This is a genomic window from Desulfonatronum sp. SC1, from assembly GCF_003046795.1.
Taxonomy (GTDB): Bacteria; Desulfobacterota; Desulfovibrionia; order Desulfovibrionales; family Desulfonatronaceae; genus Desulfonatronum.
The window spans coordinates 1-57,671 of record NZ_PZKN01000019.1; the positions used below are offsets into that span (position 1 = coordinate 1).

Here is a 57,671-nt window from a genome sequence, read left to right on the forward strand (position 1 = left end):
AACCCACACGCCCCCTCCTCCCCCCTCGCGGCGACTACCGCACTCTGCTCTCCTTCCAGAAAGCCGAAGTCGTCTATGACATCACGTTTCGGTTCTGCAAAAAGCACCTCCAGCGAGGCGACCGCACAGTAGACCAGATGATCCAGGCGGCGCGGTCCGGGAAGAAGAACCTTCTGGAGGGCAGCAAGTGCGGGCTGACGTCCAAGGAGATGGAGATCAAGCTGACCAACGTGGCCCGGGGCAGTCTGGAGGAGCTGCTGGACGACTACCTGGATTATCTCCGAGCCCGGGATCACCCGATCTGGGACAAGGATTCCCGGGAGGCGACCTTTGTGCGCGATCTGGGCCGGGCAAACCCGCAAACCTTTGACCTGTTCCGCGAGTTCGTCGAGACCCGCCCGCCGGAAATCGTGGCCAATATCGCCGTCTGCCTGATTCACCAGACCAACTACCTGATCGACCGCCAGCTCCTGCGCCTGGAAAAAGACTTCATTGAGCAAGGCGGCCTCCGCGAACGGATGACCCACGCGCGGCTCCAGTACAGGAATAAGCGAAAAAGGTAGCTTCGAAGAGCGCCTCGGGAACCTACCCCGACCCGGCCATCAACAGCCCAATCCGCTTCATCCGCTCCTGATCGTCCACCGGGAAGTCGTCCATGATCTTGCCTCGGAAGATCACGGCGATCCGGTCGGCCAGGGTTACAGCTTCGCGAAGGTCACCGGTGACCAGGAGGATTCCGGCGTGTTCGCGGGCCTGGAGCAGTTGTTGCCAGACCTCTTCAGTGGAGGAGATGTCCAGCCCTTGGGTGGGTTGCTCGGCCACGATCAGCCGGGAAGCGCGGAAGAATTCCCGGGCCAGGACCAGCTTTTGGAGATTGCCGCCGGACAGCCGGCCGGCGAGCATGTCCGGAAGGCCCGGCTGGACGTTGAATTCCGCGACCTTCTCGGCAACGGTTTCCCGGGCCAACTTGCGGCGCAGCCAGGGGCCCCGGCAAAAGCCCTGGCGGGTGGTCAGCAAAAAGTTGTCCGTAAGCGTCATTTCCCGGCACACGGCCACTCCCAGGCGATCCTCGGGAATGTAGCTCAGTGACTCCTTCCAGGCAGGGTTGGCGAAAAAGGACTTCCAGTCCGCGCCCAGAATCTCCACTCTCCCGGCTCCCGGCGGCCGCAGTCCGGCCACGGTTTCCACCAGTTCCTTCTGGCCGTTGCCAGCCACCCCCACCAGGGCCATGATCTCGCCTTGGCGGACCACCAGGCTGACGTCGTCTAGACGCGGGCCGGTGAGGTGTTCCACCTGCAAGACGGGCTCTCCGGGCGTGCAGCATGCTTTTTTGATATCCAGGGACACCGTGCGCCCGATCATCAGATTGGCCAACTCTTCCTTGGACTGGATTTCCTCAGCGTCCCAGCACCCCACCAGCTCGCCGCGGCGCAGCACGGCCACCTCGTCGGCCACGGCGATGACCTCATCCAGCTTGTGGCTGATGAAGATGATCGACTTGCCCTGCTTGGCCATGTTCCCCAGGGCTTTGAACAGATGCGCGATCTCCACCGGGGTCAGCACCGCGGTGGGTTCGTCGAAGATCAGTACCTGGCTTTGCCGGTAGAGCAGCTTGAGGATCTCCACCAGTTGCCGCTCGCCCATGGACAGCTCCCAGATCCCGGCCCCCGGGTCGATGGGCAGATTGAAACGCCGAGCCAGTTCGCCCACTTCACGCTCCATGGCCTTGGGGGAGATCCAGAACCGCCTCTCCTGGCCCAGGAGCACGTTCTCGGCCACGGTCATCCGGTTCACCAGCATAAAATTCTGGTAGACCATGCCGATGCCCGCGGCGATGGAATCCTTGGGCGAATCGAAGCGTACCTCTTCGCCGCGCAGGAAGATGCGTCCGGCGTCCGGCTTGAGCCGTCCGGCCAGCATGCTCATCAGGGTGCTCTTCCCGGCCCCGTTTTCACCCAACAGGGCCAGAATCCGTCCGGGCCGGATCTCGAAACTGATGTCGTGGTTGGCCCGCACCGGGCCGAAGGACTTGGAAAGCCCTTCCAGGCGGATCAAGGGAATCTCGAGCGGGAAATTCACCGCCGGGTCGGAAGGAGGGTCAAGCGTGACCTCGGAAAGTGCGCCAAGGGATGAATCAACCTGGGTCATGCGCTAATCCTAGGATGAATAAGTCCTTATCCAGCAGTTCGTTCAAAAACCCCAAGTGCAAGGAGCAAAAAAAAAAAATCAATGTCGAAGCGTATTTATTGATACGTGAGAGTTTGAATATTTTTGCAGCAACGCGGCAATTGGGAGTTATTCAACGGACTGCTACTCTTCGGGTTCCATGTTCACGGCCAAGGCCGCCGGTGCCTCACCGCCGCGACCGATCATGGTCGAGGCGATCAACACCAGGATGGTCAGGACATAGGGGAGCATCATCAGAATCGAGGAGGGGATGTCCGTGCCCATGGCCTGCAAGCGGAGCTGAAAGGCCATCACCCCGCCGAAGAGATAGGCCCCGAACACGGCCCGGCCCGGCCGCCAGAAGGAAAAGATGACCAGGGCCACGGCGATCCACCCCCGGCCCGCGGTCAGGCCGTTGGTCCAGAGATGGATGTAGGCCAGGGAAAGGTACGCGCCGCCCAGGCCCACCAGGAATCCGCCCATGGTCACCCCCAGCCAGCGCAGGCCGACCACGTTCAGCCCGGCCGTGGCCGCGGCCACGGGGTTTTCGCCCACGGAACGCAGGTGCAGACCCAGTCGGGTATGCCGGAAAAATGCCCAGATCAGCACGGGCAGGCCGAAGGACAGGTAGACCAGCATGTCTTGCGAAAACAGGATCGGTCCCAGCACCGGGATGTCCGCCAGAACGGGCAGGGAAAACTTGGAGAAACCGACCCCCTGGGTCCCTACCAGCGGCGTTCCAAGATAATTGGCCAAGCCAACGCCGAAAATGGTCAGGGCCAACCCGGAAACCACCTGGTTGCCCTGAAAGCCCAGGCAGACCAACCCATGGACCGAGGCCAGCAACGCCGCGCAGAATCCGCCCATCAGAAAGCCCAGCCAAGGGCTGCCCGTGGCAAGACTGATCCAGAACGCGGACAGGGCGCCGATCATCATCATCCCTTCCACGCCCAGGTTCAGCACCCCGGACTTTTCCGTGATCATCTCCCCCAGGGTTGCGTAGAGGATCGGGGTCCCGGATTGCACGGCCGCGGCCAGCAACGGGATGAGCAGTTCAATGGGCATGGCTCCCTCCCTTGCCGATGGCCGCACCGAGCAGATTCAGCCGCAACCGGTAGTGATGAAAAAACTGCCCGGCCAGCACGGTGAGCAGCACCAGACCTTCCAGGATGTGGCCAAAGGCCGCCGGAACCCGCAGTTCCAGTTGCAAGACCTCCACGCCCACCCGCAGCCCGGCCAGCAAAAACGCGGCCAAAGCCATGGGCACGATCTTCAGCCGTGCCACCCAGGCCACCACAATGGCCGTGTAGCCATACCCCACCAGGATGCTGGGCTGAAGGCGATGGGCCACGGCCGAGGTTTCCACGAACCCGGCCCAACCGGCCATCATCCCGCAGATGCCCATGACCAGAAAAACCAAGAACCCATAAGGCATGAAGGCGTAGCGGGCCGCGCGCAGGCTCTCGCCGCTGGCCCGGATTTCATAGCCCAGCCGGGTCTTGTTCAGGAACAGCCAGGCCAGAACGCTGAGCACCACGCAGAGCACCAGGCCCCAGTGCAGCCGGGTCCCGCCGAGCATCCCAATCTGGGCCGCGGCCGGGTACTCCATGGTCATGGGAAAGTTTCGGCCCGCCGGGTCTTTCCAGGGCCCGTAGACCAGGTAGTTCAAAAAAAGAATCCCGATGTAGTTGAGCATCAGGGTGGAGATGATCTCGTTGACCCCCAGCCGGACCTTGGTCAGAGCTGGAATCAGGGCCCACAAGGCCCCGGCCGTCCCGGCGCAGAGCATCATCAGTGGCAGCAGCACCGGGGCGGGCAGGTGGGGAAAGGTCAGCACGGCCCAGGCCGCGCCGATGGCCCCCAGGGCAAACTGGCCCTCGGCCCCGATGTTCCAGATCTGCATCCGGAAGGTGAAGGAGACCCCCAGAGCGCACAGATAAATGGGGATGGCCTTGCGCAGGGAGTCTTCCAGGGACCAGGCGCTGCCGAAGCCACCCTCCCAAAGCAGGGCCATGGCCCGGAGCGGAGCCACGCCCTGCACGGCCAGGGCCGCGCAGGCCAGGGCCAGGGACAACGCCAGGGCCGCGAAAAAAACAAGGACCGAACCCCATCCCAGGGGCTCGGTCCTTTTAACAACGCGAATCAGACGCATGCCGACAACCAGTGCCTGTGGCGCTGCGGATGGCGATACATGAGGGTCAACCGCGTTGCCTTATCAGAAGTGAAAAAAGCCTTCTCCAAACAGTTCAACGGACTGCTATCGGGTGGACCCCACAACTCCGCGAACGAACCAGTCCATGGACAGCATTTCCTCGTCCGTGGCCTGAACGCCTTCGGCGATCCGAACCTCGCCCTGCTGGTCCAGCACCGGGCCGACAAACACATCCGTGGCGCCGGAGCGGATTTCTTCCTTCTTGGCCAGAACCTGATCCTGGACCTCCTGGGGCACCATGGGGCCGAAGGGCGCCAAGTCCACCAAGCCGCGATCCAGGCCCCACCAGATGGACTCACTGGTCCAGGTTCCGTCCTGGACCTGCTGGATCACGTGCTTGTAGATCTCGGCCCAGTTCCAGATCGGGGCGGTCAGGTGAGCCTTGGGCGCGAAGGCGCTCATGTCCGTGTTGTAGCCCACGGAGTAAACGCCCCGCTCCTCGGCCGCCACTTGAGGGCCGGGGGAATCCTGGTGCATGGCGATCACGTCCGCGCCCACATCCAGCAGACTGTTGGCCGCCTCTTTCTCCAGGGCCGGATCATACCAAGTGGAACTCCAGACCACGCGCACCTGGACGTCCGGATTCACGGCCTGAGCGCCAAGGGTGAAGGCGTTGATCCCGCGGATGACCTCAGGAATGGGGAACGCGGCCACGTAGCCCAGAATGTTGGACTCGGTCATGGCCCCGGCCACCATGCCGGCAAGATAACGCGGCTGATACATCCGCCCGAAGTAGGTGCCCACGTTCTCGGCCTGCTTGTATCCGGAACAGTGCATGAACACCACGTCCGGATGCTGGGCCGCGACCTTGAGCACGGAATCCATGAACCCGAAGCTGGTGGCGAAGATCAGGTTGTGCCCCCGTCGGGCCATCTGCGTCAGTACCCGCTCCGAATCCGGCCCCTCGGACACGGACTCCACGAAAGTCGTCTCCACCCCGTCCAGGGCATCGATGGCCTTCCGGCCGTCGTCATGGGCCTTGGACCAGCCCGCGTCGCCCACCGGCGAAACATAGATAAACCCAGCCTTGATCTCCTTGGCCGCCGCGACGCCGGACCCCATCAGCAGGGTCAGGGCCACCAACACCGCCGTCATAATCCCAAACACGCCTCGCTTCATACTCGCATCCTCCAGACTTCAGGTTAAGGTTTTATTAGGGTTATCATGATTTCAATGATCGCCCAACTGTCCGCATCCATTCGGATCATTTCCCCTTCTGATCCGCCAGGGGCTCCACGAACCGGGCTTCGGAATCCCAGGGGAAGAGTATCCAGGTATCCTGGCTGACCTCGGTGATGAAGGTGTCCACCATGGGCCGCCCGGCCGGCTTGGCGTAGACCGTGGCGAAATGGGCCTCGGGCAGCATCTCCCGGACGATCTTGGCCGTACGTCCGGTGTCCACCAGATCGTCGATGATCAGGGTCTTGGCCGTCACCTCCGGAGCCAACGGCTGGAAGCGCTTCAGCACGGAGCATTGGCCCTGATCCTGCCATGCGTAACTGGACACGCAGACCGTATCGATGACCCGGATCTCCAGTTCCCTGGCAATGACCGCCGCCGGCACCAGCCCGCCACGAGTGATGGCCACGATGCCTTGCCACGGTCCCAGATCCAGCAACCGCCAAGCCAGGGCCTTGGAGTCACGATGCAGTTGATCCCAGGAAATCGGATAGAGTTTGTTGTACCGGTCTTTCATGATGAAGGGGGGGTGAAGGTTCAGGTGTCCAAATGAAAATTTTCCGAAGCGCCGGGGATCATCCTTTCGGTCCGTTTCTCGGGTCATCCAGCCGTCTGATTTCACAATCATATTCCCGTCGAGCCTGGAATTCCCGATGCACGGAGGGACCGTCTTTTGCCCCGCCCATCTTATAGCGCATCCACTTCCACCGAATCCACATGACCAGACCGGCGGTGACCACGAAGGCGATAAACACCAGAAAAAAAACCGCACCAAGAAACACGCCCAGCACGGCCAAAGGGAGCAACAGAATCCAGCCCCACCAAGGGAAACGGGGCGAAAGAAAAAAGATGCGGCGATGATGCATGGATGGAGGAGGATTTGATATGTGAGAGTTTGAACGTTTTGCGCGACGCAGAAATTGGGAGTTCTCAACGGACTGCTAAAACTACAGCGAAAACTTCATGCTTTGATCAGCAATACTCCCTGAGAGTGGCCCACGGAACACACGGAAAAATCCTGGGAGCGAGGGCATCATGCCCTCGGCATTTTTACACGTTTCAGCAAAGTTTCGCTGTAGTGCTAAAGCTTGCTCCACTCGGGATCGACTGGGACTTCAAAGATGCTCCTGCAAGCGGTCAATTTCCGGCTGCCCCAATGCCAGGGGGTCAGTGAACTTAACGCCCCAACACAAACCATCCCTACGGACAATCCGTCCGCCGACGCCCTGAAGCGCGGAACGCTAAAATTCGGCTCCACGTCCACCCGGGGCGCGCTTCGTTGTTCCTAGTCCATGGCCTGTCAGTATCCGGCTAGCAGCCATTCACTCCCACATTTCCCCTGACGGCTTCTCGTAACCGGATCAGGGTCGAAAGGCAATGCCAATCCCGCGTGAAGCCTCGGTCAATCGGACTTGGTCGGCATTCAGTCCGTGCCCGCAAACGTACATTGACAGCCATTATGATCCCTGAACATCCCCGCGACCTTCCGTTCCAGCTCGCGCAAGGTCGAGGAGTCCGCGAGACGTTGGTCCAGGACGTGGATAAGGGCTTTGTCGACTTGAAGATCCACGGCGGCCGTGCCGGGAAGGAGGCTGACCACCCACACGAAGAGCACCCTGGCCGCTTCGGATTCCTTGGTGAAGACGTGGGTGATCAAGATGGGCGTCACGTTCACCTTAAGCCGCATGGAACGCGAGGCCACATCCAAGCCGCCCAGCAGAGACTGCCACAGAAAGAACGGCAGAAAACGGACCACGGCCAAGGGCCGCAGGGGCCAGGACCGGGGTGGCAACAAGCGAAAACTGACAAGTACGGCCATTCCGACGCCAAGCAGTCCAAGGACGGAGAAAAGAGAGCCGCCCTCGGTCAATATCCACCAGAGCAAGCTGAATCCCAATATCCGGGCCAGCACGCCGCCCGGGCCGGGAAAGCTCCACGACGACTCGGGACTCTGAGCCGATTCTGATGAATTACACCTGGACTCTTTTTTCGGTTCCGCCATGATCGCCCCCTACCGCCCACTCCAGCAAGTCAAGGCCAAAAAAAAAGCGCAGACAAAGCGTGCTTCAGCGCTTTGCCGTCGTCTTGAAAACCGAACCACGTTCACGCTTCCCCACTGCGATGACCACGACCACGAAGACAGCGTCACGAACTTCATAGACCAGGCGATATCCAGCACTTTTCAGCTTGATCTTGTATCGGTGAGCGCTTCCGGACGGACGGGAGGCGGGCACATGCGGGTTGTGGAGTCTTTCCTGGAGCTTAAGTTTGAATTGTTCTCGAAGATGTTCGTCCAGCTTTTGCCACTCCTTCAAGGCTTGCTCCTTGAACCGTAACGTATAATTCATCAAGGGCTACTTCCACTTCCGGCTGATCCTTGCGGTCATCGGCCAATGCGTTCAACTCCAGATCTTCCAGCCTGTCCGGGCCTCGTAGGCCCGCGACGGAACACAGCAAAAGGACGGTTTGTTCCGGTTCAAAATCGCCACGGCAAAGCCGTCGCCCGCCTCCACGCAAAGCCGTCGCCCGCCTCCACGGTCTTCATGGGATTTTTCTTGAGTTCGGATATGCTGGCCGTATTATCCGCGAGAACAAGATTTGTCGGCATGAGACGTCTCCTGTTTTATTTTTGTTCAAGACCTAAATATAAGACCTTGGAAAAAATCTCGTCAAGTTGGGGCCGGACTTATAACCATGCGGCCACAACAACCTAAGTGTTCAGGGGCAATAATCAACCCCTCCGTGCGACACGGTCGTATAAAAAAAGGCACTAAAATACGTCCCCTCGTGTCGTATACATCCGGACGCGTTTTGATATCATTCCTGTAAAAGTTTAATAGGAAAGCGCCGCGGCGAAGGCCCTGTCCGCTGAGGTGGAAGAGGCCCGTTGAGGTGCGAAAAAGTGGAAGAAAGGATAGTCTTCATCCGGATTTGCCTCTCGGGAATTCACGCAGATATCCCCAAGGGCAGGACTTGAGACGGAAGGACCAAATAACGGAGAAAGCCTTAAAAAATATCCACAAAAACCTGAATCCGTGGACAATTGCGCGTCCATGGCGAGTCTGAAGACCTGAAACAATGTCGAAGCACCCAAAAACTCCTCTTCAATCCAACGCCACGCATGCCGACGTGCCGACTATCTACAAACTTGGCAGTCGCTTGCGATATTTACGTTCAGTAAAAAACCTGACTCAGGCCGAAGTGGCGGAAAAAGCCGGGCTCAGCCTCCGGCAGATCAATCGCATCGAGTGCGGGGCAAGATCCCCTTCTTTCCCGGCCTTGGAGAATATCAGTCAGGCCCTGGAAACCAACCTGCTCAACCTGTTCCTCTTTGCCGACGATATCCTGGAAAACGACCCGTCAGGAGAACACCCGGGCTTCGCGGAGACTGGCGGCGCGTGGCCAGGCGACTACTGCACTCCCGTCTGGGTTGGGACATGGACCTTGGCGTCTTCGGACGGCAGGCGGACAAATTGGAGTTCGGCCGTTTATTCCATGCTGGGATATCAGCCGTATTCCGTCAAACCCACGGCAAAACGCTTCCTCAAACACGTCCGCCAGGAAGAACACTCCGCGGTGCAAGAGTTCCTCGACAAAGCCGGGCAAGGACAAAAGATCAGCCTGGTGCTTCAGGTGAAGACAAAATCATTGAGTGAACGGACCTTGTGCATCAGTGTGGATACCCAGCGGACGAAAGCCGACGCACCTGAGAATGTTTTGCTGATTCTTCAAGATATTACGGAATTTGGAGAACTTGCCAGGGCTCTTGTACACAACAAATGCGAATTGGAGGAGCATGTTCGCGAGAGGAACAGGGAACTGAGCCTTGCCGTTGAAAAGTACCAATTCGAAGCGTTGGAGAGAAGTAAAGCGCAAGCTCGACTGCGCATAAGCGACCTGATGGTCTGGCATTCCTCGAACGCCCAGATTTTCGTGGACAAGAACGGGATTATCGGCTCGGTAAACGCCGCTTATGAACGACTGGTCGGAGCATCCTCCCAACAGTTGCTGGGAAGAATTTATGCGGACTTTCTTGTCGAGCTGCTCAGCAAGAAGTTTTATGATCAAGAAGTGAGACCGCAGCTCGTCCGGGTTTCACGGTTGGGTGAAGCTGCGTTTTGGAAAGGTTGGGTGGAAGTCAAGCACCTGGGACGTCTTTTTCTGAGGATCAGCTACTCCCCTTGTTGGGAAGGCAAAGAGATTCTCGGTTTGGTCGTCACGATCCACGACTTGACGGCCCTCGTCACATCACAAAGAGAACGAGAGGAAAGTGAAACCAGATATCGCTCACTTTACGAAGACACTCCGGCCATGCTGCATTCCATCGACAAGGATGGAAAAATCATCAGCGTCAGCAATCCGTGGCTTGAAAAGCTCGGTTATACCCGGGATGAAGTTTTAGGACGCCGCTCCGTGGACTTTTTCACGGAGGAGTCCAAATGTCGGGCTCTGGAAGAGAACATCCCGATTTTTTTTGAAACCGGTTCCGCAAAAGACCTGCCGTACCAAATGGTAACCAAGGACGGGCGGATACTGGACGTGTTGATGTCCGGCGTATCCGAGTTTGGTAAGGACGGTGTTTTCGTCCGATCCATGGCCGTCACCGCGGACGTTACGGAACGTCGAAAGACTGAAAAAGCGCTTCGGGAGAGTGAACAACGCTTCCGTGCATTGGCCGAAAACCTGCCGGTGCTGCTCAATGCCGGTACGAAAGACGCACGGTTTACTTATTGGAACAAGACCTCTGAAATCATTACCGGCTACTCCAAGGAAGAGGTGATCGAGAATCCCAAGGCCTTTGCCCTGATGTATCCGGACCAGGTTTATGCTGCGCGAATTTTGTGCGAATGGGAGGAAGCAGGGAGCGAGTTTACCAACAAGGAGATTGCGCTGACCGCCAAGGACGGAACAACACGCCACATCGTTTGGTCCAATCTGCCCCCGGAACTGAGCTACACCGGGGACGATGTCTGGGCCGTCGGCGTGGATGTCACGCGGCGCAAGCTGTCCGAGGAGGCGCTGATGCAGCGGGAGCAGCTTCTGGAAGTCGCTGCGTGCGCCACCCTGAATCTCTTGCGCGACGTGGAGTTGGGGCCATGCGTCACCGATATTCTGGCCTGTTTGGGGCAAGTCACCAACACCGACCGGGTCTATGTATTCAGAGATCATGTGGATGAGGAAACCGGACTGCTCCTGACCAGCCAGACCTGGGAATGGGTCAACACGGGCATCGTGCCGCAAATCGACAATCCGGACTTGAAAAACGTACCGTACCTAGAGGCTTGTCCTCGTTGGCGGCAGGCAATGGAGGCTGGAAAATGCATCTCAGGACATGTCCGACATTTTCCGGATGAAGAACGAGGCCTTCTTGAGCCTCAAAACATTCAGAGCCTGCTCGTCGTCCCGATACATTCCGACGAACGGGTTTGGGGATTTCTGGGTTTTGATTCGGTGCGCACGGCACGCGATTGGACCTTCGCGGAAGAAAACGTCCTGCGCATCGTGGCCTCGGCCATCGGAGCGGCAATCGCGCGCAAGGCAAACGAAACATTCATCAAGCAGCAGGCCGAGACAACGAGTCGGGTCAAATCCGCCTTCCTGGCCAAGATGAGCCACGAAGTCCGCACTCCTTTGTCCGGCATTATGGGTCTGACGGACATGCTTTTGGACACGCCGCTCAGTCCGGAGCAGCGGGAGTATCTCGAACTTGTCCGGAATGCCAGAAGCAGGATGCTCACCCTGACCACCGACATCCTCGATCTCTCAAAAATCGAGGCCGGCAAGCTGGAACTGAAAGACGCGGCCTTCGAGCCGCGCCGGACAGTGGAGGACGTTGGTCATTTGTTGGCCGGCCAGGCCCACAAAAAGGGCCTGGACCTTGTCTGGGACGTCAATGCAAAAGTTCCGCGCCTGCTCGTGGGGGATGAGGGGTGTCTGCGACAGGTGTTGTTGAATCTTGCGGTCAATGCCCTGAAGTTCACCGACCAGGGCGTGGTCGTCGTCCATGCGGGCCTGGAAGAAGACCGGGCGAACAAAACTCTGCTGCGCTTCACGGTCAGGGACACGGGTCCCGGCATTCCTCCGGACCTGATCTCCGACCTGTTTTCCCCGTACAACCAGGTCGGCAAGACGTCTCGTCATGGGGGGACCGGGCTGGGCCTGGCCATTTGCAAGGAACTGGTGGAGTTGATGGGCGGTACTATCGGGGTGGAAAGCACCGAAGGTCGCGGTTCCATCTTCTGGTTCACGGCGTGGTTCAAGAAGGAGCCGGAACCAAAGACGGACTCCGCGTAGCCGGAGCGGCTGAGCAGAAAACGGATTTTCGGGGTTTCTGTCGCATCGATGCCGTGAACCCTTTGCAACAAAGGAGGAACGTATGATTGCCGGACTAAAAGCAAGTCCATTCGCAGCTCTCTTTCTCCTCCTGCTCCCCTTCGTTTCGCCGGCCTGGGCTGTCATCCCCCGGGCCGGCCCGTCCCCGCCGTCCGAGAATCCGCGGGTTCTGATCCTGATCGGCCCGCAGTACGGGCTGCCCATGCTGGAGGCCGTCATCCCCCCGTTGGTAGGCATGTTGACGGACGGCGGGTTCAGTCTGGACGACATCTTCGTGGAATTCCTGGATCTGCACCGCCATGGCGATCCGGAACACCGCTCCACGATCCTGGCCCTGCTCCGGCACAAGCTGACGGGCTCGCGCGGCGGCCTGATCATCGGCGTCAACCAGGGCGCCGTGGATTTCGTGACCCAAGAGGGCGCGGACCTTCTTCCCGACGCGCCCATGCTCATTCCCATCCTGGAAAAGCAGCCTGACTGGCGGAACGCCTCCCGCATGCTAATCACCCTGATCTCCCGTCAAGACGCCGAAGGCACGCTGCGCCACGCCCTGGATCTTTTTCCCGACACCAGGCGGGCAGTGCTGATCATGGGCAAGGATGATCACAAAGCACCTTTTGTGGAGCCGATATCCAAGGCACTGGCGGCGTTGCCGCGACAACTGGAAGTCGAGACCACGGCCCACCTTTCCTGGGATGAAATGCTGAAACTGGTTGCGAACCTCCCTCGAGACGCCATTGCATTTTATGGGTCCTACTTTGAGGACACCACCGGTCGCTCCTTCGTCCCGGCCGAGGTGGCGGGCAGGGTGGCGGAACAGGCCAACGTCCCGGTCTTTGCCTTCCGGGACATGCACATCGCCCAAGGACTGGTGGGCGGTTCCGTGGCCGTCACCTCCGATCTGGGCCGGCAGGCCGGGCGTATCGCCCTGGACTATCTGCAAGGCCGCCTCCGGTTGACCCATCCGGTGACGTCCTTCGACGTCCGCAACGTTCCCCTGTTCGACTGGCAGCAGCTCCAGCGCTGGGGCGCGGACAACCGGAAATTGCCGGAGAACACGATATTCCTGAACAGGCCGACCTCTTCTTGGGATGAGCACATGGACGCCGTATTTGTTGCGGTGGTCAGCTTTATCGTCCTGCTTCTGCTGACCACCGCGTTGATTGTCGTCAACCGCCGCCAAAAGACGGCCCTGACCCGGCTCAGGCAAGCCGAGGGGGATCTGCGCAAGAGCGAGGAACAGCATCGCCGACTGTTCGAAACCATGACCCAGGGCGTGATTTATCAGGCCGCGGACGGGGCCATTATCTCCGCCAACCCGGCCGCGGAGCGGATTCTGGGCCTGAGCTTGGACCAGATGCAAGGCAAAACGTCCATGGACCCGCGCTGGAAGATGATCAAGGCCGTCGGCAGCGAGGTGCCTGGAACCGAACACCCGGCCATGATCGCGCTGCGCACCGGGGAAACCGTGGGGCCGGTGGTCCGGGGCGTGTTTCATTCAGAAAAGAACGCCTATATCTGGTTGTCCATCACCGCCATCCCGCTGTTCCGAGCAGGAGAATCCAATCCTTTCGAAGCCTATGCCACATTCAACGATATTACGCGACAGAAAATGCTGAATGATCAACTGGAACAGCACGTCCGGGACATGGAGCAGCGTTATGGGGAGCTGGAATCATTCCGAAAGGCATCCGTGGGGCGCGAACTGGATATGATCGCGCTCAAGCGCCGGATCAACGAGCTGTCCCGGCAACTGGGCCGGGCCGAGCCCTATGACCTGGGCTTTGCGGACGCCCTTCCGAAGGATGAGCGATCATGACGCATGCACCCCGGGAACGACCAGAAATCACGCTGCGGATATTTCTTGCGAGGTTGATCTGGGTGTCCCTGTTGCCCCTGCTGCTGATGGGAGCATGGCTGGCCTGGGACAGCAAGCGTACGGCGTTGATGAAGCAGGAAAACAGCGCGAAGCGTCTGGCAAGCACGTTCATGACCACAATGGACGCGTACCTGGATGCCCGGAAGCGGGCCCTGAACCTGCTGGCCGCCACGCCCATGCTGGACGATCCGGCGCGGTGGCCGGAATTTTATGCCCTGGCGCAATCCTTTCAGCGCTTTTTCGACGGCCATGTCATCCTGGCCGAGGCGGACGAGCCCATGCGCATGCTTTTGAACACCCGGGCTCCCCTGGGGGCGCAACTGCCGATGCTGCCCGGGGCGGACCGACAATCCACCGTTTCCATGGCCATTGCCCACGGCAGGCCCGCGGTGGGCGACATTGGTTTCTGCCCGGTGGACGGAGAGCCGTTGAACTGCATTGCCGCTCCAGTGGTGCGAAACGGGAAAATCGTCTTCGTGCTGCTGAGCACCTTTGCAACGAGCCTGCTCCAGGAGCAGGCGGACCAGTTTGAACTGCCCCCGGATTGGGCCATGTACCTGCGGGACGGCTCCGGGAACGTCATCGCTCAACGCCTGCCGCCTGAGTTTGACGTCGGACGGGACGCATCGCCGGAAAGACGTTTCGTGGTCCAGTCGACTGTGGGCCCCTGGTTCGTGGAAATGGTAATCCCGGACAGGGTCTGGCTTTCCTTGCGCGCCCAGTACGCGATTCCGATACTCCTGGGGTTGTTGGCCACCACCATGGTCGGCGTGCTGGGAGCAAGGCTTGCCGGCAACCGGCTGCAGCGGGCCGTGGCCTCCCTGGTCGGTCCGCCGCCGACCAAACCGGCGGCCCGGATCGTCGAGATCGAAAAGGTGCGTCGGCTGCTTGCCTCCACGCAGGGGGAACTGCGTCAAAGTGAACTGTACTTCCAACGATTGTTTGAAGACGCCCCTGCCGCCCTGGCCCTTTCCAACCAGGAAGGGGTTATTCTCAGCCGCAATACACGCTTTGACGAACTGACCGGCTACTCCGCGGACGAGACATCCACCTGGGCCGAATGGTGGTCCCGCGTCTGCCCCGAGCCTGAGCTTCGGACCAAGGTTCTGGCAGACTGGAAATCCACCATCGCCACTCCTGACGCAACCCCGGTGGAACACCGGATTCGGCGCAAGGACGGAGCTGAGCGCATTGTTCAGCTTTTCTCCGTGGGATTCAACAGCGGGATACTGTGCAGTTTTCTGGATGTCACGGAACTGCGCCGGGCGGAAAATGAACTGCGCGCACGTCAGGAAGCCAAACTGGAACACCACGCCGAGATGCGCCTTGCCCTGCTCAACCAGATGCAGGACGCCAACGCGGCCCGGGAGCGTGCCGAAACGGCCTTGGCCGCGCTGCGGGAATCAAATCAACGGCTAGCGGCATTCCTGCGGGTCAGCCAGGCCGTTTCGTCGTCATTTGAGCGGCATGTGGTCATGCAGTCGCTTGTGGACAATGCGGCCAAGGCCATGAACCTGTCCAACGGGGCGATTTACCTGAAAGAAGACGAGACCATCCGCCTGGCCGCCTCGTCCCCCGCCCTGTCCGAGGATTTTCCGGAACACTTCCGCCGCGCACCGCTCCGCGCCCACCCCCATGTTGCCCGGACCCTGGCCTCGGGCGGGCCGGTGTTCGTGGCCGACGCGGCTACGGCGCCCTTCACGCCGGAGGAGGCGGAAATCGCGCGGTCCCTGGGCCTGCGCTCGGTTCTCTATCTGCCTGTCCTTCTGCAAGGCCATGCTCTCGGCGTAATGATCCTCTCGGATGTTGCCAAACCACGCACGTTCCACGCGGAAGAGGTCACACTCCTGCAAGGGTTCGCCAATCAGGTCGCGCAGGTCATGGACTCTATCCGCCTTTTCGAAGATGTCCAAAACCACGCGGTGCAACTGGAGCAGGAAATCGGCCAGCGCAAGGAGGCCGAAGAAGCGCTTCAGTTGCTCAACCAGGAGCTTGAAGAGCGCGTCCGTCAGCGCACGTTGGAACTGGAAGGGGCCATCAAGCAGCTTGAGGCGTTTAGCTATTCCGTGTCCCATGATTTGCGCGCACCGTTGCGGGGGGTGACCGGACTGACCCGTATTCTACTTGACAAGCACGCCGCGGGACTTTCCGAGGAGGGCCGGAAACTGTGCGCCATGATCACGGACAACGCCATGGCCATGGGCCTGCTGATCGACGACTTGCTGCAGTTTTCCCGGGCCGGTCGCAAGGCCCTGCACGTTTCGCCCATTGATATGACGGCCATGGTCCGGGCGGTCATCGATGAACTGAGGTTAACCGAAGACGCGGCCCGGGTGGATTTTCAGGTGCAGGACCTGCCCCCCGCCGAGGCTGACCCGGGCCTGTTACGCCAAGTCTGGCAGAATCTGCTGGCCAATGCGGTCAAATTTTCATCCAAACAGGAACGTCCCGTGGTCCAAGTCCGCGCGGAGCGGAAAGACGGACAAATGGCCTACCATGTCCAAGACAACGGCGCGGGATTCGACATGCGGCATGTACACAAGATTTTTGGTGTCTTCACGCGCCTGCACTCCACCAAGGATTTCGTGGGCACGGGCGTCGGGCTGGCCATCGTCCAGCAAATCATCACGCGCCACGACGGCCAAGTCAGGGCCCAGGGCGAGCCGGACAAGGGTGCGACGTTTTCGTTCACGCTGGGCGTCGGGCGGGACAAGTAGCGAGATTAAAACGACAAGGAGCAACCATGCCAGAACCGATATGGGTATTGATCGTCGAGGGTCTGCCCACGAATTCAGTCATCGTGGGGCAGACTCCAACCGTGACCCACCACAAGCACATCCCCAACACCACAGTGACCACCCACACCCTGCCTGGCGACCTGGAAAGATTTCTGGCCGCCGAAATGGGCGACTACCTGAGAGAGCAAAGCCATGAAGCATCGAATTTTGTTCGTGGACGATGAGCCACAGATCCTGCAAGGATTGCGGCGGATGCTGCATGGTCAGAGCAGGGACTGGGAAATGCATTTCGCGCCAGGCGGGAAAGAAGCCCTGGAGGTAATGGCCGCAACGCCAATGGACATGGTGGTTTCGGACATGCGCATGCCGGGCATGGACGGGGTCCGGTTGCTGACCGAGGTCAAGAGCCGCTTCCCCAAGGCGGTTCGGGTGGCCTTGTCCGGCCAAATGGACGAACGGATGATCATGGGCTCCACCAAGGTGGTGCATCAGTATCTGAGCAAGCCATGCTGCCCGGAAATCCTGATCTCCGTGCTCCGACGCATCCTGGCCCTGCGCCGTTATCTGGCCGAGGAAGCCCTGGCCGGTCTTACATCCAGCCTGGACCAGATCCCCAGCCTGCCCAAAATGTATCTGGCCATCCAGGAGGAATTGCAATCTCCTCACTGTTCCCTGAAGAAAATCGGCGAGATCATTTCCACGGACGTGGGCATGTCCGCCAAGATTCTGCAACTGGTCAATTCCTCGTTTTTCGGAATGCGCACCAAGGTTGTCAGCCCGGCCCAGGCCGTGAACCTTCTGGGCACGGAAACGGTCAAGGCCTTGGTGCTGCACGTTCAGATCTTCTCCCAATACGATCCCAGGAAATGTCCGAACTTTTCCCTGGCCCGGCTTTCCCGGCACAGCCTGATAACGGCAACTCTGGCCAAACGGATCTGTGCCATGGAAAACACGACCAAGGACGTTCAGGAGGACGCCTTTCTGGCCGGCATCCTCCATGACGTGGGCAAGCTGATTTTTGCCGTGAACTGTCCGGTTCTCTACGACGAGATGCTGGAATTGATCTCGTCCCGGAACATGTCCCTGGCCACTGTGGAGGGGGACGCGCTGGGCGCCGATCATGCCCAGCTCGGAGCCTATTTGCTCGGCTTGTGGGGCATGGCCGATCCGGTGGTGGAAGCCATCGCCTTTCATCACAACCCTGCGATGAGCGACACGGGCCAGTTCACTCCCTTGACGGCCCTGCATGCCGCCGACTCCCTGATCATCGGCATCCAGCCGGAAGGACCCACGGGCAAGGCCGAGGGTCCGGACATGAACTATCTCGAAGCCCGCGGGCTGGGCGACCGGATCGCGGACTGGGAGAAACCGGCCAAGGAACTTTTCGGAATGGCCGTGGGCGAGGCCTCGCCCACGAAGCAAGACGGCACATGACAACCCAACGTACGCATATTTTGCGCCGAACGCGTGGAGTGCCTCCCCGGACAAGACAGTCCTGCTCATGGTCAGCGACAACGGATGCGGCATGGGAAAAAACCCATGGAACATATTTTCGAGCCCTTCATGACCACCAAGGCAGGTTTCCAACCAAAGGAACACGACCATGACCGAGGATATCCAGAGTCAGAAGGGCATACTCCTGGTGGCCCAAGGTCAGGAAGTCACACAGGTGATGATCACCAGGCTGCGGACCTACGCGAAAATCAGCGGTGTACAGGAACCGATCAAGGTGCTGGTCTCACCGCCTCAAGAGGCGAGCAGCGCTTTCCGGGCTGAGAATTAGCGGAACGTTTTGCTCCATAAATCTGTCAAAATACAAGGAGAACCGTATGGGCATAACACGAAGATTGTTTTTCAAAGGTGTTGGTCTGGCCCTTGGCGCCGTGGGCTTGCAGTCAATAGCCCCGAATCGGCTGGAGGCAGGACAGGGGGGCAGTGTTGGTGATAAGCGGCTTGAAGGGGCGGTGAGCATTGAATGGCTGGGCCACGGCAGTTTTTTGTTCACCTCCTGCGCAGGCAAGTCAATTCTGCTCGATCCCTGGCTGATGACCAACCCTCGCTGTCCGGACAAATACCGTCGCGTCGGAAGCTTTGGCGCTGTAGACTACGTGCTCTGGACGCACGGCCATGTGGACCATTTCATGCTCAGCGACGCGAAGGACGTGGTGGATCAGTATCAACCCAAAATCATCGCCCCTTGGGAGTTGAGCTTTTTCATCAAGAGCGAAATCCCGGAGGCTGACTGTCTGACTTTTACTTTGGCCAACAAAGGCGCAACGTCGGATTTCGACGGCATCAAGATCACCATGGTCGAGGCCTTTCATTCCGCCGGGGCCCAACTGACCGGTTTTCAGGGTACGAACCGGTTCGTGGGCGAGGCCGTGGGCTATATTCTGGAGTTTGAAAATGGACTGCGTATTTACCATTCCGGAGATACGTCCCTGATGGGAGACATGAAAACGATCATCGGAGACTACTACCAACCGGACATCGCCATCCTCCCCATCGGCGGAGTATTCACCATGGGGCCTGAAGAGGCGGCGCACGCCTGCGCCCTGATCCGACCTCGCATGGTGATTCCCGAACATTACGCAACCTTTCCGGTACTTGAACAGTCCGCGGAGGCATTCACGGAGGCAGTGGCCCGACGCGCCCCCGACGTCGTTGTCCAGGTTTTGCAGCCCGGTATCCCTTTCCAAGCTTGATCGTTGATTATCGATTATGAATCGCTCCCAGGATGATCCCAGGCATTGCTCCGACAATAATGCCATGAAGAAAACCGGAGTCCGAATTCCGATTTTTTTGAAGTTCACGATTCCGGTCGTACTTCTCTTCATGCTGACATCCTTCCTCGGGGCGTTCCTGATCATACGAACGGAACGGAATATCCTGGTCGGCAATGTAGTCCACTCCGGCGAGATCATCGCAAAAAATGTTGCATTTCTGACGGAAAGTGCCTTCTGGTCCCTGAACTGGGCCAATGTCGAGCAGTTTTTACGAGAACTGGCGAATGATCCGGAGGACGGCATCCTGGTTGTTCAGGTGGTTCGTCCGGACGGAGCGGTGTATCTGGCCAATGACCGAGAAGTTTATGGACAATCGGTTGAATCGACATTGCTCACCGGCCAGGTGCAACGGCATGTGGACTACTTCTTTTCCGAACATGGTCAGCGAGGCGTTCTGGTGGCGCATCCGGTGATCATCGGCAAGGATACCTGGCATGCACTGGTCGGGCTCTCGCTTCGCGACGTTGATGCGGCGCTGGCGACCTGGTTCCAGCGTATATTGGTCTGGGGCTTGGCTATCCTGGGCATGGTCATGGCCCTGCTGCTTTATATTTCCCGAGCCATTTCCCGACCGATAGCCGCCTTGACCAGATCCGCGGAACGTATCGCCCATGGGAATCTGGAGTTAACCCCTCCAATCTCTTCCCAGGACGAAATCGGAGTGTTGGCCATGCAGTTTAACAGGATGGTCATTCACCTCCGTACGGCCCATGAGGAATTGCAGGCCTCCGAGCGGCGCAACAGGGCCCTCATCGAAAGCGCTTCCGCGGCCCAGATCGGTATTGCCTTGGTGGAGAACGAGGGTCCACGTGTCGCACTGTTTCGGTACGTGAATCAGGCCGTTTGCCGAATTTTGGGTTATGAGCGGGCCGAGTTGCTGGGAATGCCGATCAGCATGGTGATCCATCCCGAGGACTTGCCCAAAGCTTGGCGGAAGCTCAGCAACAAGACGCTGAATGGTGAGCCCGTCACGCCCATCAACCTGCGGGGAATATGCAAGAATGGTCTGCAAGTGCCCATCGAAGTGAGTACCTCTGTCACGGAATTCGAGGGCAATGTCGTACTTGCCGTTTTTGTGCGGGATATAACGGAAAAGGTTCATGCCGAAGAATTACTGATACGCCATCGGGATTCACTGGAGGAGACCGTTCTGGAGCGGACCGGAGAACTTCGGAACAGCCTTGATGAACTGAAGCGGACACAGAGTCAGCTCCTGCATGCTGAAAAATTGGCTTCCATTGGCCAGCTCGCCGCCGGAATCGCACATGAGATCAACACCCCGGCACAGTTCGTAGGGGATAACGTCCTTTTTCTCCAGAACGCCTACCGCGAATTGCACTCCATCCTGCAGAACTATGGCGAACTGCTGGAACAGGTCCGTGCGGACTCGGTGGATTCCCAAATCGTAAAAAAACTGGAAGCGTCGCTCCTGGAAACGGATCTTGAATTTTTGCTCCTGGAAACTCCACTGGCCATCGAACAGATTCGCGATGGAATCGGACGGATCAGTAAGATCGTTCGGTCCATGAAGGAATTCGCCCATCCCGGGGGCCAGGAAAAGAAACCCTCGAACATCAACAAGGCCCTTGAAAACACCACCATAGTGACCAGAAACGAGTGGAAATACGTGGCTGAACTGGAAATGGATCTCGACCCGGCTCTTCCAGAGGTGTTCTGCCTGCCCGACGAGATCAACCAGGTCTTTTTGAACGTCCTGGTCAACGCCAGCCAGGCCATTCGGGAAGTGGTCGAGACCGAGGGCCAAGGCATGGGACTGATCCGGATCAGCACCTCCCGTGACGACGATCAGGTTGAAATCCGAATCAGCGATACGGGCAAGGGCATCCCGGATGCCATTCGAGCCCGGATTTTCGATCCCTTTTTCACGACCAAGGTCGTGGGACAGGGTACTGGCCAAGGCTTGGCCATCGCCCATGCCGTGGTTGTGGAAAAACACCATGGGAGCATATCCTTCACGAGCAACGAAGGCCATGGCACCACGTTCGTAATTCGGCTGCCCATCGGAGACGGATAGGCAACCAGTTCAGATTATCGATAGCCGGACGAGTTTTTTGCTACATTTTCGTCAAACTTGGCCGGGGTTGGGTCTTTAACGATCAGGAAATGCCGACCAACGTGGTCAACTTTTCGTCTAAAAGGGAGCAACAATGCCTGAACCGACAAAGATATTGATCGTCGAAGATCTACCCACGGACGCCATGCTGGTGGAGCATGAAGTCCGGGAGGTCTTGCCCGAATCCATCTTTCTTGTGGTGGAAACCGCTCCGGACTTCCTGGCGGCCTTGGAATCCTTTCAACCGGACATGATCCTGTCCGACTACTCCATGCCTCAATTCGACGGCCTCACCGCGCTCAAGCTGGCCCTGGAGCACGTTCCGGACACGCCCTTCCTCATCATTACCGGCTCCATCAACGAGGAAACCGCGGTAAACTGCATGCAGGCCGGAGCCTGGGATTACATTCTCAAGGAACGGATCATGCGACTGGGACAAGCCGTGCTCGCGGCCTTGGAAAGGGGCAAGGAACGGTTGGAAAAGAAACGTGCGGCCGAGGCCTTGGAGCAAAGCGAGGCTCTCTTCCGGAGCCTGTTTGAACAGCATGCCGCGGTCAAGCTGCTGGTGGACCCGGACACCGCGGCCATCGTGGACGCCAATCAGGCCGCGTCGGAATTCTATGGATGGTCGAAGGAGCAGCTCAGGTCCAAACGTGTCTATGATATCAACGCAATGTCTCCGGATCTGATCAGGTCCAAGATGCGGAAGGCCATGGTCAATCATTGTGTCCGCTTCGAGGCCCAGCACAAACTCGCGGACGGCGCGCATCGCGACGTGGAAATATTCAGCAGCCCCGTCCAAACCGGCGAAAAGCCCCTTCTGCACTCCATTGTCCACGACATCACCAGTCGCAAGGAGGCCGAACGAGCCCTGGTCGCGGCCAAGAAGCAGGCCGAGGCGGCTAATATTACCAAGTCCGAGTTTCTGGCCAATATGAGCCATGAACTGCGCACGCCCTTCAACGGGATCATGGGCATGATGCAGCTCTTGCAGGCCACGCCCTTAAACGCGGAGCAGCAGGGATTCGTGGCCGCGGCCATCGAGTCTTCCAAGCGATTTACCCGGCTGCTCTCGGACATCCTGGAAATCTCCAGCTTCGAGGCGGGCCAGACGGCCCTGACTACGTCCGAATTCAACGTGACTGAAGCCCTGGAATCCGTCATGGACCTGTTCCGCCTCCGCGCTCGGGAAAAGGGCCTTGACCTGGATATGACCGTTGATCCGGCCATGCCTCGAAGCGTCCTGGGTGACGTGACGCGGGTCAAGCAGATCCTGTTCAATCTGGTGGGCAACGCCCTGAAATTCACGGACAAGGGTTCGATCCATATCCGCCTGCCCCCCCTGTCCGCTGCCAAGGGCGGCGATCTGCGGGTCATGTTCTCCATCTCCGACACCGGCATCGGCATCCCTGACGATAAGCTGTGCACCCTGTTCACGCCCTTTGTCCAGGTGGACGGCTCCATTACCCGGCCCTATCAGGGTGCCGGTCTGGGGCTCTCCATCGTCAAGCGGCTCATGGAACTGATGAATGGAAACGGCTTGGTGGAAAGCGAGGTCGGCCAGGGAACCACCGTCCATGTGATCCTGCCCTTCACCCTCCCGGCAAGGGACGTCGCGAAAGCGGGCCATGCCGCCGCCGTGCCCGGCGTGACAAAAAAGCACCTGAACATCCTTCTTGCCGAGGACGACTCCCTGAACCAGATGTTCATGACACACGTGCTGAAAAAACTCGGACACGCCGTAACCGTGGCCAACAATGGCCAGGAGGCCGTGAACCTCTTCCAGGCAAGAGACTTTGACTGCATCCTGATGGACATCCAGATGCCGGTAATGACCGGGGTGGAGGCGACACGGCGCATTCGCGCCGCGGAAGACGGAAGTCGGAAGTCAGAAACCCCGGACCGAAACTCTGACCTTCAGGTTTCAGGTCTCAGCCCTCAGCTCTCTCGACATACGCCCATCATCGCCGTAACCGCCCATACCCAGCCCGGAGATCGGGAAAAATTCTTGGCCGCCGGCATGGACGACTACCTGAGCAAACCGGTGGGGATCGAGGAGCTGGAAAAGGTTTTAAAGCGCTTTTTTTGTTGAAACCAAGGCTGATGGAGCACGCCGATAGTGGTGCCATGCCATGATAAAAAGTGTTTATGACCGAGTCAGTGCTCGATTTCATTTCCTGCCTGAGGGCATGACCAATATCTGGGCCGATTCAGACATTTTTTTTTTGGACTCTTTTCTCGGTTCCCCCATAGCCGCTCCCTATCGCCCACTCCACCAGGTCACGGCAAGAAATACCAGCACAAACCCGACGAACAACACGCCCACGGTATGCCAGTACAACAGCCGCCGCTCGATCCGGTCCGGAACGGTTTGCATCCAGCGGCTTTGTAGAATCCGGTCCGACCAGGCCACGAGATCGATGGTCCCATAGGCTGGGTCGCAGTACGGGCTGCGCCACCACCAGGAGCGCAGGCGGGACGCGTTCCGCTCCATGGCTGCCAGGACCAGGTCGTCCAGTCCTTTGGTTTCAGCGCTGTCCAGGTTGAAGCGAAGAAACAGCCCCGTAGCGACCAACCCCAAGGCAATGGGCCACAGCCCGTCCCAGAGGCCCTTCCAACCCTCTGAAGCGAGGCCCATCCTCAACAACGATTCGGGCAGCGCCAGGAATGCCAGCGGATCCACTCCAATCACCAGGATCAACAGCCCCCCCGAGGCCAAAACCATGCCCAGTCCCGTCTTCGCGCTCTCGAAATCATAAGCTGTTTCGGGATGTGTTTCGGGACGACCAACGTCTACGGACATGCTCCGCCAAACCCGCCAAAGGAACATGGCCATGAGCAAGGTCGTGCCCACGGCCGTCAGAGGCAGCACGGCGATGAAAAAGTCGCTCCAGATCGGCGACAACTGCCCGGCTCCGGATTTCAGGGCCTGCTTGACCAAGGCTCCGCCTGTGAACGGCGCCCCGGCCAGGACCAGCCCGGCCGCGGCCAGGCCGACCAGGATCAGCCTGGCCTGGAAGCGGCTCCACCGTGCCGCCTTGGCCAGCCCTACTCCCAGAAAGAGCGCGGCCTTGGCCAGACCGTGGACCAATACGAACACCAGCAGCCCGGACAACAAAGGATCAGCCCCCAAGGCAAGCCCGCCCCAGGCCCCAGACCCGTCGGCGGCCATGGCGAAGCCAACGCCCATGGTCATCAGCCCCATCTGACTGACGCTGGAATAGGCCAAAATGGTCTTCGGATCGTGCCGGGCAAACCCGGCGGCGGCGGCGTAGACCGCGCCGGCCAAGCCCAGCCAGGCCATCCCCATCCCCCAGATTGTCAGACCGGCGGTGAGCGGAAACAGTTGCAGCCACCCCAGCAGGCCGATCTTGATCATCACCCCGCTGAGCACCGCGCTGGCCGCGGTGGGAGCCGCCGGATGAGCCAGGGGCAACCAAAAGTGCAAGCCGACCACCCCGGCCTTGATCCCGAACCCGACCAGGGCCAGGGAGAAGATCAGAGCGTTTCGGTTCCATCCTGCCTCCGCGCCTGCCAGGGCTTGGGCCGCGTCCGCGAACAGCAGGCTGTCCGCGATGATCCCGGCATAGAAAAAGGCCGCGGCCAACAGCACCTCGCCGACCACGGTCATGATCAGATAGATCTTCCCGGCATGAAACGCCTTGGGCGTCTGGTCGTGGACGATCAACCCGTAGGCGGCGAAACTCATCATGGCGAAAAAGACGTAGAACGAGGCCAGGTCCTGGGCCACGCAGACCCCGAGGTTGCCGCTCAGGGTCACCAGGAAAAAGAAGGCAAACCGGAAACGATCCCGACCGCCGGAGTCGCTTTGCGCCGAGGACCAAGCGAACAGGCCCGCCGCGGTCCAGAGCACGGCCGCCAGGAGCAGAAAGACCCTACCGTACGGCCCGAAATGGAGCGTAGTTTCCAGAAACAAGGCCGGGAAAACTCCGGGCGCTCCACCGCCGACCAGGGCAAGCCCCAGGGCCGGCAACGGCGACAGCCAAAGCCCCGGCCCGGCAGCCAGATTCCGGGTCCGGACATGGCCGAGCAGGCAGCAGATGAGTAGCGGAAAGCCGATGACGATCAGCCAGATCATTTCGTTTGGATGCCTATGTTTTCTTGATTGTCTGACCCAGGATGGTCATATGCGGAGGGTCGGCGTAACGTAGGGGCGGACCTGTGTGTCCGCCCTGGTATCCCATCGTAGGGGCGACCCTTGCGGTCGCCCTGGGCAGGCGCAAGGCCTGCCCCTACGGATGACCGATCCTTCCGTGGTTTGTTCAAGAAGGATTTCGATTTCGATTCAGTCGGAATATATCGAGAATCCGAAAACAAAAGAATCCCGCGATTCACGGAAAAGCCCCTCGACCAGTGGTGATCATCTGGGCCACGCCCAGCGGGCTCCACTCCCATCCGGCGAACACCCCGGCGGCCAGGGAGAAAAAGGCCGTGGCCAGAGTGGGCAGCAGGAGCATCCACGGTGCCTCCCAGATTCCGCACCGGGCCTGCTCGCCGTCAAGCTCGGGCCCTTCGACGCAGGGCCGGAACCATGCCCGGTACAGAATGGGCAGAAAATAGGCGGCGTTGAGCAGGCTGCTGAGCACCAGGACCACCACCACCCAATCCTGCCCGGCCTGAATGCCGCCCTGGGCCAGGTACCATTTGCTGACAAACCCGGCCACCGGCGGAACCCCGATCATGCCCAGGGCGGCGATGGTGAACAGGGCCATGGTCATGGGCATGGTCCGGCCCAGGCCGTCCATCTGGTCGATGCGGTGGATATTCCGGGACCGGGCGAAGATCCCGGCACAGAAAAACAGGGTGATCTTCATGATCCCCTGGTGGACCAGATGGGCCAGCCCGCCCACCGTGGCCAGGGGGCCCAGGACAACCGCGCCCAGGGCGATGTAGGACACCTGACTGACCGTGGAATAGGCTAGGCGGCGTTTCAGCTCGTTCTGCATCAAGGCCCGCAGGGAGCCGAACAGGATCGTGGAGACCACCACCGCGGCCAGGGGCTCCAGCACTCCGAGCTCGGACGCGAAGTCCTTGCCGAAGACGTCCTGGACCACCCGGAGTACGCCGAAGGCACCGGCCTTGACCACGGCCACGGCGTGCAGCAGCGCGCTGACGGGGGCCGGGGCGACCATGGCCGCGGGCAGCCAGCCGTGCAGAGGGACGAAGGCGTTTTTCACGGCCAGCCCGCAAATCAACAGAGCGAAGATGACCCGGGCCTCCCATGGACCGATGTGCTCCATGGCCCCCAGGACCCCACCGGAAACGAAATCAAAGGGGCCGGCCAGGGTCTGAAGTCCGACCACGCCCAGAAACAGCACGGCCCCAGCGCCCATGGCGTACCACAGATACGTCCGCCCGGCGGCCAGGGCTTGCGGCGTCCCCTGGTGGATCACCAGGGGATAGGTAACCAGGGTCAGAAACTCGTAGAAGATGAAAAACGTGATCAGGTTTCCGGCCAGGGCCACCCCGGTGGACGCGGTCACGCACAGGCTGAAAAACCCGAAAAACCGGCTCCGATTCCTGGACCCTTCCAAATAACCCACGGCGTACAGAGTGGTCAGGAACCAGAGATTGCTGGACAGAGAGACAAAGGCCAGGGACAGCAGGTCCACCTGCAAGACGAAGTCGAACCCCAGCCCCATGGTGAAACGCGCTTCGTACACGGCCCCCCGGACCAGCACGCCCCAGGCCATCACAAAAACCCCGACCACCTTCACAGTGGCCCCGGTCATGTTCAGGGCCGTGCGCCATCCGGAGCGCTCCTCGGGGAGGAGGAAGATGATCAGCCCGGTGATCAGGGAACTGCACAGCACGATCAACGGCAGCCAGGAGGTCATGGTCATGGCCGGTCTCCGCCGAAATTCCCCATCAGTAACGCATCAAAGGGGGGGTCAAGCCCCATGTCTCGAAGCAGCAAAGTAATCACTTCCTCGGCCCGAAATCCGAACAGTACGCACAGCGCGGCCAGAAACAGCGCCGACAAAGTCATTAGAGCGGGCACGGGGCGCAGTTCCGGAACGCCGGAATTCTTCGAGAGCTGACTTTCATTGACCTCTCGACCGTCTTCTAGGCCGGCATTCGCATCATGCCCGCCCACCGGCACGAAGGTGAAGGAGAGGATCTTGAAGACATAGGCCGCGGTGAGCAGTCCGCCCAGGGCGATGACCACGGCCCACCACCATTGCCCGCTGGCCAGGGAGGCCTTAAGCAGCATCCACTTGGCCACGAATCCGGCGCTGGGCGGCAGGCCCATCAGGCTCACCCCGGCCACGCCCAGGGTGAAGGTGACCACGGGCAACCGCCCGGCGATGTCCCGCATGGCCGCCAACTCGTCCGTGCCCATGGCCAGCAGCAGACAGCCCGCGGCCATGAACAGGGCCGCCTTGGCCAGCCCGTGGGAAAAAACATGGAAGACCGTGCCGGCCCAGGCCATACTCGCCCAGCCCTCGCTCCAGGCCGCTCCACCGGCGGGAGTGAGCAGGGCGAAGAGAAAAAACAGATACCCCAGTTGGCCCACCGTGGAATAGGCCACCAACAGCTTCAACCGGGTCTGACGCACGGCCTGCAGGGACCCCCAGAGCACGGCCGCGGCCCCCAGGACGCCCAGCAACTGCCCCGCCACCGGAGCCGTAACTTCCGGAAAGACCACGAACCATATCCGCAGCAACAGGAAAAACGACGCCTTGGTCACCATCCCGGAAAGGATGGCGCTGACCGGGGCCGGAGCACCGGCATGGGCCGGGGGCAGCCAGAAATGGAACGGCAGCAGCGCGGCCTTGATCAATAGCCCGCCGGTCATCAGCCCGAAGGCGACCAGCACGGGGAGCGAACCATCCACGGCTTCGGCCAGCAGGAAAATGTCCAAATGGCCGGTCTGGGCGTACAACAGGGCCACGCCCAGGAGATAGATCAACGACCCGAACATGGTCGCCAGCAGGTAGCGCAGGCCGGCCACCAGGGCGTCGTTGGTTCCGGAGAGCACGGTCAACCCCACGGCCCCCAGCCCGACCATCTCCAACAGCACGTAGGCGTTGAACACGTCCGCGCTGAGATACACACCGTTCAAACCGCCCCAGAGCACCAGCCAGACAGGCCAGAAATAGGGCTCCATTCGCGCGTATTCCCGGCCCCGTCCGAAAAAAGCAAGGGCATAGACGCCCACCAGCAGACCGACGATGGACGTGAGCAGCAGAAACATCGCTCCCAGCCCGTCCAGATACAGCCCGATGCCCAAGGGCGCGGCCCATCCACCCAGGTCGACCCGAACCGGGCCGGAGTGCCAGACGTGGCGCAACAGCGGCAGACAGGTCCAGGCCGTGACCGCTGAGGCGGCCAGCCCGGCCCAGGCCACGGCCCGACCTCGAAGCAACAGGCAGGCCACGCCGCCCATGAACGGGACCAGAATCATCCACGCCGCCTGACTCATGGAATCGGCCCGTCTCGGGTAGTTGAAGTATCTTTGGCTTGGGCCTGACCCTGGGATTGCCCCTGGGCCTGATAAATCCGGCGCAACAGGGCCAGGGCAAAAGCCGTGGCGCTGATGGCCACCACGATTCCGGTCAGGACCATGGCCTGGGGCACGGGGTCGGCAAAAACTCCCTGATTACGATACGCCGTGCTGATCAGCAGCAGAAACACCCCTCCCGCGATCACGTTCAGGGCCATGATCTGCCGCAGCAGATGCCTGCGGGTGATCAGGCCGTGAACGCCCAGGCCCGCCAGCAGGGCCGCGGTAAGGGAGTACACCAGAAAGGTGGTCATTACTCGTCCACCACCAAAACCACGGCCACCAGCGCGGCCAGAGTCACGCCGATGGACACGGTGGCCGCGGCCTCCAGGGCCAGAATCAGCGTACCGGCCCAGGCCGACGGATATTCCAGGGGAAAACCTTGCGGTGCAAGCGCTGTCAGCACGGCCAGAAGCAGGATGGCCGCGAAGCCCACGACCACGCAGGAGAGCAAGGCGGTCCGAGACAGCCGGTCAACCGAAGGCAGGCCGGTCAGGCGCAGCAGGACCAGCCCGGCGGCCAGGACCACTCCGGCCTGAAAGGCCCCGCCCGGAGCGTGGTCTCCCAGCCAGAGCAGATACGCGGCGACCAGCACGACCAGCGGCCCCAAAAGGCCCACCAGCCGACGCGCAACGGGCGAAGCGGTCGGACGCATGGGCAGCCCGCGCAGGTCATGCGCCCCGCGAACGCCGAACACGCCCATCAGGGCCAGGAGCAGGACGCCCAGTTCCAGCCAGGTATCGTACAGCCGGAAGTTGAGCAGGACGGCGGTCACCGGATGCTCCACACCGGAGGAGCCCATTTTTTGAGCCACCATCCCAGCCAGTCCGGCCTCGTGACGCGGCAGTTCCAGCACCGCCAGAACCAGCAATGCGGTCAGGGCAACGGCCCCCAATCCGGCCACAAGGTAATGGAACCGGCTCGGGCAGGCCGCGACCTGATCCAGTCGGCAGGAGCCCGCGACAAAAGGCTCGTCGCCGGGGCCGCGTTCCTGAGAGGATTGGCCGGATTGACCAGATTGATCTGGGTGATCGGATTGGGGCTCGATACGCTTGAAGGTCCCGAACAGCAGCACCCCGGCCAACCCCGCGCCCACAGCGGCTTCGGCCAAAGCGATGTCCGGGGCCTGCAGGCGCACCCAGGCCAGGGCCAGAAACAAGCCGAAGGAAATGAACAGCACCGTGGCCTGGAACAAATCCGAGGCTTGCAGCAAGCGCCAACTGACCAGCAACAAAACCCCGGCCAGCAGCAGATCAAAGACCAGGGACAGGGTCATGTTTCTGGGGGGTTGGGGTTTTGGGTTATTTTGGGACTTATGGGACTTATGGGATTTGTGGGACGAGAGGGTCCGGAGCTGTTTTCGTGGGCTGCTTTGTCTCCGCTTGCTTCGCCGCCTTGCTCTTGACCTAGGATGTTGCGGCCCAGCAGGAAGCAGATGGAAGAGCTGGCCGCCAAGGCCACCAGCCAGATCAGCAAAATTTTCAGGGCCGTGCTCACGGACCCGCTGGTAATCGTCAAGGCCAGGACGATCAGCCCCAGACCGAGGTTGTCGGCCTTGGTCAGGGCATGAATCCGACTCATGGCGTCCGGAAACCGCAGCAGTCCCAGCGTTCCGGCCAGGAAGAAAAACGCTCCGCTCAGGCAGAGCAGGACCGCCGACACCGTAACCACCACGTCGAACACGCCTCTACCCTCCGGCTCCGCCTCCGCCGCGCCCGTCGTTTTTCCGAGAATCGCGCACAAAGGCCATCACCGCCAGGACGGCCAGGACGGCGAAAACCATGGCCGCGTTACGCACGGCCGGGGCGTCGAAGGCCGCGGCCAACAGCAACAAGACGGCCACCCCGGTGGTCCCAAACAACTGAACCGCCACCAAGCGATCCTCCTGCCGTGGCCCCAAAAAAACCCGAGCCAAACCGACGATCATGGTCAGCAGAAGAAAACAGGCCACGCCGAGATAGAAGGTTTGCATGGGGGCCTCTAACTAAGTGTTGACCTCTACCCTATTCGCAACTGAGCCAGGCTGGCGACGGCATTCTCGTTGCTGATGTCCGGCTTGATGATCAGTTCCAGCGTGGTCACGCCGGTGGCGTCCAGGTAGATGTTTTCACTCTCCTCCCGCATCCCGTCAGGACTGAAATTCCACTGTTGGCGCACGATGTCCGTGAAGGACTTGCCGTTGTCGGCGGACCAGCGCAGGACGAACTCGTGGGTCCGTTCCACTTCGGATTCCTCGAAATGAATCCAGATTCTACGGAGACTCCGGGGTTCGTCGAAGAGAAATCGAATGGTCTGCTCTCCGGCCTTTCCGGCCCGCCACCCGGCGGAATGCCCAGGCAACAGGGCGTGTTCGATGGGATGCTTCGGATCTTCGGAGGTGATCTCCACTTCCGCGATATCCTCCAGATTCAGCCATTCCCCTTCCGGTGTCGTGGGGTCCGCGGCCCCGGACGAAACAATGCGTTTACGCATAAAAAACCTTATTCCTTGACATGATTCATGATTGTTGCCAGCCGGTTACAAACCAATCCGGACCTTCCCACTTTCCAACCTTCCTACAACGTGACCTCGTCCTGAGCATCTCGTTGTTCACGGAATTCCTCAATAGACTTCTCCCAGGCCTCGTTAAGCACGGAAAAAGCGTCCAGAAATCCCTCCCGCATCTGTTCCCAGGCCCCCGCCGAGGAGCTTTTCAGGGCGCCGAATTTTTCCGCCAGCTCCACCCGTTGCCGCCGCAACTCCCGCATCGCAAGGCGCGAACGCTCCCGGGCGGCCTGACTCATCTCATCCCAGTTCTCTTCAATGGCTTTTTCCAGAGCGTCCAGGCGACGGTCCATATCCTCCAGGGCAGGCTTGGAGCGTTCAAGGGCCTTGTCCCGCTGCTCCGCGCCGTATCGACCCAGGACACGGCCCAAATCCCGCATCTCCTCGCGGACTTCCTCAAAAGAGGCTTCACCCGGCGCCGTCCCGGAATTCGCGTTCCCGGACTGAGCCGAACAAACCCAGGGCATCCCGGCGAGCAGCATCGTGAAAAGGAAAACAGCAGGCAGTACTCTCATCATTCCAGCTTTCATGATCAACCTCCCGTTGTCGATGGAACAAGGAAATCTGTTCTATGTAAAAATACAATAATCCCAGAATGGTAGACGCCTTGATATTCAAAGTGTGTCTCCAGGGTGGGCCAATATCTGTCGAAATCGAAATCGCTATCGAAATCGGAGAATTATCAGAAATTGATTTCGATAGCGATTTCGATTTCGATACCGATCCGGATAGTGCCTGAGAATCGAGAACAAATCCGCCCTGGTCGATGGAACACGTTTCCGTGTCGTGAAATCGATGATAGCACTGGACCTCGTCAGGTCAAACCACACAACCCGCCTTGCCGTGAACGCCCGAAGCATCTGCGTGGAGACGTTAATTATTGATTATTTCGATGAATAACTGCAGATTCAATGCAAATTGGCAATATATCCGGAACATAGTCTAAATATCATCCTGAATCCGGAAATTCAGGGTTCGACAAACCGACTAGAAAAGTAAATAGGAATTATTCATATTTTCAACACTCAACCTCAATTCAGGAGGAACGTATGGCGGATGAAAAACCCATTAACTGCGCCAGACCCACTGGCGGACTCGTTGGAGAGGACGCATCGGCAGAGCAGGCCGACACCCCGCAACCGCAACCGAACACAGGAGAGAAAAAAATGATGGTCCAGATTGGGCGCAAAGCCCCCGACTTTTCCGCTCCCGCCTATCACAACGGCGCCTTCACCTCGATCAAACTTTCGGACTACCTAGGCAAGTGGGTGGTGCTCTGCTTCTATCCGGGCGACTTCACCTTTGTCTGAGCGACCGAGATTTCGGCGGTCGCCGAAAAGCATGCGGAATTTGAAAAGCTGGGCGTTCAGGTACTTTCCATGAGCACGGACAGCATGTTCGTACACAAGATGTGGGTTGACCACGAGCTGTCCAAGATGGTCACGACTGGCAAGGTGCCCTTTCCGATGCTGTCCGACGCCGGCGGAAAGGTCGGCGAGGCCTATGGCGTGTACGACGCGGATGCCGGAGTGGACGTTCGTGGCCGCTTCCTGATTGACCCGGACGGCATTGTCCAGGGGTTTGAGGTTCTCACCCCTCCGGTGGGCCGCAATGTCGGCGAAACCTTGCGCCAGGTCCAGGCCTTCCAGCTTGTCCGCGAAAGCAAAGGCAGCCAGGCCACGCCTTCGGGCTGGAAACCTGGAAAGATGGTCCTCACTCCCGGTCCGGAGTTGGTCGGAAACGTATGGAAAGAGTGGAAAGTCCAGATGGCCTCTGAGTAGGCTCGGACAAACCTGACACATGGAATGGACGGCAAAGCCGCGCGGCCTTGCCGTCCATTCGCTGGATATCCATTACCGGCCCGGTCTCAAATTCGGAGACTGCCGTCTATTTGTCCGCGTCATCCCGGGCATCCCGCTCATATCGGGCCCTTGCCGCGGCATAGCCCTCCTTCAGCGCTTCCCAGGACCGTTCCAGATTTTTCCTGAGATCTTCCCAACCTGCCTCGCCGCCCTTGCGCAGCTCGGCGATCTTCTCCTCCATTTCGCCTCGTTTGGCCCGCAGAGCCTCGATCTGATCACGGTACTCGATCTCTTTTTCCGCTTTGACCTGCCTGGCCTTTGCCGCCAGCTTGTCGATGTCGACGTTCCATTCGTCGATTTTGGCCTTCAGCTTGCGAATGTAGGCTTCCCGATTTTCCAGCATGTTCACTCCATTTTTTTCAGTGCTCGACTTCGTCGCCCCCACCCCGCGACAAAATGCTCCAAAGCAAGCGTAGGGTATGCGCAAGGGGGAGGATGATCAACCGGAAGCACTTCCGCCGCCCGCGCCGTCATCCTTCCACCGGTTTGGGCTCCTCCCGCACAATCCCCCGCAACAGTCGGCCGAGAATGTCCGAGCCGGTGATCACGTGCTTTTCCTCGCCCCAATAAAGGATGATGTCGTTGTCGATCACATCGTCGTCCGTTCGTTCCGGCTGGACCTTCAGGTGGGGTATCACGGCCCCCAGACTGGTCATGGGGTCGCGGATGATGATCGGTCGGTGGCAGTGGGCCATGGGATTAAACGTGTCCGGCTCGAAAAAGGCTTCGCGCAGAAAGGAGGCCACGTTCACGACGTAACGCGGCTCCCCCTCCTGGTCCACGAGGATCACCCAGGTTTTTCCGGAGCTTTGCACGAGCCTGAGAAACGGATCCACGCTGGACGGCCTGATGGAGGGAAAAACAGGCTTGCCGTTGTCGAACTTCATGGTCAGGATACTTTGCGGGTCCGCGCTCTCGCCCTCCGCGGCCACGGGCAGATCGTCCAGGGCCAGAAAGTTCAGACTCCCCTTGCCCTCCACCTTGTCGATCTCCGTGGAGGACGACTCCATGTGCATCTTGATCAGCTCCCGCAGATCCCGCTCCCGAAAGTAACCGATCCCCTCGGGCCCCAGCCACTTGTCCAAAAGCAGGGCCGTGGGCTTGACCACGGGGTACAGGGCTATCTGGTAGATCCTGATCACCGGGGCCAGCATGGCCCCCATCCGCAGCGCGTTTCGGGAGAAGTACGCCTGAGGCATGATCTCCCCGCAGATGGTGATCAGCACGGTGGAAAACAGGAACGCGGCCACTCCGGCGAGCACGGAACTGGACAATAGGGCCAAAAGGACGTTCACCCCCACGTTGGACCAGAGGATGGTCACCAGCAGCAAGTTGGCGTCCCGGCGCAGGTGCAAGACCCGCCGGGCATGCGCGTTGCCACGGGAAGACTCCATCTCCAGATGAAGCTTGCTCACGGAGAAATAGGCCAGGTTCAGCCCGGAAAGCATGGCTGACTGGGTCAGGCAGATCAGGATTCCGATCCAAATGAAAGTGGTCATGGCGGCGAGGGGATGGAGATGGCGGCAAAATTGCCGATGGAGCTGCCGTTGGCGTAAGACGTGGACATCGTTGCCGAGTCTCAATTTTGACTTGCCCGGCCCGCGCCGTTACGCTTGATACCTTCTACACCCTTTCACGCGGGCCTTCCAGGCCCTGCGTCGGCCAAACACCATTCCCGGCAACACATTGGAGCGTATATGCCTCGATTCATCCTGCCCGACCAGATGCACACCCCTGACTGTGAGGTCCGTCGCGTGGGCGTGGAGATGGAAATGGCCGGGCTGGAGCTGCCGGTCATGGCCCAGGCGGTCAAGGATCTGTTCGGCGGTCACATCGATTCCAAAAGTCCTTTTGAAATCCACGTCCTGGAGACGCGCCACGGAGCGTTCGCCGTGGAACTGGACGCCAGCCTGCTCAAGAATCACGAATACCAGCCTTATCTGGCCAAGGTCGGCATCGACCTGGACGCCAGGGGCGACCAGCAAACCTTCGACGCCATGCTGGCCCGCCTGGCGGCCGGCGTCGTGCCCAGCGAAGTGGTGGCTCCGCCGATTCCGGTCATGGTCCTGGAGGACATGGACGCCTTGCGGGACAGGCTGCGTCGGGATGGCGCCAAGGGCACCCGTACGGCCCTGGTCTACGCCTTCGGGGCTCAGTTCAACGTGGAGGCCGTTCGACTGGACGCGGCTTACCTGCGAAACATTCTGCGCGCCTACGTGCTGCTCCACGACCGGCTGACAGAGCGGGGGGCCGTGGACCTCTCCCGCAAGATCTCGCCGTATATCCGGGCCTTTCCCGGCGGATACGTCCGGCTGCTTCTGAACAAGGACTACACGCCGGACCTCCCCGACCTGATCCGCGACTACCTCCTGCACAATCCCACCCGCAACCGCCCCCTGGACATGCTCCCGCTGTTTGCGCACCTGGAACGGGATCTGGTCATGAACGCGCCGGTGGAAACCCACCTGATCAAACCCAGGCCCGCATTCCACTACCGCCTGCCCAACTGCCAGATCGACGAATCGGATTGGTCCCTGGCCAAGCCGTGGAACGACTGGATCATGGTGGAAAAGCTGGCCGCGGATGAGAATCGCTTACGGGAGCACGCCCGGGCCTACCTGGAAAAACCAGGGGAAGTCGTGGCCCGGATGGTGGACGAATGGGTGGACATGTTGGGGACGTGGCTGAAGCGATGAACGGGAAAAAGCCGGTAATCGGCGTCACCGGCCCGGATCACGGCGGCCTGGCCGCTTGGTGGTTCACCCGCTTGGCGGTTTGGCGGGCCGGCGGCCGGGCGTTGCGGATCACGCCCCGGCGTCCCCGCCACGTTCAGGAACTGGACGGCCTGATCATCGGCGGCGGCGCGGACGTGGCGCCGGACCTGTACGGCGCCGAGCCGTTGAGGCCTCCCGAAAAAATGGCCGAGGAAATGACACGGGGAGAAACGGACTGGTTTCGACGCGGCCTGGCCTTGCTGGCCTTTCCCCTAATGCTGCTGATCCGGAGAATCCTGACCACCCGCAACCCCGGTCTGAACACGGACCGCGACGAACTGGAGCAGAACCTGCTCCGCTCGGCCCTGGAACGCGACCTGCCCATTCTGGGCATCTGCCGCGGCGCGCAACTGATCAACGTAACCCTGGGCGGCACCCTGCACCAGCACCTGACCGGCTTTTACCAGGAATCCCCCAATATCCGCAGCCTGCTGCCCCGCAAAACCATCCAGGTGGAGCCGGACTCCCTGCTGGCCCGCGGCCTCAAATGCGCCATATGCGGCGTCAACGCGCTGCACGACCAGGCCGTGGACAAGCTCGGCCGGACCGTGCGCGTCACGGCCCGGGAACCAAACGGCGTGATCCAGGCCGTGGAGGCCACGAACAAAACCTTTGTCCTCGGGGTCCAATGGCACCCCGAATACCTCCCCCACCACCGCCGCCAACAACGCCTGTTCCGCGCCCTGGTCCAGACTGCTCGAAAACCACGTCGCTCCATCTGAAAGGCGACAACCAGCTTTCGAAAAAAACATGTCATGACCAACAAGGCATGACATCCCGCATTTGCAAGAACCGGACAATGGGCTTATTCTGGGTGGACTGGAATCGAAAAGAGTGAACAAATCAATACATTCACGACTGTTCGGCTTTGAGGCGACGACTCGGTTTCGGCTCGTAACGGCTCGTATCGGGCCATCCTCTTTTCCCGTAATGCAACGTGGAAGCCTCTCGTCGGCCCAACGTCAGTAATCGTCGCCCTTCATTAGCCATTTTCGACAATCTTCTTCAGGAGCAACACCATGAACGCGGCTGAAACAGCCTTGAACGGCACTCCCTCAAAGCCCAGCGGCCCCCGGGTCTGGCCCGGTTCTCCCAATCCCTTGGGGGCCACATGGGACGGTTCCGGGGTGAGTTTCGCCCTGTTCTCGGCCCATGCCGAAAAGGTCGAACTATGCCTGTTCGATAGCGACGGGGTTACGGAGACCGCCCGGATCACCCTGCCGGAATACACCCATGAAGTCTGGCACGGCTATCTGCCGGACGCCCGGCCCGGACAGCTTTACGGCTACCGCGTCCACGGCCCCTACGAGCCCTTGGCGGGACACCGTTTCAACCCCAACAAGCTGTTGCTGGACCCCTACGCCAAGGTCCTGGTCGGAAATCTGAAATGGGACGACGCATTGTTCGGCTACACGGTGGGCCACCCGGACGAAGACCTGTCCTTTGACGAACGGGATTCCGCGCCCTTCATGCCCAAGTGCCAGGTGGTGGACCCTGCCTTCACCTGGGGCCGATCCATGGACTTCCGGCCCTGGCACGAAACCGTGATCTACGAAATGCACGTCCGGGGCTATACCATCCTCCATCCCGAGGTGCCCGAGGAGTTCCGGGGGACCTTCGAGGGCCTGGCTTCCCAGCCGGTGGTCGACCATCTCAAGAATCTGGGCATCAAGGCCATCGAGCTGCTGCCCATCCACGCTTTTCTTCAGGACCGCCACCTGATCGAACGCGACCTTGGCAACTACTGGGGCTACAATTCCATCGGCTACTTCGCGCCCAACCCGGACTACCTCCGCCCCAGAAACGACCTCTCGTCCTTTAAAAGTTTTGTTCAGAAAATGCACGACGCCGGGATCGAGGTGATCCTGGACGTGGTCTACAACCACACCGCCGAGGGCAATCATCTCGGACCGACCCTCTCTTTTCGAGGCATCGACAATTATTCCTATTACTATTTGATGGACGACCAACCGCGGTTCTACAACGACTTCACGGGCACTGGAAACGCCCTGGAGCTGCGCCATCCCAAGGTCTTGTCCATGGTCATGGATTCGTTGCGCTACTGGGTGCACGTGATGGGTGTGGACGGCTTTCGTTTCGACCTGGCCACCACCCTGGCCCGGGTGGAGGGCCCCTACGACGAGCACGCCAGCTTTCTGGATGCCGTGGCCCAGGACCCGGTCCTGGGCCATGTCAAGCTGATCGCCGAGCCCTGGGACACCGGCCTGGGCGGATATCAGGTGGGCAATTTCCCGCCGGGCTGGGCAGAGTGGAACGACCAGTACCGGGACACCATGCGCAAATTTTGGAAAGGAGACGAGGGACTGCTGCCCGAGTTTGCGGGCCGCTTCTCCGCCTCCGCGGACATCTTCAACCGCCGCGGACGACGGACCTGGGCCAGCGTGAACTTCATCACGGCCCACGACGGCTTCACCCTGCACGATCTGGTCAGCTACAACCACAAGCACAACGAGGACAACGGGGAAAACGGCCGAGACGGTTCGGACAACAACAATTCCTGGAATTGCGGCGTGGAAGGTGAGACGGACGATCCGGAAATTCTTGCCCTGCGCCGCCGCCAGATGCGCAATTTACTGGCCACCCTGCTGTTGTCCCAAGGAACACCCATGCTCACCGCCGGGGACGAGTTCGCCCGCACCCAGCAGGGCAACAACAACGCCTACTGTCAGGACAGCGAGATCAGTTGGCTGGACTGGTCGGCCATCGACGAAGCCGGCCGGGCCCAGACCGACTTCGTCGCCCGGCTGCTCGCCCTTCGCCACCAACACATCGTCTTTCACCGCAACCGCTTCTTCCACGGAGACATCATCCCCGGTACGCAGGTCAAGGACGTGATCTGGCTGCATCCCGACGGCCGCGAGATGACCCGGGACGACTGGCACGACCACGAGGCCCGATCCCTGGCCATCCGTCTGAGCGGCGAGGCCGGCATCGTCCACCTCACGGAAACCGGGGAACAGGAACCGGACGACACCTTCCTGCTCCTGGTCAACGCCAGCCATGAAGACGTGGCGTTCGTGCTGCCCAATGGAGACAGCGGAGCCTGGGAGCCCCTGGTGGACACCATGTCCGAGGACGGACAACCCGAAGGCGACGTCGGCCCCCATTCACCGGGCGTGAAACTGACCCTGGGAGGGCGCTCGTTGCGCTTGCTGCGGCTGGTGGCGGAGGCGTAGTGAGTCAGAGAAGAGATAACATTTCACTCATAAGAGATCGCCCGATGAACCCGCTCTACGCTCCCACTTCCTTCTACCGCCTGCAATTCCATGCCGGCTTCACTTTTGCCCACGCCCAGAGGATCGTGCCCTATTTGCGGGACTTGGGCGTCAGCCACGTGTACACGTCGCCGATCCTGGCCGCCCGGCCCGGCTCCACCCACGGCTACGACATCGTGGACCACCAGTCCCTGAACCCGGAACTCGGCGGACGGAAGGGCTTCGACGCCCTCAGCGCGGCCCTTCGGGAAGCCGGGATGGGGCTGGTCATGGACATCGTACCCAACCACATGGGCATCGGCCGCAGCGACAACCAGTGGTGGCTGGACGTGCTGGAATGGGGCCGCAGCAGTCGCTTTATCCATTTTTTCGATATTGAATGGTTTCCCCAGACCCAGGGCATCCACGATCAGGTCTTGCTGCCCGTACTGGGCGACCTTTACGGCGCGGTCCTGGAGCGCGGCGAACTGCGCCTGCGTTTCGACGCGCAAGTCGGGTCCTTCAGCGTCTGGTACTACGAGCACCGCTTTCCCGTCTGCCCGTCCGCCTATCACCGAATTCTGACCCCCTGCCTGGAATATGCCGGAGAGGAAACAGCCGCGCATCCGGAAATCCGCGCCGCGCTCACCGAATCCAAACGCCTGCGGACCACGCCCCGCTCCGGAACCCGGCGCAAGGCCCTGCGCACCCGGGGAGAAACCTTCAAATCCACTCTGGCCCGGTTGAGCGGAGATTTCCCGGAGCTGCGCCGCGCCCTGAAGTATGCCGAGCATCTTTTCTCACCCGAAAACCCTGACGGTCGGGGGCTGGAGCGACTGCACAAGCTGCTGGAACGCCAGCACTATCGCCCGGCTTTCTGGCGGGTGGCCGGGCACGAAATCAATTATCGCCGTTTTTTCCAGATCAACGACCTGGCCGGATTGCGCGTGGAGGAACCCGAGGTCTTCGCCGCGGCCCACGGCCTGATCCGGGACCTGGTGGCCGCCGGGCAGGTGCACGGGCTACGCATCGACCACATCGACGGGCTCTATGATCCCGCCGGATATCTGGACCGGCTGCAGAAGCTGCTCAAGCCCCAGGCCGCAAGTCTGGGCTTCGTCACCGGCCGCTTTCCGGTCTATGTGGAGAAAATCCTGGAAGAACACGAAACCCTCCGCGGCCGCTGGCCGGTGCATGGAACCACGGGATACGACGCCCTCAGTGAGATCAACGCCGTGCAGATCGACTCCGGAGGTCTGGCCGAGCTGCGCGCCATGTACGAAGCCCGGGAGGGCGCTGGAAGCGCGGACGCCCATGCCGAAGGCGTGCGGGCCAAACGGCAGATCATGGACCAGGAACTGGCCTCGGAACTGGAAGTCCTGGCCACGGAAACCACCCGTTTGCTCAAGCGCGACCCGGCGACCCGGGACTTTTCCCGAGGCGAGATCCGCCAAGCCCTGCGGGAAATCGTGTCCCGTTTTCCAGTCTACCGAACCTATGTCGGCTCCAGGGGGCCTTCCGTCGAGGACGTCCGGGACCTGGACTGGGCCCTGGGCCTGGCAAGGCGGGCCCGGGCCGTGAGCCACCCCCGGCTCTTCGACGTGCTGGAGGCCCTGCTCAAGGCCTCCTGGCAAAAACGCACCAACGGCCGCCCCCGGGCCGACGTTCTGCGCCTGGCCCGCAAGTTCCAGCAGTTCACCGGACCGGCCATGGCCAAGGGCATGGAGGATACCACGTTCTACCGGGTCTTGCCGCTGATTTCCATGAATGAGGTAGGCATGGGGCCGAACCGAAGGATCAGCACGGCCGGAGATTTTCACCAGCAGATGCAGCGCCGTGTCGCGGACTGGCCCAAGGCCATGGTCACCACGGCCACCCACGACACCAAACGCAGTGAGGACGTCCGGTCCCGGATCGCGGTCCTTTCGGAACTGCCCAAGGCCTGGGCCGAACGGGTGGAACGCTGGCAGACCCTCAACCGCCGGGCCCGTCGCGAGTCCGCCCTCGGCCCTCTGCCCTCCAGCCGGGACGAGTACCTGTTCTACCAGACCCTGGTCGGTGTCTGGCCTCCGGAAGGACTCGGCCCGGACCTACCCGGAGCGGCGACTCTCTCCGCGTTGCAAGACCGATTACAAGCCTACATGGTCAAGGCGGCCCGGGAGGCCAAGATCAGCACCTCCTGGCTGAACCCGGACGAGGAATACGAACAGGCCCTGACCGACTTCACGGCCCAGGTCCTGGATTCCGGCCCGACGGCCGCACCGTTTTTGCGCGACGTCCAGGAGTTCGTGGCCAAACTGGCCGTGCCTGGCGCGTGCAACGCCCTGACCCAGACGATCCTGCGCCTGACCATGCCCGGAGCGCCGGACAACTACCAGGGTACGGAACTCTGGGACGACTCCCTGGTGGACCCGGACAATCGCCGTCCCTTGAACTTCACGGACAGATGGGATGGTTTACGGGAGTTTCAAGCCACGGAGGCCGAAGAAAATCAAATAGACTACGTAGCGTCGCTCAAGAGGACCTGGCACGACGGGCGTATCAAGCAGTACGTCCAATGGCGCCTGCTGACGCTGCGCCGCGCCCATCCGGAGCTGTTTCTGAACGGGAACTACGTCCCCCTGGAGGTTTCAGGGACCAGAGCGAACAACATCCTCGCCTTTGCCCGCATCCATCGGACCCATGGACGCCAGGCGGTCATCGCGGCCCTGCCCCGCCTCGTCGCGGACCTTTGCCCGCCGGACGGCGGATTTCCCACCGGTGAAGCCTGGTCGGCCACGACCATCGCCCTGAACACGGCCCTGCCCAAAGCCGGCAAGGAAGGACACTGGCGCAACCGTTTCACCGGACGGCCCCTCTCTCCCACGGACGGCGTGCTCACCGCGGCCGAACTCTTCGCCGACCTGCCCTGGGCGGTGTTGGTCTTCACGCGAACAGGCGGATAATCGCGGTTGACCAGCCTTCCCCTCGAAAAAAAAGCATCTACTCAGCACATTATGTTTCCGCTCTTGTTCCGGCAATCGGAATCGGGGTCGGGGTCGGAATCGGCATCGAAACAGGAAAAATATAGAACGCATCCCAGCGTTTTCGATCCCGATCCCGATTCCGATTCCGACCCCGACAGCAGCATAATTTTGTGCTGAATAGTTACAAAAAAAAGATTGATAGGACAGGCATGCTGCCTGTCCTGTTTCAATGTATCCGAAACGAAGGGAAGGTGGGTCAACGAATCAAAAGCTGATCCCGATCTCCGCGAACGGGCCGCTGATGTCCACGTCGGCCTTGAGGCCTTTTTCGTCGATGGAGATGGAGTCGTAACGGTACCCGCCGGCAAGAAAGAGGTGGTCCAGGGGATCGAAGCGCACCCGGCCGATGAGGCTGTAGAAATGGTTTCCGGCGTAGGTCACGCCGCGGGCCTCGGCCTCAAGGGCGAAGAAGTCCAGGGGCCGCAGGCTGGCTCCGGCGTAGAGCGTGGGTACGGGCAGAAGCAGGCTTTCGGACTCGGAAAGCCCGGCCTGCTCCTGACGGACCTCGATATCCACGTCCATCAGCCGCAGGTTCAGCCCCAAATCCACGTTGAACATGCCCAGGGTCGCCGCCTTCAGCCCCGGGATTCCGTAGAACAGGCTCACGTCGTACTGGTTCAGCCGCAGCTTGCCGTCGATGGGCGCATCCGCTGAAAAAGTCTGGTTCCCGAAGGTGAAGCTCCCTTTGGCCGTCCCCTTGCCCGAAAAGGTCGTCGGCGTGGCCATGAATCCGATATTGGGGAGGATCAGCGGGGTTTCCAGCCGAGCGCGGAAGAGCAGACCGGTCTTGTCGTCCAGTCCCAGGCTGCTTTCCAGGTCGAGCCGATCATGGCCCGTCTGGCCCTTGTAGGTCACGTCCCCGGAGGGGGACTGATGCCAGACGCCCACCGCCGCCTCGAACCCCGCGGCCCCGGCCCATCCGGGAAGAATTAGCACGATGCACGCCGCCAAAGCGGCCCAAAACTTGGTCACAGCAGCTTCTCCTCTGAAAGATTGATCAATTCCTGAAACGGAATGCACATCATGCCCATATTGCGCATGTCCTCGATATTGTTCGCCGCGATCCGCTCGGTCTGGGCGGAGCAGGCGTCCGTGGCCACGATCACCCGGTAGTCCCGGCCCAGGGCGTCCATGGCCGTAGCCCGGATGCAGTTGGGATACTGGGTTCCGGCTACGATCAGCGTCTCCGCTCGCAGACGACGCAACAGTAAATCCAGCTCCGTACCCAAAAACGCGCTGAAACGCTGTTTGGTCAACACGTAATCGCCGGAGCGCGGCATCAGCTCCGCCACGATCCGCGCCCCGGGCGTCCCGGCCACGCAGATGCCCACGCCGTTCTGAAACAGCTCTTGCCGGGTATATTCCACGTCGCTGCCGTCGGGCCGGTGTTCCCGAACCACGTGGATCACCGGCCAGGATCGCTTCCGGGCATGCTCCGCCAGCGCGGCGATGACTGGAATGGTCTCCCTGGCCCCGGCAACGGCGGCCAGGGCGTCGGGCAAAACGAAATCGTTCTGCATGTCCACGATCAACAGAGCGGGACTAAAAAAACCGGACACGGCGTCCTCCTATATCTCGTAATCCACCACGCTCCGGTCAACGACCACCTTCTTCACGAATTCCACGCAGCGCTGATGCTCCGGATGCTGTTGATAAACTTGAAGGGCGTCACGAGATTCCAGTTCGGAGTATAGAACAACCTGCCAGGCCGGAGAAGCCTGAAAGACATCCAGCCCGACCTCCAGGTGCAGCAGGCCCGGAATCTTGCCGTTCAGCGCCTCCAACATCTGCTTCATCTTCTTCCCGTTCTCCTCCGCCCCGGCCCCTTCGGCCTGGTCTTTCAACGTCCACATCACGATATGCTTAATCATTGGGTCTCTCCTCGATTCGGTTATGGGTTGTGAAATCTACTCCGCCTTGGGCGGATTCTTGTCAGCCGGGACGATCATCACGAAACGGGTTTCGGCTTCGGCCATCAATCGCTCTACCGCCAGGGCTTCCTCCGCTTGGAAGGTGGCTCGGAGTTCGGCCACGTAGCGGCCGACCAGCTCGCGGATATCCGTGAGTCCCTGTTCGGTGACGTCCCGGACGGCCACGTCCGCGCCGCTGGCCAGACGCCGTCGGATCGCGGCCTTGTCGAATCCGAATTCCGGGTAGAGGCATGGATAGACCACCCCGCCGGTCATGCCGGAGCAGATCCACGGTCCGGGGTCGCCGAGGATCACGGCCCGCCCGCCGGTCATGTATTCGAAGGCAAACCCTTTCAGGTGGGCGCGCACCGCCAGGTTGCCCTCTTCATCCCGGACCCTGGACGTGATCCGGGCTCCGAACACTGCGTCCGCGCCGGACATCCGAATGCAGGCCCGGGAGTCGGCGTAGTTCTGGACCATGAGCATCCCCCCGATGGCGCCGTAGGCGAAGCTCTTCCCCGTGGACCCGTCCACCCGGCGGCCCATCAGGTTCGCGCCCTTGAACACGCCGCAGGCCCCGCCAAAGCTGCTCTTGGCCGTGCCGTCCTGGGCCCCGCCATCCACCATCACTTCAATGCCCGGGATGTTGAAGGCGCACAGACCGTTGCCGGGTACCGACGAGTCCAGACGCAATCTGGCCCGGCGCTCCCCGGAATCACCGAACCGGCGGACCACGGCCCCGGCCAGGTAGGTGCCCATGGCCCGGTCCACGCTGCGCACGTGCTGATCCGTGTACCGGACCTCATGGGTCTGCTCGTCGGCGAACTCGGCCAGGGAGATGTCCGCCACCAGTTTGGTCAGGACGTTCAGCGGCTTGCGCACCATGCGCAGGGCTCCGGCGGGTCCGACGGCGCCGTCCATGGCCGGGCGGGCCAGGATGTCCGTCAGGGCCACGACGTCGAGGTGAGAGCTCTGGGCCAGAAAATCCGTGCGCCCGACCACGTCTCGAACCCGGCTGACGCCCAGGTCGGCCAGAATGGCCCGTATTTCCTCGCCGATACAGGTGAACAGCCGCACCAGGTTGCCGGTTTCCGCGGCCGCTTGCAGCGGAGTAAATCCCTTCACGCCGCGCTTTTCCGCGTCGGCCTTGGTCCGCAGCTGGGTGGAGATGCCCCGGGGGCAGGTGTCCAGGTGGCAGCGCTGGCAGCTGATGCAGCCCACGCCCATCAGAGCCGCGGTGCCCATGCCTACCCGGTCCGCGCCGAGGAAGATCACCTTCAGGGCATCCGCGCCGCTGCGCAACCCGCCGTCGGCCCACAGTTCCACGCCATCCCGCAGGCCAGACTCCACCAGTGCCCGATGAGCTTGACTCACCCCGATCTCCGCGGGCAGGCCGACATACTTCTTGCTGTGCTCCCGGGCCGCGCCCGTGCCCCCGTCGAAACCGGAGACCGTGACTATGTCCGCCCCGGCCTTGGCCACGCCCACGGCAATGGTGCCCACTCCGCTGGTCACCGGGATCTTCACCGAAACCCTGGCCATGGGGTTGGCGGTCTTCAGCTCGGTGATGATCTGGGCCAAATCCTCGATGGAATAGATGTCGTGATGATTGGAGGGGGAGATCAGGGCGATGCCCGGCTTGCAGTGCCGGGCCTGGGCCACCATGGCCGTGACCTTCTGGCCGGGCAGGTGCCCGCCCTCGCCGGGCTTGGCCCCCTGACCGATCTTGATTTCCAGAAAATCCACGGAATTGAGAAAAGCCATGTGCACGCCGAACCGGCCCGAGGCGATCTGCTGGCCCCGGTTGTGGCGGTATTTGCCGAGCATGTCCGGAATCTCCCCGCCCTCCCCGTTCATGCACACGATGTTCAGAATCCGGGCGGCCTCGGCGTAGCTCCGGAAGGAGTTCTCTCCCTGGGAGCCGAAGCTCATGGCCGGAATGACCAGGGGCATGGCATGACCGCCAATGGAGATGTCCACTTCGCTCATGGCCAGGGGCACGGCCTTGCTGGGCCGCGTAAAGCCCAGGACGTGCCGCAAGGCCACTGGACTCTCCTGTTCCAAAGCGGCCAGTTCCTGGGCCATCTCCCGAAATCCGGCCACCCCGGTGGCGGCCCGGCGCATCACCCGCCCGACCTTGGTGTTTCGGGCCGGGGTGCTCCAGAGTTGGGCCGAGGTTTCCCGAAGAGCCCTGTCCAGCCGGACATGGGCGATTTTTTCCAGCCGGGACAAGGACAGGCCGACATCCGGAGACTGGCAGAAGTTGGCGCACTTGAAGATTTTCGCCAGATCCTCGGCCAGGCCGATGGAGGAAAAAATCCGACCATAGCCGCACAGTTCATGGATGCCCATGGTGGACATGACCTTTTCCATGCCCTTCTGAAGCACGTCCATGGTGGTCCGGATCACGGTCTCGGCCGACCGGCTCTCCGTGGCGTGCTCCCGGGCCATACGCCAGATCATGTACGGATTAATCGCATCCGCCCCCAGTCCAAGCAGGAACATCACATCGTGCAGGTTGCGCACGGCAGCGCTGCGCACGACCAATGAACAGCGCCGCCGCAGTCGGTGTTTTTCCAGATAATTGCCGATCACGGCCAGGGCCAGGCCTGGATCGACATATACCAGTCCGTCGGAAAACGTCCTTGAATCGTCCAGAACCAGCAGCACGGCCCCGGCGTCGATGGCGGCCCTGGCCTCCAAACATAAATCGGTAAGACGCCGCTCCAGGCGGCCTTGGCCGTTGCCAGCAGGTCCGCTGCCTGGCCCGCTGTCTGGATCGTCGGTTTTAGCTTCGAACACCGCATCTAGGACGGCCACCCGGCCCGGGTCCCGACCCTGCCCCGAAAAAAAAGAAAGCACGGAGTCCATGGTCTGGGTGCCGAACTCCGCGGCCAACTGGGACAGAGCCGATCCGCAGACCCGGCCATCCAGGCAACCGCCCAGCAGCAGCGGCGTTCGCAGTTCCAGCCCCACGGCCCCGGACCGCTCCCTGTTGTCAATCTCCGGCCGGTCGCCGAGAATGCAGCGGGTGGTGAAATGGTCGGCCTCCCGCTCCCGGTCAATGGCCGGATTGGTGACCACGGCCACATTTTCCTTGAAAAACTCGGAAATGTTGGGCAACCCTTCCGGGCTCAGGCAGGCCAGCGGCCCCTGGTAGCCCATGGAGCCGATCAGCGCCCCGCCAATAATGGTCGCCGTTTTCTTGCGCATCTCCACATCGTACTTGTGCCAGCCCAGGGCCGCCAGCACGTTTTCCCGCACCATTTCGCCCGGCGACATCCGCGACCGACCGTCGTCGAGCAGGTTTTCCAAACCAAAAGCTCCCTCCGGCTGCTCCGGGACAGTTTGATACAACGTGCCGATCCGCTCCCGCAAACCGCTGCGGCCTTGCATCAGCCGAACCAGTTGGCGCTGAAAAGCCCGGTAGTTGAACACCACTGCCCGCCTACCGGTCAGGGACAGGATGGCCATTTTCTCCCCGGGAGCCAGGGGCACGGGGTCCGTGGCCGTGTCCTCCAAATCCACCACGCCCTTTTCCGAGGACAGATAATAGTTGTAGTCGCTCTCGCCGAACCACAACGGACGCAGCCCCAGGGCGTCCACGCTGCCGATGCAGACGTCCCCGTGCCGGGCGATGACCGCGGCCGGTCCCTGGGCCGATGGCGGGAAGAACCAGCGGTAAGTTTGATAGACCTTGCGCAGGTCCTCGGGATAATGCTCCACCTCACTGTGCACCGCCGGGAAGACCATGGCAAAGGCTTCGGTGAGTTCCAGTCCGTAACGGTGGATCAAGCCCTCGACGGCCCGATTCAGGTCCTGGGAATCGCTGCCCCCGGGCACGGGCTCGATGCCCAGATTACGCGACGCCCCGCGCAGCCGCTCAATGGTATTGATCTCGCCGTTGTGGGCCAGGATGGAAAATGGCTGGGTGCGCTCCACCGTGGGCAGGGTGTTGGTGGAATAACGACTGTGACCCAGGCAGATCTTGGACCGGGTGGCCGGATCGCGCAGCTCCGGATAGACCCGTTGCAGCAAATCCGGCCCGCCCCGGACCTTGTAGACCACGCTGTCCTGGGACAACGAAGCCACGTGCAGGTCCGGTTCCAGATCTTCCAGCTCCACCATCACCTTGAACAGCAATCGCCCGGAGTCAATGCGCACGTCCTGGCGGACCAGCCCGGCCACCTGCCAGAACAGCGGCGTCTCAACCCGGGCCATGGGCCCCAGCTCGTCGTCGTTGGTCCGTCCCCGCAACTCCAGAACAATATCCAGCCCCCGCAGGGCAAAGGTCTTGCGAACCGTGTCCAGAACGTCGTCGGCCCGCTCGCGGATCCGTCGGGGCAGGAGCAGATGGCCCACGAAAAACCCACTGGATTCGGCTAGATGGGGCGACAAGCCGGCTTCCAGGAGTCGGTGGCTCCACAGTTCCCGCGGCACGTCGGTCATGATCCCGCACCCGTCGCCCTCATCGTTGATGTCCCCGGATCGATGGGCCATCTTTTTCAAGGCCTCGATAGTTCGGACGATGTTGGCATGTGTCACGCGGCCGCGTTTGTCCACGAAGGCGATAATCGCGCAGGCGTCGCGCTCTTCGCAAATCGGTCGGCTGGAAGTGGTACTGCGGGATGGGATGAGCTTTGACACGAGGTCCTCCGTCTTGACATTGCGGAAATAGTGGGTTGGCGAAGAATCGACGTCCGTCGGCAAAGCTATGGCGGCGTCCTCGGCATCATTAGCCGACCGGGTGAAAGAAATCAAAAACTTCACGCGCTAAATCGCTCGGTTCAACCGTTCTATTCAACCGCTCGGTTCAGGCAATCAGTTTAGACGTTCAGTTCAGAAGTTCAATCCGGGCGCTCCACCAGATGCTTCCAATACCGCCGGGGCATGAAGCGGCGCTGCAAGGCTGGGTTACGACGTTCGGGCACGGCCAGGGACTGAACATATTCCCGCCAGAGATCCTGGAACGCGATTTCACGTTGGCTGAGCAGGGCGTCAACGTTGTCCGGAACCCCGACCACCGGGTGCAGGGTCTGACCGTCCCAGGCCACGGCCAGCCCGCGGCGTAGGTCGTGGATCACCCAGTTCTCACGGGGAAAGCGGCGTTGAAAATGGGGCGTCACGAACGGCAACACATTGTGGTCCGGCTCGAAGCGGGCGTACAGGGTTCCGTCTTGCAATTCCATGAACCGCAGCAGGCCGGTGACGCGGTGCGCCTCCTTGCCGACCTTGGCCTTCCAGTCCACCACCCGGCGCACGGCGGCGTTGGTCCGCATTCCCAGAACGTTTCTACCGGCCCGCAGCGTCAAGCGCGCGAACTCGTACAGCGGTTGTTCGGTGTCCTTAACCTCGGCCAGAAACACGTACATCACGTGTTGAACCGTTCCCTCTCCACCCGCTTGGCGCAAACGCTCTAGGAATTGAGCGGCCGTCTGGGCATGAACCGGAACCGGCGTCGGCGGCCACAACCTCGGCCGACCCCCAACCCCAACCTGAAAACCGCACCGCTCCAGCCCTTCCCCATCCGCCGCGGCAAAGGCGCACAGCAGCCCGTCAAAGCTGTTGTCGTAGGAGAAGATGCGTAGGGTTTGCTGCACAGGGAAAAAGTCCTTGTCAGAAAGTTCACCGCTTCCTAGATTCACGTCATGCAGACGCTTGAATATAAAAACTACATGGCTCGAGTCGACTTCGACGCCCGCGACAACATTCTGGTTGGCCGCATCACCGAAATTGAAGATATGGTGAGCTTCCACGCATCCACAACTGAAGAACTGAACGTGGCCTTTGTGGAAGCGGTTGAGGATTACCTTTCGACATGCAAGGCAATGGGCAAGCCGCCTAGTAGAACCATGTCCGATAAGGTAACTATCTGAAAAAACATCTTACCAAAGCGACAACTGCTTCATCCTCGGCGCACCAGGCTTTTCCAGGCCGCGGAGCACGTTTTCGGCCCGGGCCGGATTCCAGGTTTCGCTTTGCCAGAATTTGCCGCTGGCCGTGACGAAGAAGCGGGCTCGTTTCATGACCACGCCGAGCTTTTTGAGGTCTTCGGGATGCAGGGGGCCGAAGCGGCGGGCCGCGATGATTCTTCGGGCCGAACGGACCCCGATGCCGGGGATGCGCAGGAGCTGCTCCAGAAGAGCCCGGTTAACCTCCACGGGAAACAGGTCCGGATGGCGCAGGGCCCAGGCGGCCTTGGGATCGAGTTGCTCGTCCAGCCATTCGTGCTGGTCGTCGAAAAGCTCCGCGCTCCGAAAGCCGTAATACCGCAACAGCCAGTCCGCCTGGTACAAACGGTGCTCCCGGAGCAACGGCGGCGCGCTCAGGGCGGGCAGGCGATTATCCCGGCTGACCGGAACGTAGCCGCTGTAGTAGACCCGTTGCAGCCCGAACCGCCCGTACAGGGCCTCGGCCAGCCGCAAAATCTGCCGGTCCGGTTCCGGACTGGCTCCCACGATAAGCTGCGTGCTTTGCCCGGCGGGAGCGAACACCGGGCCTTTCGCGGTCCGGGCCGGAAGCCCCCGCCGGTCGTGCGTCGCTTCGCCGATCAGCTCGCTGATCCTGAGCATTGGCAGCAGCACTCCGTCCCGGGTCTTTTGGGGTGCCAGGCTGCGCAGGGAGGCCTCGGAGGGCAGCTCGATGTTCACGCTCAGCCTGTCCGCGACCAGACCGGCCCGCTGGATCAGTTCCGGCGCCGAGCCGGGGATGACCTTCAGATGGATGTACCCGCCAAAGCCATGCATGCGACGCAGATCTTCGGCCACCCGGACCATCCGCTCCATGGTCCAGTCCGGATTGCGGCAGACCGCGGAACTCAGAAACAAGCCCTCGATGTAATTTCGCCGATAAAAGTTCAGGGTCAGGTCCACGAGTTGGCCGACCGTGAACGTGGTCCGGGGCAGATCGTTGTCCCCGCGATTGACGCAGTACGCGCAATTGTACTCGCAGACGTTGGTATACAGAATCTTGAGCAGGGAAATGCACCGCCCGTCCGCGGCCCAACTGTGACAGATTCCGGAATGGGCCGGAGCGCCCAAGGTCGCCCCTTGGCGAACAGCCTTGGACCCACTGGAGGAACAGGATACGTCGTAGCGGGCCGACTCGGCCAGGATGGCCACCTTGCGGACCAGGTCCGGTCGATGAATAAACGCCGGGACGCCGCGATTCGATTCCTTTCCGCTGCCCGCAATCAAACCGGAGACCTTCTCCATAGTCTTCCCCTTTGCCAGCTCATCCTTGTTCGACAACCGATCCAGAAGATTTCAACGGACAATCGCATGCCGGTCAATCTTGCCTCGTGGGACAAGATTGATTATAAAGAATGATTAAGGCATACGGCAGCCTCGGATTGAGACACATATCTTCTTCACACAGGAGGTTTATCGGAAAATGAAACGGATTGCATTGTTTTTAATCACCAACATCGCCATCCTCGTGGTCTTGAGCATCGTCCTTTCCTTGCTCGGCTTCACGGGCATTCTTGATGAAACGGGCAGGGGTCTGGACTATGGTAGCTTGCTGGTCTTCGCCGCTGTTTTCGGCTTCGGAGGTTCGTTCATCTCCCTGGCCATATCCAAATGGATGGCCAAGCGCCTGACCGGGGCCAAGGTCATCACCTCGCCGCGCAATCAGGCCGAGGCCTGGCTTGTGGAAACCGTGAAAAATCAGGCGGCCCGTGCCGGCATCGGCATGCCTGAAGTGGCCGTTTACGACTCCGACGCTCCCAATGCCTTTGCCACGGGCATGAGCAAGAACAACGCCCTGGTGGCGGTGAGCACCGGGCTGATGCGCTCCATGACCCAGGACGAGGTGGAAGCGGTTCTGGCCCACGAGGTCAGTCACGTGGCCAACGGGGACATGGTCACCCTGACTCTGATCCAGGGCGTGGTGAACACCTTCGTGATCTTCATCTCCCGAGTCGTGGGCTACTTCGTGGACCGGGTCATCCTCAAGAACGAGGAAGGTCTGGGGCTGGGTTTTTTCATTACCAGCATCGTGGCCCAGATCGTTTTCGGCATCCTGGCCAGCGTCGTGGTGCTCTACTTCAGCCGTGAACGGGAATACCGGGCCGACGCAGGCGGTGCCAAGCTGGCCGGACGGGAAAAAATGATCGCGGCCCTGGAAAAGCTGAAACGGGGTGCTCAGGAACCGCTTCCGGAGCAGATGTCCGCCTTCGGCATCAACGGCAAACCCGAAGGCCACGGCCTGAAGTTGCTGTTCATGACCCACCCGCCGCTGGATGATCGAATCGCCGCCCTGAGGCGACAAAATATTCAGTAGATCCGATCTCAGACGTACCAAGATGCAAGGACGTCATTCGCGCATGCAATGACAGCCTTGCCCCTGTCGCGACACCGCAAAGGCCCACATGCTCACCAATACCTTCTGCCATCTGCCCCGCATCGGCAACGTCACGGAACGAAAAATCTGGGAGGTCGGCATCCCGTCCTGGGAAGAAGCCCGGACCAACGGCGGGCGACATCCGAAACTGTTCTCCAAGGCCGCGCTGGAAACTTTGGAAGAATCAGAGGACCGGCTGGGTAACGGGGAAGTGGATTGGTTCGCCCAGCGTCTGCCACGGAATGAAACTTGGCGGCTGTGCTCACATTTCACGGACCGCGCGGCCTTCGTGGACATCGAGACCACCAGCGGACCGGGGCAAGTGCACATCACCACCATTGCCCTGTACGACGGCAAACGCCTGCGCACCTACGTCCACGGTCGGAACCTGGAAGCATTTTGCGACGATATCCGGGAATACTCCCTGCTGGTGACCTTCAACGGCCGTTGCTTCGACGCCCCGATCATCCAGCGCGAACTTCAGACTCCGCTACCCGAGGCTCATGTGGACCTGCGCTTCGTGTTGCGCTCCCTGGGGATGAAAGGCGGCCTGAAATCCTGCGAAAAACAGATGGGCTTGGGAAGGAACGACCTGGAAGGACTGGACGGATACTTCGCCGTGCTGCTCTGGCACGAATACCAGGCAACCGGCGATGAACGGGCCCTGCAAACCTTGCTGGCCTACAACGCAGCGGACGTGCTCTCCATGCCGGTCCTGCTGGCCCACGCCTACGAGGCCAAACTTCGGGAAACCCCGTTCTTCACCGCCTCGCCACCCCGCCCGGAAATCCCGAAAAACCCTCACCAAGCTTGCCCGGAAATCATCCAACGCATCCGCAAGCGCTTCGGCCTGCGGTTTCTGCCGAAAATGCGCTAGGGATATTGCTGTTACTGAATAACCGTTTGTGAATTGGATGGTGCAGGCATCCTGCCTGCACGGACAGGCAAGATGCCTGTCCCACCATTTTGACATGCCTTTCGCGGAGCATAAAGCGCGGGCGGGGCAAAAACGGTAAATTGAGATCAGCCAACTCCTTGGTAGATAACTATTCAATCACCCTGGACAGACAGACACCGGATGCCCGACCAACGGCCTACGAGACTTTACTGCCCGGCGGCACGGGGTCCGACGGCGCCAGCAGGCGCAGCCCCTCGGGAGCGTGGACGGCCAAGACCATGCCCTGGGACAGGGTGCCGCGCAGTTTGCGGGGTTTGAGGTTGGCCACCACCACGACTTGGCGACCGACTAGATTATCCGGGGACCAATGTTCGGCGATGCCGGCCACGATGCTCCGCGGCTCGGCCTCGCCCAGGTCCACGTGCAGCTGAAGCAACTTGTCCGCCCCTTGCACCGGTTCCGCCGAGACAACCGAGCCCACGCGCAGATCCAGGCGCTGAAAATCGGCGAATTCCAACAGCTCCGCGGTGTCGCTTTGTTGTTGAGCGATTATCGCGTCTTTCTTCCCGCCGTCGCCCTTTTCAACTTTCCCTCGTGGAACAACCTTGGCCTGCTTGTCTTCAGACTTCTCGGCCTTCGGTGTTTCCAAGCGGGGGAAAAGGCTGGAGGACGCGGCCACTTCGGTTCCGGGCTCCAGGCCGCCCCACCGCAAAACCTCGTCGGCCAGATGCGGCCAGCGCTCCGCGGGAACGCGCTCACCAAGCTGGACCAGCATGGCCTCGCTTTCCTCGGGCATCACCGGCCACAGATGCACGGCCACCTTGCGCATGCCTTCCAGCAGGGTATACATCACCGTGCCCAGCAGGTCGGTCTGCTCCTGCTTGAACAGGGCCCAGGGCTGGGACGCGTCCACGTACTTGTTCAGCGCCCGGACCAGCACCCACAGGGACTCCAGCCCCATGGAAAACTGGAAACGGTGGAACTGAGCCTGGAAATTCTCCAGGCATTCCGATGCCAGGACGTGCAGATCCTCCTCTTCCGGACGGATCGGCCCGGGCGCGGGAACCCGGCCCTGAAAGTATTTGTGGGTCATGCTCAGAACCCGGCTGAACAGGTTGCCCAGGTCGTTGGCCAGGTCCGCGTTGAAGCGTATGCGCAACGCATCTTCCGAAACATTGGCGTCCTGGCCGAACTGCATCTCCCGGAGCAGGAAATACCGGAACGGGCCGCGTCCGTACTTCTCAGCAAAACCCAACGGCTCCACCACATTGCCCAGGCTCTTGCTCATCTTGGTGTCCTGGACCAGCCAGTAACCATGGACGTTCAAATGACGGTACAGCGGCAGGCCCGCGGACAGCAGCATGCAGGGCCAGAACACGGCGTGTGGCTTGAGGATGTCCTTGGCCACCAAATGCTGGGCCTGGGGCCAGAAGGTGGCGAACAGCTCCCCATCCGGCCATTCCAGCGCCGTGATGTAGTTCAACAGGGCGTCGAACCAGACGTAGGTCACGTACTCCGGGTCAAAGGGCAGCTCGATGCCCCAGGACAACCGGCTCTTGGGCCGGGAGATGCACAGGTCCCCCAGATCCTCCCGAAGCAACCCAAGGACTTCGTTGCGATAGCGTTCCGGCCGGATGAAGTCCGGATTGGCTTCGATATGTTCGCGCAGCGGTCCGAGGTACTTGGACATCCGAAAGAAATAATTCTTTTCCTGAATGTACTCCGGCGCGGTGAGGTGATCCGGACAAAGCCCGTCGCGCAGTTCCTTCTCCGTGTAGAACCGCTCGCAACCGAAGCAGTAATGTCCGCCATATTCCCCGTGATAGATGTCTCCCTGGTCGTAAATACGCTGCAAAAATCGCTGTACCCGCTCAACATGCCTGGGATGGGTGGTCCGGATGAAATCGTCGTACCTGTAGCCCAGCGCGTCCCACAGCCCTTGAAACTGGGCGCTGACGGTGTCCACGTACTCCCGCGGGGACACCCCCCGAGCCTCGGCGGCCCGAACAATCTTATCGCCGTGCTCGTCCGTGCCGGTCAAAAAAAAAGTCCGGCGTCCCATCAATTTCTGGAAGCGGATCATGGAGTCGGCCACGGCCGTGGTATAGGCGTGCCCCAGATGCGGCTTGGCATTGACGTAATAAATGGGCGTGGAAAGAAAAAAAGATTGCAAAGGAGTACCTCCTAAGGCGGATGTCAGGGGTCAGGAGTCAGAATTCAGGAGTCAGCAGTCATGAGTTTCTTTAAAAACGTGGCAGGCTACTCAGCTCATCCGTGCGAAAGCGGACTGGATAGCGGTACCGCGCCCGTCTTAGCGGGTATGACTGATTCGGAAACGGCATGGCAAATCAAGTCATTCCCGCGAAGGCGGGAATCCAGCGTCGGAATGAGACCTTACCCCGGATGTGCTGAGTAGTTGCAAAGCGCGACAATTCCTCGCGGTTGACGCGACATCCTCAGCTCTGCTCCTTGGAGGGGCCGGACTGTTTCTTGGACTTGCGCCGCGACGAGCGTGAACGGCGTTTGGACTTGCCTGGCGTGGCGGGGTCGGTCTCGCCATTGGGAGAACCGGCCGCGGCAGGCTCTTTTTTTACGGCCTTTGAATCGGAAGGCCGCGCCGCATCCGGTCGAGGCTTTCCCTTGCGCCCGGAACGCTTGCTCTTTTTCCGGGATGGGGCCGAGGATGGTGGGAGCTTGGCTTCGGGGTTCGTCTGGGAAGCTTCGGTCTGGTGTTCGGAAGACTCCGTCACCACGGATTCAGAAACCGGTTCAGGCCGGAACACCACTCGCGGAGGCTTAACATCGGCCCCTTCCGGCCTTCCTGGCTGAGGTCCGAACTCGCGGCGCTCCGACTCCACTCTCTCCTTGGGCAGGGAAACCAGACGTTTCCATTCCTCCAGGTCCACTTCCCTTTCTCCGCCGGGCTCCATAAAAACGGTCACGGTACCGCGGAAATAATTAGCCCGAATCACCTTGGCCGTTCCCAGGGAGGTGGGGAAACGCTTACCTACTTTCGGACATTGATTCAAAAATTCATCGTAATTGGGTTGCTCGAAGCTCAGGCAGCACAACAGGCGGTTGCAGACCCCGGAAATCTTGGCCGGGTTCAGGAACAGATTCTGCTCTTTGGCCATTTTGATTGTCGAGGGGGCGAACTGACGCAAAAAGCGTTGACAACAGACCAGTTGACCGCAATTGCCCAGGCCGCCAAGCATCTGGGTTTCATGGCGGGCCCCGATCTGACGCAGCTCAATCCTGGTTCGATAGGAGCGGACCAGATCTTTGACCAGCTCCCGAAAATCGATCCGGTTGGGCGCGGTGAAGTAAAAGACCATCTTGCTGCCGTCGAACAACACTTCCACGTCCACCAGCTTCATATCCAGGCCGCGCTCCGTGATGCATTCCCGGCAGTAGGCGAAGGCGTTACGAGCCAACTCCCGGTTTTCCCGATCCCGGATCAAATCCTCTTCCGTGGCCGGACGAAAAATGGACGGCATGCTGTTGTTCTCGGCGGAACCCGCCTCCCGGTCGCAACCGGATTCATTATCTGAAACACTGCTAAAAGCACAATCAAGAGCACTATCAGCAGCACTATCCGAAACACTTTCCGCGGCCTTTCCCACGTCAGTTCCAGACTCGCCGCACAATTCACCACCTTGACCGCTCAAACCCTCGCAAGCCTCGCCATCCTCCGGTACGGGCCGTTCCGTCCCGGCTTCGCCCCCGGCCAGGGGCGTAATCCTTTCAACCTTGCCCATATGCAGCTCGCCCTGCATCTGGACCAGGACATGGTCGCCCTGAGAGACCACATAGGGCTCGGAGCGGTACTGAAGGAGGCGGTTTCCGGAGGTGACGCGGACGGAAAGAATGTTGCTCATAAGATGTCCAGATCAACCTGCGACCAAGTGTCGGACGCGCTCCAGAACTTGGGGGATGCCGCTGGAGTCGTTGCCGCCGGCCTGAGCCATGTCCGGCCGCCCTCCACCACTGCCGCCCACCAGGGGCGCCAGTTCCTTGACCAGACTGGAGGCCGTGAACCGGGAGTGCAGGTCCTTGCTTACCGCCACGGTGAGCATGGCTTTGCCGTCGGCCTGGGCCGCCAGGACAATGACCCCGGAAGCGATCTTGGAACGCAAATCGTCCATCATCTCCCGCATGGTCTTAACGTCCTTGACCTCCACGGCCGCGGCCAAAAGCGCGACCC

Annotated in this window: 47 protein-coding genes and 1 pseudogene (1 of these 48 running past the window's edge); 19 read left to right on the plus strand and 29 right to left on the minus strand. The window is 60.7% G+C overall.

What is annotated here, in order from left to right:
- The coding region (locus C6366_RS11135; RefSeq protein WP_199221492.1) for a four helix bundle suffix domain-containing protein at window positions 1-563 on the plus strand (563 nt) is incomplete at its 5' end.
- A gap of 22 nt (window positions 564-585) precedes the next feature.
- Here the strand turns inward: C6366_RS11135 and C6366_RS11140 are convergent.
- The 6 genes from C6366_RS11140 to C6366_RS19615 all read right to left on the minus strand — a co-directional run bounded on the left by C6366_RS11140 (window position 586) and on the right by C6366_RS19615 (window position 6,423).
- Window positions 586-2,148: an ABC transporter ATP-binding protein gene (locus C6366_RS11140; protein ID WP_107737961.1), complete on the minus strand. Its 1,563-nt coding sequence runs from the start codon at window positions 2,146-2,148 to the stop codon at window positions 586-588.
- Window positions 2,149-2,310: 162 nt separating this feature from the next.
- Window positions 2,311-3,231 carry an ABC transporter permease gene (locus tag C6366_RS11145; protein WP_107737963.1) on the minus strand — a complete coding sequence of 307 codons (921 nt, stop codon included), beginning with the start codon at window positions 3,229-3,231 and terminating at the stop codon, window positions 2,311-2,313.
- A complete protein-coding gene (locus C6366_RS11150; protein ID WP_107737965.1) occupies window positions 3,221-4,318 on the minus strand; it encodes an ABC transporter permease in 1,098 nt (365 codons plus the stop codon). Before C6366_RS11150 ends, C6366_RS11145 begins: the two co-directional genes overlap by 11 nt.
- Before the next feature lie 105 nt (window positions 4,319-4,423).
- Entirely contained in the window at window positions 4,424-5,497 is a 1,074-nt protein-coding gene (locus C6366_RS11155) for a BMP family ABC transporter substrate-binding protein (RefSeq protein ID WP_107737966.1), read from the minus strand.
- A gap of 85 nt (window positions 5,498-5,582) precedes the next feature.
- On the minus strand, window positions 5,583-6,074 hold the full coding sequence (gene gpt, locus C6366_RS11160) for a xanthine phosphoribosyltransferase (RefSeq protein ID WP_107738070.1): 492 nt from the start codon (window positions 6,072-6,074) through the stop codon (window positions 5,583-5,585).
- Between the two features lie 58 nt (window positions 6,075-6,132).
- Window positions 6,133-6,423 carry a hypothetical protein gene (locus tag C6366_RS19615; protein WP_107737968.1) on the minus strand — a complete coding sequence of 97 codons (291 nt, stop codon included), beginning with the start codon at window positions 6,421-6,423 and terminating at the stop codon, window positions 6,133-6,135.
- Window positions 6,424-6,678: 255 nt separating this feature from the next.
- Here C6366_RS19615 and C6366_RS19620 point away from each other — a divergent pair, with 255 nt between their 5' ends.
- Window positions 6,679-6,846 (plus strand): hypothetical protein, encoded by a 168-nt coding sequence (locus C6366_RS19620; protein WP_158269746.1) that lies wholly within the window; start codon window positions 6,679-6,681, stop codon window positions 6,844-6,846.
- Window positions 6,847-6,980: 134 nt separating this feature from the next.
- On the opposite strand, the gene C6366_RS11170 is transcribed toward C6366_RS19620, so the two are convergent.
- The 3 genes and pseudogenes from C6366_RS11170 to C6366_RS20710 all read right to left on the minus strand — a co-directional run.
- Window positions 6,981-7,559, minus strand: a complete 579-nt coding sequence (locus C6366_RS11170) for a Na+/H+ antiporter subunit E (protein WP_107737970.1) — start codon at window positions 7,557-7,559, stop codon at window positions 6,981-6,983.
- Window positions 7,560-7,623: 64 nt separating this feature from the next.
- Window positions 7,624-7,905 (minus strand): type II toxin-antitoxin system RelE/ParE family toxin, encoded by a 282-nt coding sequence (locus C6366_RS11175; protein ID WP_107737971.1) that lies wholly within the window; start codon window positions 7,903-7,905, stop codon window positions 7,624-7,626.
- Window positions 7,898-8,165, minus strand: a pseudogene (locus C6366_RS20710) (type II toxin-antitoxin system Phd/YefM family antitoxin); the annotation flags it as partial. The pseudogene C6366_RS20710 and the gene C6366_RS11175, both read right to left, overlap by 8 nt.
- A 470-nt stretch (window positions 8,166-8,635) precedes the next feature.
- Between C6366_RS20710 and C6366_RS11190 the strand changes: the two are divergent.
- The 9 genes from C6366_RS11190 (at window position 8,636) to C6366_RS11225 (ending at window position 23,459) form a co-directional block, all read left to right on the plus strand.
- Window positions 8,636-11,851: a PAS domain S-box protein gene (locus C6366_RS11190; RefSeq protein ID WP_107737973.1), complete on the plus strand. Its 3,216-nt coding sequence runs from the start codon at window positions 8,636-8,638 to the stop codon at window positions 11,849-11,851.
- Between the two features lie 82 nt (window positions 11,852-11,933).
- Window positions 11,934-13,709 (plus strand): PAS domain S-box protein, encoded by a 1,776-nt coding sequence (locus C6366_RS11195; protein ID WP_107737975.1) that lies wholly within the window; start codon window positions 11,934-11,936, stop codon window positions 13,707-13,709.
- On the plus strand, window positions 13,706-16,486 hold the full coding sequence (locus C6366_RS11200; protein ID WP_107737977.1) for an ATP-binding protein: 2,781 nt from the start codon (window positions 13,706-13,708) through the stop codon (window positions 16,484-16,486). Before C6366_RS11195 ends, C6366_RS11200 begins: the two co-directional genes overlap by 4 nt.
- Before the next feature lie 26 nt (window positions 16,487-16,512).
- On the plus strand, window positions 16,513-16,731 hold the full coding sequence (locus C6366_RS19320) for a hypothetical protein (RefSeq protein WP_146164833.1): 219 nt from the start codon (window positions 16,513-16,515) through the stop codon (window positions 16,729-16,731).
- On the plus strand, window positions 16,700-17,941 hold the full coding sequence (locus tag C6366_RS11205) for a response regulator (protein WP_107737979.1): 1,242 nt from the start codon (window positions 16,700-16,702) through the stop codon (window positions 17,939-17,941). The genes C6366_RS19320 and C6366_RS11205 overlap by 32 nt, the downstream gene beginning before the upstream one ends.
- 169 nt (window positions 17,942-18,110) lie before the next feature.
- Complete coding sequence (locus tag C6366_RS11210) at window positions 18,111-18,290, plus strand: hypothetical protein (protein ID WP_107737981.1); 180 nt, start codon at window positions 18,111-18,113, stop codon at window positions 18,288-18,290.
- Window positions 18,291-18,336: 46 nt separating this feature from the next.
- Window positions 18,337-19,212, plus strand: a complete 876-nt coding sequence (locus tag C6366_RS11215; protein ID WP_107737983.1) for a metal-dependent hydrolase — start codon at window positions 18,337-18,339, stop codon at window positions 19,210-19,212.
- 130 nt (window positions 19,213-19,342) lie between these two features.
- Window positions 19,343-21,328 (plus strand): ATP-binding protein, encoded by a 1,986-nt coding sequence (locus C6366_RS11220; RefSeq protein WP_158269747.1) that lies wholly within the window; start codon window positions 19,343-19,345, stop codon window positions 21,326-21,328.
- A 133-nt stretch (window positions 21,329-21,461) separates the two neighbouring features.
- Entirely contained in the window at window positions 21,462-23,459 is a 1,998-nt protein-coding gene (locus C6366_RS11225; RefSeq protein WP_107737986.1) for a response regulator, read from the plus strand.
- Between the two features lie 168 nt (window positions 23,460-23,627).
- Here C6366_RS11225 and C6366_RS11230 read toward each other — a convergent pair whose 3' ends face one another.
- The 9 genes from C6366_RS11230 to C6366_RS11270 form a co-directional block, all read right to left on the minus strand.
- Window positions 23,628-25,466 (minus strand): complex I subunit 5 family protein, encoded by a 1,839-nt coding sequence (locus C6366_RS11230; protein WP_107737988.1) that lies wholly within the window; start codon window positions 25,464-25,466, stop codon window positions 23,628-23,630.
- A 253-nt stretch (window positions 25,467-25,719) separates the two neighbouring features.
- Window positions 25,720-27,231 (minus strand): complex I subunit 5 family protein, encoded by a 1,512-nt coding sequence (locus tag C6366_RS11235; RefSeq protein WP_107737990.1) that lies wholly within the window; start codon window positions 27,229-27,231, stop codon window positions 25,720-25,722.
- Window positions 27,228-28,796: a complex I subunit 5 family protein gene (locus C6366_RS11240; protein WP_158269748.1), complete on the minus strand. Its 1,569-nt coding sequence runs from the start codon at window positions 28,794-28,796 to the stop codon at window positions 27,228-27,230. The genes C6366_RS11235 and C6366_RS11240 overlap by 4 nt, the downstream gene beginning before the upstream one ends.
- A 14-nt stretch (window positions 28,797-28,810) precedes the next feature.
- Window positions 28,811-29,149 carry a sodium:proton antiporter gene (locus C6366_RS11245; RefSeq protein ID WP_107737994.1) on the minus strand — a complete coding sequence of 113 codons (339 nt, stop codon included), beginning with the start codon at window positions 29,147-29,149 and terminating at the stop codon, window positions 28,811-28,813.
- The gene (locus C6366_RS11250; protein WP_107737995.1) at window positions 29,149-30,171 is read right to left on the minus strand and encodes a hydrogenase subunit MbhD domain-containing protein; all 1,023 of its coding nucleotides are present in this window, start codon (window positions 30,169-30,171) and stop codon (window positions 29,149-29,151) included. The genes C6366_RS11245 and C6366_RS11250 overlap by 1 nt, the downstream gene beginning before the upstream one ends.
- Window positions 30,168-30,578 carry a monovalent cation/H(+) antiporter subunit G gene (locus tag C6366_RS11255; RefSeq protein ID WP_233248471.1) on the minus strand — a complete coding sequence of 137 codons (411 nt, stop codon included), beginning with the start codon at window positions 30,576-30,578 and terminating at the stop codon, window positions 30,168-30,170. Before C6366_RS11255 ends, C6366_RS11250 begins: the two co-directional genes overlap by 4 nt.
- A gap of 4 nt (window positions 30,579-30,582) precedes the next feature.
- Window positions 30,583-30,867: a monovalent cation/H+ antiporter complex subunit F gene (locus tag C6366_RS11260; RefSeq protein WP_107737997.1), complete on the minus strand. Its 285-nt coding sequence runs from the start codon at window positions 30,865-30,867 to the stop codon at window positions 30,583-30,585.
- A gap of 26 nt (window positions 30,868-30,893) precedes the next feature.
- Window positions 30,894-31,367 carry a carbohydrate-binding protein gene (locus C6366_RS11265; protein WP_107737999.1) on the minus strand — a complete coding sequence of 158 codons (474 nt, stop codon included), beginning with the start codon at window positions 31,365-31,367 and terminating at the stop codon, window positions 30,894-30,896.
- Window positions 31,368-31,450: 83 nt separating this feature from the next.
- Entirely contained in the window at window positions 31,451-31,969 is a 519-nt protein-coding gene (locus C6366_RS11270) for a hypothetical protein (RefSeq protein ID WP_146164834.1), read from the minus strand.
- Window positions 31,970-32,488: 519 nt separating this feature from the next.
- Here C6366_RS11270 and prxU point away from each other — a divergent pair.
- Window positions 32,489-33,220 carry a thioredoxin-dependent peroxiredoxin gene (prxU, locus tag C6366_RS20290; RefSeq protein ID WP_255412096.1) on the plus strand — a complete coding sequence of 244 codons (732 nt, stop codon included), beginning with the start codon at window positions 32,489-32,491 and terminating at the stop codon, window positions 33,218-33,220.
- 106 nt (window positions 33,221-33,326) lie between these two features.
- Here prxU and C6366_RS11285 read toward each other — a convergent pair whose 3' ends face one another.
- Together C6366_RS11285 and C6366_RS11290 are read right to left on the minus strand one after the other, a co-directional pair.
- Window positions 33,327-33,644 carry a hypothetical protein gene (locus C6366_RS11285; protein ID WP_107738007.1) on the minus strand — a complete coding sequence of 106 codons (318 nt, stop codon included), beginning with the start codon at window positions 33,642-33,644 and terminating at the stop codon, window positions 33,327-33,329.
- Window positions 33,645-33,771: 127 nt separating this feature from the next.
- Window positions 33,772-34,800 (minus strand): DUF21 domain-containing protein, encoded by a 1,029-nt coding sequence (locus C6366_RS11290; RefSeq protein ID WP_107738074.1) that lies wholly within the window; start codon window positions 34,798-34,800, stop codon window positions 33,772-33,774.
- A 198-nt stretch (window positions 34,801-34,998) separates the two neighbouring features.
- Here C6366_RS11290 and C6366_RS11295 point away from each other — a divergent pair, with 198 nt between their 5' ends.
- The 4 genes from C6366_RS11295 (at window position 34,999) to treY (ending at window position 42,235) form a co-directional block, all read left to right on the plus strand.
- Window positions 34,999-35,997, plus strand: coding sequence for an amidoligase family protein (locus C6366_RS11295; protein ID WP_107738010.1), 999 nt, complete (start codon window positions 34,999-35,001; stop codon window positions 35,995-35,997).
- Window positions 35,961-36,797: a gamma-glutamyl-gamma-aminobutyrate hydrolase family protein gene (locus C6366_RS11300; RefSeq protein WP_233248472.1), complete on the plus strand. Its 837-nt coding sequence runs from the start codon at window positions 35,961-35,963 to the stop codon at window positions 36,795-36,797. Before C6366_RS11295 ends, C6366_RS11300 begins: the two co-directional genes overlap by 37 nt.
- Before the next feature lie 297 nt (window positions 36,798-37,094).
- Entirely contained in the window at window positions 37,095-39,272 is a 2,178-nt protein-coding gene (glgX, locus tag C6366_RS11305) for a glycogen debranching protein GlgX (protein ID WP_107738014.1), read from the plus strand.
- 44 nt (window positions 39,273-39,316) lie between these two features.
- Window positions 39,317-42,235 (plus strand): malto-oligosyltrehalose synthase, encoded by a 2,919-nt coding sequence (gene treY, locus C6366_RS11310; RefSeq protein ID WP_107738016.1) that lies wholly within the window; start codon window positions 39,317-39,319, stop codon window positions 42,233-42,235.
- A 285-nt stretch (window positions 42,236-42,520) separates the two neighbouring features.
- Here treY and C6366_RS11315 read toward each other — a convergent pair whose 3' ends face one another.
- From C6366_RS11315 to C6366_RS11335, 5 genes are all read right to left on the minus strand, one after another.
- The gene (locus tag C6366_RS11315) at window positions 42,521-43,288 is read right to left on the minus strand and encodes a TIGR04219 family outer membrane beta-barrel protein (RefSeq protein ID WP_199221493.1); all 768 of its coding nucleotides are present in this window, start codon (window positions 43,286-43,288) and stop codon (window positions 42,521-42,523) included.
- A complete protein-coding gene (locus tag C6366_RS11320) occupies window positions 43,285-43,875 on the minus strand; it encodes a cysteine hydrolase family protein (protein ID WP_107738018.1) in 591 nt (196 codons plus the stop codon). Before C6366_RS11320 ends, C6366_RS11315 begins: the two co-directional genes overlap by 4 nt.
- A gap of 9 nt (window positions 43,876-43,884) precedes the next feature.
- The gene (locus C6366_RS11325; RefSeq protein ID WP_107738020.1) at window positions 43,885-44,187 is read right to left on the minus strand and encodes a Dabb family protein; all 303 of its coding nucleotides are present in this window, start codon (window positions 44,185-44,187) and stop codon (window positions 43,885-43,887) included.
- A 36-nt stretch (window positions 44,188-44,223) separates the two neighbouring features.
- Entirely contained in the window at window positions 44,224-48,873 is a 4,650-nt protein-coding gene (locus C6366_RS11330) for a glutamate synthase-related protein (RefSeq protein WP_233248473.1), read from the minus strand.
- A gap of 200 nt (window positions 48,874-49,073) precedes the next feature.
- A complete protein-coding gene (locus C6366_RS11335) occupies window positions 49,074-49,826 on the minus strand; it encodes a TIGR03915 family putative DNA repair protein (protein ID WP_158269749.1) in 753 nt (250 codons plus the stop codon).
- Between the two features lie 48 nt (window positions 49,827-49,874).
- On the opposite strand from C6366_RS11335, the gene C6366_RS19625 reads away from it, so the two are divergent.
- On the plus strand, window positions 49,875-50,102 hold the full coding sequence (locus C6366_RS19625) for a type II toxin-antitoxin system HicB family antitoxin (RefSeq protein WP_158269750.1): 228 nt from the start codon (window positions 49,875-49,877) through the stop codon (window positions 50,100-50,102).
- Between the two features lie 9 nt (window positions 50,103-50,111).
- On the opposite strand, the gene C6366_RS11340 is transcribed toward C6366_RS19625, so the two are convergent.
- Window positions 50,112-51,440, minus strand: coding sequence for a putative DNA modification/repair radical SAM protein (locus C6366_RS11340; RefSeq protein WP_107738024.1), 1,329 nt, complete (start codon window positions 51,438-51,440; stop codon window positions 50,112-50,114).
- 178 nt (window positions 51,441-51,618) lie between these two features.
- Here C6366_RS11340 and htpX point away from each other — a divergent pair, with 178 nt between their 5' ends.
- Entirely contained in the window at window positions 51,619-52,509 is an 891-nt protein-coding gene (htpX, locus tag C6366_RS11345) for a protease HtpX (protein ID WP_107738026.1), read from the plus strand.
- A gap of 88 nt (window positions 52,510-52,597) precedes the next feature.
- Entirely contained in the window at window positions 52,598-53,446 is an 849-nt protein-coding gene (locus C6366_RS11350; RefSeq protein WP_107738028.1) for a ribonuclease H-like domain-containing protein, read from the plus strand.
- A 217-nt stretch (window positions 53,447-53,663) separates the two neighbouring features.
- Here C6366_RS11350 and metG read toward each other — a convergent pair whose 3' ends face one another.
- The 3 genes from metG to alaS form a co-directional block, all read right to left on the minus strand.
- Window positions 53,664-55,640 carry a methionine--tRNA ligase gene (metG, locus tag C6366_RS11355; RefSeq protein WP_107738030.1) on the minus strand — a complete coding sequence of 659 codons (1,977 nt, stop codon included), beginning with the start codon at window positions 55,638-55,640 and terminating at the stop codon, window positions 53,664-53,666.
- Window positions 55,641-55,923: 283 nt separating this feature from the next.
- The gene (gene ricT / locus C6366_RS11360; protein WP_233248474.1) at window positions 55,924-57,345 is read right to left on the minus strand and encodes a regulatory iron-sulfur-containing complex subunit RicT; all 1,422 of its coding nucleotides are present in this window, start codon (window positions 57,343-57,345) and stop codon (window positions 55,924-55,926) included.
- A 12-nt stretch (window positions 57,346-57,357) separates the two neighbouring features.
- A protein-coding gene (alaS, locus tag C6366_RS11365) for an alanine--tRNA ligase (protein ID WP_107738032.1) crosses the window boundary here: on the minus strand, window positions 57,358-57,671 show its 3' end. Its footprint extends 2,326 nt past the window's final position; 314 of the gene's 2,640 nt are visible here — the last part of the coding sequence; its start codon lies off the right edge, out of view; its stop codon occupies window positions 57,358-57,360.

Coding starts and splice junctions, on each gene's coding strand:
- C6366_RS11140 (WP_107737961.1), bottom strand. CDS start 2,148: ATGACCCAGGTTGATTCATCCCTTGGCGCACTTTCCGAGGTCACGCTT.
- C6366_RS11145 (WP_107737963.1), bottom strand. CDS start 3,231: ATGCCCATTGAACTGCTCATCCCGTTGCTGGCCGCGGCCGTGCAATCC.
- C6366_RS11150 (WP_107737965.1), bottom strand. CDS start 4,318: ATGCGTCTGATTCGCGTTGTTAAAAGGACCGAGCCCCTGGGATGGGGT.
- C6366_RS11155 (WP_107737966.1), bottom strand. CDS start 5,497: ATGAAGCGAGGCGTGTTTGGGATTATGACGGCGGTGTTGGTGGCCCTG.
- gpt (WP_107738070.1), bottom strand. CDS start 6,074: ATGAAAGACCGGTACAACAAACTCTATCCGATTTCCTGGGATCAACTG.
- C6366_RS19615 (WP_107737968.1), bottom strand. CDS start 6,423: ATGCATCATCGCCGCATCTTTTTTCTTTCGCCCCGTTTCCCTTGGTGG.
- C6366_RS19620 (WP_158269746.1), top strand. CDS start 6,679: ATGCTCCTGCAAGCGGTCAATTTCCGGCTGCCCCAATGCCAGGGGGTC.
- C6366_RS11170 (WP_107737970.1), bottom strand. CDS start 7,559: ATGGCGGAACCGAAAAAAGAGTCCAGGTGTAATTCATCAGAATCGGCT.
- C6366_RS11175 (WP_107737971.1), bottom strand. CDS start 7,905: ATGAATTATACGTTACGGTTCAAGGAGCAAGCCTTGAAGGAGTGGCAA.
- C6366_RS11190 (WP_107737973.1), top strand. CDS start 8,636: ATGTCGAAGCACCCAAAAACTCCTCTTCAATCCAACGCCACGCATGCC.
- C6366_RS11195 (WP_107737975.1), top strand. CDS start 11,934: ATGATTGCCGGACTAAAAGCAAGTCCATTCGCAGCTCTCTTTCTCCTC.
- C6366_RS11200 (WP_107737977.1), top strand. CDS start 13,706: ATGACGCATGCACCCCGGGAACGACCAGAAATCACGCTGCGGATATTT.
- C6366_RS19320 (WP_146164833.1), top strand. CDS start 16,513: ATGCCAGAACCGATATGGGTATTGATCGTCGAGGGTCTGCCCACGAAT.
- C6366_RS11205 (WP_107737979.1), top strand. CDS start 16,700: ATGAAGCATCGAATTTTGTTCGTGGACGATGAGCCACAGATCCTGCAA.
- C6366_RS11210 (WP_107737981.1), top strand. CDS start 18,111: ATGACCGAGGATATCCAGAGTCAGAAGGGCATACTCCTGGTGGCCCAA.
- C6366_RS11215 (WP_107737983.1), top strand. CDS start 18,337: ATGGGCATAACACGAAGATTGTTTTTCAAAGGTGTTGGTCTGGCCCTT.
- C6366_RS11220 (WP_158269747.1), top strand. CDS start 19,343: ATGCTGACATCCTTCCTCGGGGCGTTCCTGATCATACGAACGGAACGG.
- C6366_RS11225 (WP_107737986.1), top strand. CDS start 21,462: ATGCCTGAACCGACAAAGATATTGATCGTCGAAGATCTACCCACGGAC.
- C6366_RS11230 (WP_107737988.1), bottom strand. CDS start 25,466: ATGATCTGGCTGATCGTCATCGGCTTTCCGCTACTCATCTGCTGCCTG.
- C6366_RS11235 (WP_107737990.1), bottom strand. CDS start 27,231: ATGACCATGACCTCCTGGCTGCCGTTGATCGTGCTGTGCAGTTCCCTG.
- C6366_RS11240 (WP_158269748.1), bottom strand. CDS start 28,796: ATGATTCTGGTCCCGTTCATGGGCGGCGTGGCCTGCCTGTTGCTTCGA.
- C6366_RS11245 (WP_107737994.1), bottom strand. CDS start 29,149: ATGACCACCTTTCTGGTGTACTCCCTTACCGCGGCCCTGCTGGCGGGC.
- C6366_RS11250 (WP_107737995.1), bottom strand. CDS start 30,171: ATGACCCTGTCCCTGGTCTTTGATCTGCTGCTGGCCGGGGTTTTGTTG.
- C6366_RS11260 (WP_107737997.1), bottom strand. CDS start 30,867: ATGCAAACCTTCTATCTCGGCGTGGCCTGTTTTCTTCTGCTGACCATG.
- C6366_RS11265 (WP_107737999.1), bottom strand. CDS start 31,367: ATGCGTAAACGCATTGTTTCGTCCGGGGCCGCGGACCCCACGACACCG.
- C6366_RS11270 (WP_146164834.1), bottom strand. CDS start 31,969: ATGAAAGCTGGAATGATGAGAGTACTGCCTGCTGTTTTCCTTTTCACG.
- C6366_RS11285 (WP_107738007.1), bottom strand. CDS start 33,644: ATGCTGGAAAATCGGGAAGCCTACATTCGCAAGCTGAAGGCCAAAATC.
- C6366_RS11290 (WP_107738074.1), bottom strand. CDS start 34,800: ATGACCACTTTCATTTGGATCGGAATCCTGATCTGCCTGACCCAGTCA.
- C6366_RS11295 (WP_107738010.1), top strand. CDS start 34,999: ATGCCTCGATTCATCCTGCCCGACCAGATGCACACCCCTGACTGTGAG.
- C6366_RS11300 (WP_233248472.1), top strand. CDS start 35,961: ATGGGTGGACATGTTGGGGACGTGGCTGAAGCGATGAACGGGAAAAAG.
- glgX (WP_107738014.1), top strand. CDS start 37,095: ATGAACGCGGCTGAAACAGCCTTGAACGGCACTCCCTCAAAGCCCAGC.
- treY (WP_107738016.1), top strand. CDS start 39,317: ATGAACCCGCTCTACGCTCCCACTTCCTTCTACCGCCTGCAATTCCAT.
- C6366_RS11325 (WP_107738020.1), bottom strand. CDS start 44,187: ATGATTAAGCATATCGTGATGTGGACGTTGAAAGACCAGGCCGAAGGG.
- C6366_RS19625 (WP_158269750.1), top strand. CDS start 49,875: ATGCAGACGCTTGAATATAAAAACTACATGGCTCGAGTCGACTTCGAC.
- C6366_RS11340 (WP_107738024.1), bottom strand. CDS start 51,440: ATGGAGAAGGTCTCCGGTTTGATTGCGGGCAGCGGAAAGGAATCGAAT.
- htpX (WP_107738026.1), top strand. CDS start 51,619: ATGAAACGGATTGCATTGTTTTTAATCACCAACATCGCCATCCTCGTG.
- C6366_RS11350 (WP_107738028.1), top strand. CDS start 52,598: ATGCTCACCAATACCTTCTGCCATCTGCCCCGCATCGGCAACGTCACG.
- ricT (WP_233248474.1), bottom strand. CDS start 57,345: ATGAGCAACATTCTTTCCGTCCGCGTCACCTCCGGAAACCGCCTCCTT.